We start from the raw sequence: 57671 nt of genomic DNA on the forward strand, positions 1-57671 counted from the left end.
ACTACAAACGTTAAGTTTCATTATCGAACCGCCGTATACGAGACCCGTACGTACGGTGGTGTGAGGGGTGCACTCCGTCATTAGATGGCGGAGCCACCCACTCGATTGTACTACGTTTTATTGCCTTTTAATTTCATCTAAAGTCCGACCATTTTTATCTTTCCATTTATTCCAGCCATTAGTCGATCTTCCTAATATAACTCCACCTGCTGTACTTGGCGAACCAAAAACATAATCCTGAACAAATTGATAGTTTCCATTATGTTCAATGATTATCTCGTTTTTAAACAATTTTTGACGGAGGTTAATAAGATATTCATGACAGGAAGGAGTTGTTTCTTTCTTAGCTTGAGAACCTTTAAACACGACGAATCCATCATCTATTAAATCTCCCTCCGCAGTAATTCCTCGTCCATTTAAAAACAAAAGCTCTTTGGAATCAATCTGTTCTTTACCAATCTTCTCATAAATCGGAAATCCTAAAGTGGATAGTAATATTTTTATGGTATCAAAGCTATCAAGTAGATCCGCTTCCATTGATTCAGTTACGAAAGGTTTACTTGGTGAAGTAAGATTTTCAGTAAGATATGTACTAGATTCCTTTGCTTCTTCAACTGCAATATGTTCTAGATATTTTGCATGTGATTTAGTGAATGCATTTATTTTTGAAACCATTACTACCGCATAGTTCCAAAACTCTTTTGTTCTGTTATGTTGTTTTAATCTTTCTAAACAATCTTCTGCTTCTCCGATATATGCAATTGGTTTTGCTTTTTCAGCTAATTCTCCGAATAAGAAATATATGCCTACATTCTTTAACTCATTTCTTGATGCGATATATTCCAACTTATTCCTAGGAACTAATATGGCTTTAACAACTCTATTGGTAATCTCCGCAATTTTCACGCTTCTTGGAGAGCCATCAGGTAAGAAAATCTGAATAGTTTGTGGTCGATTCATTTTTATGTTTAAAATTCTGACTAACGCTTAAATTTAATATAAATTTCTTACATAGAAATTAACTCGTTAGTTTAATAAATTAATAGAGTTTTTCTTTATGTGAAGAATGTAGTACAACTCGTTATATCAGTTTAATATATACTGTTTATCGGCTAATTACTTTGGATAACAGCAATAATACGGTACTGTTATCTATTTATAAATAGCTGTATCAATATTATAATATTGGTAGGTGAATAACAAATTAAATAGAAAGAAAATACAACAATTTGATGCTGCTTGAGGGGAGGTATGGAGAATATGCTCTTGTATGTTTTTAGAAACCCTGTTTCTGGCACAAAACGAACCGATATTTTTCTTTTCTCCTAAAATCAACTTTTTAGTTTTTTGACCTTTTTCAAGAGGGCTTAGGGACTAGTTTAGACTTTGAGACCGGCAAGGAATTAGCCTTCAGTAATGCAAGATTGTAAATGTTAAAATATTGAAGGAAATCTTTAAGTATTTCTGAGTTTTCCTTTAAACAATGACAAAATATCTCAGTAATATAATCTTCTGTAGGATCTTTATCAGTATTTAGTTATAGCTTGAAAACCTTTCTGAATATTCCTGCCATAATTATAATTAAGCCCTACGAACGTGAATAGAACCTAGTGATTATATCTCTATTGTACAATCCACCAATATAAGGTTTTATCTACTATTTCGGAAGTTGTTCAAAAGAGCAGTAGTCAACTTGTGCTGAATATGCGATGAAGAAATAGGATTAAACGTTATGCTATGGAAAAATGTAACTATGTTTATGGAAAAAGAGGAGAGTTTACAACAAAAGCTCTCATCGTTGTAGGTGTAGCAGGATAAAGGTAGGGGAGAAGGGCTCTCCCCTTTTAAATATTGTTGTCCAATGAAGTGACCGTAGGTTGGAGGATACTGTTTAAATCTTCTTCTTAAACTCGGTAAGGGCATTTACAATGGCGGCTTCCATTTCCTTATATTCCTCTTGTACATCGGCTTGGTAGACCACGTTTTCACCAATATTGGTTTTTGGGATAAACTCGTTGTTTTCAGTAAGGATCCATGCTGGATTATATCCCAGGGAATAGTAGTATAATATCAATTTGATAGTAGTTAAGGAGATAGCCCCACGTTCTACGTTAACCAATGTATTGTAGTCCATTTCAAAACGCTCGGTAATGGCCTTTATGGAAAATGCGCTCGTGCGCCTGTTACCGGTATCTTTCGTAATCAGTTCTTCACGTATCAATTTTAACCGTTCACTGATGTATGCAAAATCCTCAGTAGGGGCTTTCATCAGCTCGTATATGTCTTTCATGTTTCGAATAATTAATTTTCCAAATCCATTATTATAGGAAAGCTGGAGAATAAGCTTTCCAATTCTTTCTCTGCACCATTTCCAATCTCAAATTGATTGGCTTCGGTAAACTTTCCAAAGTTAGGTAATTCATGCTGCTTACGGAATGAATCTGCCAATGCCTTTTTGGCTCTGGTATGAAAATCAGTAATAAAACCCCTGGCGATAAGATCGTTTTTTTTCAAAGACGTACCTATTTCACCACCTATCTTAGTTTTATCAAATATCGGTAACTTGGGTTTTTTTCCTGTGCATCGAGAATACTCCCGTTCCACCAGGATATTGATATCCTGAATCACTTTCATAAAATTTTCCTCCAATACCCTGTTTTTCTCTTGCTCTTTGAACATTCGGTCCACCAGAGCGGTAATATACTCTTTTATAGAATTTATTGTATCGGTATCCTCTATTGTAAGGCTCTTTAATTTATGCAGGTGGTCAAATAGTTTTATTTCACGGGCTATTGGGATAAACTGCATCTGTTTTATAGGGTTATTGTACCGTTCCTTGGTAAATTTATTGAGGTACTTGCCATAGAACTCCCTGTGATCCCTCTGACCAAAGTCCAGATGTTTCACTACCTCAAAAAAATTAAGATTTTGTAGAACGGTCATTTTGGAGGCTACCAACTCCTGATGGAGTTTATTTCTAAATTGGAAGGGTGAAGGTAGTTCGTATTTGCCCTGAATTTTCTTAGCTTCCATATTGGGCATTAACAGTCCACAACATAGCTTTTGCGCTATCGGCTGCTCAAAGGTATCGGCGACAATACCTGCAAAATGACCAGTAGACATACTGCTTATCTTGCTCTTTGGAAGCAATGACGAAAGGATGGTACTAAAATTAAGCGTGGTATCCTGGCTGGAAACCGCTTTGCTTCTTTTTTCCTGATGGATACGTCCAAAAATTTCGCTGATTCGACGGGCTGTTTCTCCTTTTGCAGCGCCAGTAAAGACATTGGAGCAGTTGTCAAAAATGACCTCTGCCAGTTCCCGGCCGTAATCGGCTATAAGCTGTGTAATACTTTGTACTCCTAGTATCGTGGCTACGTAATGAGACCTGCCAGTATCAATAATCTTTCGAAGTCCCATAATGAAAACGGTCGGGAGTTCATCCAAGATCAGACCCATTGGCCTACACCCTGGTTTGTTCACCACCTGTAGCACCTTGTTAATGAACAGACCAATGGGAGCAGCGTATATTTCTGAACGATCGGGATTGTTTTGAATGCAGACTATTTTTGGACTTTGTGGGTTGTTGATGTCCAACTGAAAATCGTTTCCAGTCATAATATAATAGATTTCCTTACTGGCCAGCATCGAGAGGGAGATTTGAGCACTAGCGGTCTGACCTGCCAATTGCTGACCTGCTTTTCGATCCATGGCGTCTTTGAAAGGAATCATTAGACTACGAACTTCTACTTCCTGCATCATAATTTCCAATAAGTATTCTATGTTAATGGTAGATAAGGTGATCACATGGGGCAGCGTACAGATATATTCACCTGTTTCCTCGGATTTCTTTTTTAGGTACCATATCAGCCCAGCAACAAAACTAATGGCGCTTCTGGAGAAGAAATCACCGCGTTTGATCCACTCCTTGTTTAGGTTCTTCATTATAATGGTAGCTGCATCCGAAGCGTCCGTCTGGTTTTGCATTAAGTAGGGATCAATAGGATTGCAACGGTGCGATTTCTCTATGTTATCAAAGCTCAAGGTATAAAATTCAGGTATTTTGAAAGGTTGGTCCGTTTCGTTGGTAAGTTCCTTTTTTTGACGCCAATAGTTGTAGGCGATTTTACTAAGGGTATCCAACTTAAAATCGTAAATCAGCAACGTAAAGTTTTTTGCTATCATCTGTTCTATGATCTCTTCGATCAAAGCAAAGGATTTTCCACTACCTGGGGTGCCTATGACCAACAAACCCCGAAACAGGTTTACGAAATTCACCCACCCTTTGCGGAGTATCCCGCGATAACGGTATTCATAGGGGATGTTTACGGAATATTTGGTATCAATCTTTTCTTCCATTTGCCGGAAGGATTCGTTCTGTTCGTTAAATGGATCTTCCTCGGCCTCGTTGGCAAAGTCCATAACTTGGAATAAGTGAACGACCCCTGTAACCGATAATAAAAACCCAATGCAGTACAAGAAAAGGGAGTAGCCTAGTGAAGGAATTTGGAAAGCTTTAAAATAAGCCGTAATAAACAGTAGTAGGGCGCCGAATGAAAAATATACAAATCCGGTGACAAGAGAGCTTCCTTCTTTTTTTCTGGGGTTATAGAGCATAACGCTCCCCAAAATAATCAGTAGCAATAAAGACCTGCTGAGAAAAGGCTTTTGTAAAGTCTTGAACCGTCCTAAAAATTCATGAACCATTCCGAAAAGGGCCGAATCCAGTTCTAGGTATTGCAGCAGTGGGTAATATGGGATAAACCCCAATATTACAAAGAAACTTACCGAAAGTAGCATGGCCGAAAAGGCCAAGTTCTGGTTGTTCATAATAGTATCGTTTTGTTAAATATGCCTTCCTTTAAAGGTTCTATAAGCGGAATATCAAGCTGGTAAAAAGAAGCATTACATCATTCGATGTAATTCAATGAGCGTCCTAGGGGCCCATTTTAAGGTATGGCGCCTGATGGTCCTTTATTGAGTCCTTAATCCAAGTGATCGGGACAAGGGATGTTCGTTTAGTAAAATGCGTCTTGATGTGATTAAAGGGAACCGTTTCGCTATCCCCTGGGCCAAATTCGCATCTAACACAGTCATCGGAAAGGGCTTTTATAATTCCTATACTGCCAGGGCGATGGTTTCCTAACCAGAATTTTATAGTTACCTTATCTCCAATGGCCATGATATTGGGGGCAACGGTTTCCAACTTATGAAAAATTTCCCTTTTGGAATCCATGAGGTCTTCGTTCCAGTCTTTTCCAATCGATTTATGGACGGTGATGTGAAAGGGTAAATAAACAGTGCTAATGGTTTCTATAAGTGCCTTGAAAGGATGTTTTTTCTCCTCCTTTTTGGGGATGTCCATCATCTCCTTTAAGGAGAATTGCAATGCTATTTTGTCATGGGATTTTATCCATTGGACCAAACTCCTTTGTACCATGGAAGTTATTGTTTTCGCTAAAACCTGTGCATGAATTCTTAATTTACTTCTGCTATCTTTAGGGTAATTTATGCAAAAACTAACGCTTTCTCGACGGAACAATGCTTCTACTCCAAGATCCTGATTATAAAAATTTAGGAGGCTTGCCAACAACTTTAGATCGAACTCGAATCCTTTACTATCGTTGTCCATGATGGATTTAATGATCGTCTTGTTGGTGTCGAGGTACGCTGCGGTGAGAAGATTAAAAAAAGTGAGTTTTTTTGAGTAGACGTTTCCGCTGAAAGAGACATAAAAATATTGAGGGCTACCATGGAGTTGGTGGTAGGAGAGGAGGTCTACGGCGCTTTCCCCTACAACAATCGCAGAGGGAGCTTTTATAGGAGTGGAATAAAACAGGAAGTGGTCTTTGCGGTTGAGCACAAGACGAAACTTTTTTATTTTATCCTCCTTTTTGCTTCTATAGGACTTGTTGAACAATATGTAATTTTGTGGGCTGCCCGCCAAATCGTATTTGGGAAAGGCGATGTTAGCGATTTTACGACCATTTTTATTGTTTGGGTAGGCATTATAGATACGACCGCAAAAGTTTACGCTCTTTAGGGTAGCCATAGAAATACCTCTTTGATTCAGTAGGTAACCGGGATTTTCCAAGGGGGCAATAGTAAAACTTAGCTCCAAGGGTTTGTTTTTGGAAGTAGCCTGTCTTTTCTTTAAAGGGATACAGACCGATTGCTCGCTGATATTCGCAATTTTTAGTCCTTCCCGAACGGCCACGTAAAAGTTGTCGCTCCGCTTTAAAAGGAATTTGAAAAAAAGCCCCTTATCCTGGGAATCATTGCGGTTGAAAAAGGTTACTGGATCTCGGCCGATATTCAGTACAATGCGATCCCTAGAATTTTTAAACTCCATGGAGCTCGCACTTTTCTTTATTAAACTATAGTCATTTCGATGGAGGAACAAAGGAAAGTTAACCTCAGAGTTGATTTTTGAGATTAATCTTTTATAGTGTTGCGGATCATCTATGTAATTGGGCCCATTCATGGTGAAGAAATAAAAGCCGACCTAATCTGTAGACCGGCCATTGGTTATTTGCAAAAAAAACTACCCGTTTAAGGTATTGTTAAGCTGATTCTTTTTTGTTTCAGCGGGTGTCGACATATTTGTCCTTTGTTGTTCCATTGGTTCGCAATTTCTATAAAGAAAACGTTGGCTCTTTGCACTCCATCTTACCTTATAAGTCAATGGTCCTTTTTGCGTTTTTCGAATCGTAATTTTAACCTCTTCGCCTTGATTTAGTTTTTCCGCCTGGGATGCGGTTAGTATTTGGCCCAAAACATACATATTGGCCGAGACGGCAGATTTCGTACGAATGTCGTGTAGTTTAGGCTCATAATAGGCTATCTTTTTAAAGGTTTCACCATTCACAGACGATCCTGTAAACAGGATGGTTTTACCCTCTTGCACCATGGCATGGAATTCTTCCTTGGAAAACTGGTACCGATAGGCATTCGCTTCTTTCCATTTAACAGGCTCGGTACGTTTTATCTGCACGTCCAATTTGGAACCATAGATAGGGTGGTAGAGCATTTGAACCATCTTTACGGTTTCTTTTAATGTTCCGTCTTTTATATAAGTGGTCGTTATTAACGCTTCCTTGCCCTCCAAGATATTCTCTTGAATATTGGGCTCTAACTTTTCAAAACTTATATAGGCCCCTTCCAAGCGTCTTTTGGCATCGGCCGTAGCAAATTGTTGATCCTTGGTTTTTCGGACTTCTACATGAATGCTGTCCATTAGCATTTCAAATGGAGGATGGTTAATTGTCTTTATTTTAAAGATGGTATCATCTGTGGATACGGCTTCGCCTTTGTGCCATACTTGGTTGACAAAGACGAATACTTTTTGAACTGTATTTTCTACTTGATTTTCCATTTTTGAGTGATTTAAATTGTTACGGAATTTGAAATTGTTACCTTTGAATAACTTTCAGATCAGGAGTGATTTGTGAGTTTCGGAATTTGAAGAAAAGAGGACGGGAGCGTCCTCTTTTCATTTTACAGGGCTATCCTATATTCTTTCAATGGCACCTCCTTCCCTTCATTGATTTGATTTTGAGTGTTTACCCATTCAGTGTACCAATTGTCTGATTTTGGTTTTAGTATATCTATCGTTTTGTTCAGATAGTTTTTGTAATAAGACCAGACCAATAATTTGATGGCGTTGGATTCTATGGGCAACCGGACCTTAATGTCTTCATTGTCTTTTGAAACCAGAATACTGTATTTGTTAAGTCTGTTTTGGTCGATGATTTTATTAAATTTTAAAAAACTTTTGGTCAACTCTTTATTATATCGTCTTGTATGGTCGTAAAAGCGGGAGAAAGATTTTTCATTTTCCATGGGGAAGCGTAACAACATATCCCTATCGGTCAAGATTAAATTGAAATCAGAATCGCTTGTGTACGATATAAAGTGGAGATCATGTAAATAGCCTTCTATTTTTTTATTTCCCGTAAAGCTTAAAAAGAGTTTGTCCACTTTTGTTAGCCTTTGGATCTGGAAAAGGATATCGGTGGTTTGGGAATTTATTGCTCCCAACGCCATATATACTACATTTTCTAATTGAAATTTTTTGTGAAAGGCCAATGCCTCCTTGGGATTGTTGAAAAGAAAAAGGCCTTCTATTTTTTTGGGGATATTGGAATACCAAAGGGAGTGCCCTATTGCCGACTCCCTATAAGGGACTACCTCCTTGCTTATATCTTGGAAATATCCGCAGATCTCGTTCTGCAAGTTGAATAAGGGAAATAGGGGGGCGCCTTCATCGCTTAAGAACACACGCCCCGAAAAGGGAATATCGTTTTCCAAATCAAAATATAGATTTCCCGAAGTTTCTTCCAGGGGTGACTGGTAAGATAAAAAATGATTAAAATCTTTTTGAACTACTTTAAGGGTCTCTTCCGAGTAATTTGCTCTTAATAGAGATTTGGTTTCCAATACTTTATTGTAGTAGTTGTACACCTTATCCCATATAAAATCTTCTCCCGATCCTTCCATTTTTGAAACATGGACCGTTATTAGTTCTGATGCCGAAAATTTTTCCTGTGGACGTTGTACCGTATAATAGAAATATCCCTTTTCCGTTTTAATGACTATATAATGCTCATCGTATTTTTTAAATAGAAGGTAAGTGTCCTCAGAACGTAGGAGTCCGAAACCCAAATATTCGAAAAGTTTGGGAAGGTGTATTAGGTGGTCTTTTGTAAGCCAGTTGTCCATAGAATATTAACCTCTTATTAATATGTATATAATTATTAAATTTGTATATAAATACAAATATATGATTTTTTTTGTACTTTTTAGCCGTTGGAATAAAAAAGTAGATTGTAATAAGTTGAAAACCAGTATGATTTTTGGAAGAAAGAAAGTGTGCTACTTTGTCGTATTAGTTACGATGGGTCTTTTCTATATTATTCAGAATAGTCCGGGTAAATCGGCTCAACGGCTGGAGGATGCCGTGAAAACTATGGATTTGTATGAGGAGCGATTAAACATGAACTTGAATGATACTATGACTACAGGGCTGGAGGTAGCAAGGGAGCGGGAGCGATTGTTGATGGCCATCGAAGAGCGTATAATAGGTTTTCTATATCGAATACCTGATTACTCATACATAGGTTCACTGGAGACCTACCTAAAGTACCGCCCAAATTTGTTAGCCCAATTTCCCGCTGCCGTTCCGTTGGGAAAAGGCGATTATTCCATTTCAAGTAACTACGGAACACGTATTCACCCCATTTCAGAAAAAGAGAAAAAACATTATGGGATCGATTTGGCCGCCCCATCCGGGACAAAGGTACATGCAACAGCATCCGGTACCATTAAGGAGCTGGGGTATTCGCCAAAGGGATATGGTATCTATATTGTCATGCGGCATCGCTTTGGTTTTGAAACCATATATGGGCACTTGGAGAAGGTGCTGGTCCATAAAGGAGAGACGATAGCTCAGCACCAAATTATAGGCACATTGGGGAATACGGGAAATTCAACGGGATATCATCTTCACTACGAAATACTGAAAAATAAGGAAAAAATTGACCCAAGACCTTCTTTCGATCTTAAAAAGAAGATATATGCTAGATTGTTCAAGGGTAACCCGGAAATGGAAGAAGAAAATTAGGTGTTTTTTATTGATTCTTCCTGCTTTAACACTTCCTAGCCTTCAAAGGAATCAATCTAACCTTCCAATCTACTGCTTTTTAGTTTCAAATATGGTCCGTTTGTTTAATGGGCTCAATTTTAAACTACCATTTCTTTTTGGTATACATACTTCCATCTTTTTTTATTGGTTCGATATCTAAATAGGACGAATGAATTGTTGAGACCTAATAAGTCAATTTTCATGAACATGCTGCAAGTTAATCAAGCCGCCTATGCCGGATCCATCTTGTTGTTGAAAAAATAGGCTATCCCTGCTGTCGGGGGAACCCACCGCAATTTTTTTAAATCTCCACATGGACTTACCCGCACCGCTGCGCTGCTGTTGATTGTTGGGGTTGCATAATATTAAAATAAAATATCATGGAAAATAATAAAAAGAGGATCCTTTTGTTGTTTAGAAAAGGGAAAATAGACGCGACGGGACAAAGTGAAATTATTCAAATTATATAGAATTTTAAAAGAGGTGTTATTCTAAATGCGAATATTGAATTATAAAATCAGGGATCAATAGCCAATTGCAAAACCCTTAAAAGCACAAACGGAGACAGTTTAATGGCAAAATAAAAAGACGTTTAGGAAATGTATAAGTTGTTGGGTAATAGTTAATCATCCTAATAAAGGGACAAAATGTTGTACATATGTTGTACAGAAGAAAAAAACCCAGAAGAAAAATCTCCTGGGTTCCTGTATTTACTAGTAGCGAGAACGAGAGTTGAACTCGTGACCTCCGGGTTATGAATCCGACGCTCTAACCAACTGAGCTACCTCGCCGTGCTACTGCTATTGCTTAGCGGGTGCAAAGATAGTTCTATTTTTCAATTGTCAAAATTTTTTTTAAAAAAAATATTCTACCCCCATAAATTTTTTAATCATGTAGAAATATATATATTGTCCGACGTAAATAAGATCAAGGATGAACGATAAAATTAAATTTGAAGTTGAGTTTGTAATACACGCTTCTCCACAACTACTATATCAATATATTTCAACTCCATCGGGCTTGTCCGAGTGGTTTGCAGACAATGTAAATTCGAGAGGAGAAATGTTCAGTTTTATATGGGACGGTTCCGAAGAAGAAGCTAAGTTGTTAAAAAGAAAAAGTGACGAGTTTGTAAAATTCACATGGCTTGCCGAAGAAGATGATAGTTTTTTCGAAATGCGGATCATTGTCGATGAAATTACCAAGGATGTGTCTTTGTTTATCACCGATTTTGCCGAAGAAGGCGAGGAGGATGAAGCTAAGATGCTATGGCAGAACCAGGTATCGAGTTTAAAGCAGGTTTTAGGATCGGCCTAGTCTCTTTTATTGAATAAAATGTATCTTTGGCCTTGAAAAATCAAGGCTTTTCTTATGATTAATTTTAATGGCAACTTACATTCAAAAGACTCCTATTTTTTAAATCAAGAAAATAGGGGGCTTCGTTATGGAGACGCATTGTTCGAAGCGATTAGGGTAGTGAACAACAAGGTGTTCTTTTTGGAAGACCACTACCTAAGGCTAATGGCCTCTATGCGAATTCTTAGGATGGAGATTCCCATGAGTTTTACCATGGAGTTTCTAGAAGAACAAATATTGGCTACCGTTAACGCTAATGACCTGCAGAGCAAACCGGCCAGAATCCGCTTTACCGTGTTTAGGAACAACGGGGGCTTATACCTTCCAGAAAGCAATGACATCTCTTATATCGTAGAGGCTAATGCCTTAAATACGCCGTTTTTTATATTAAATGAAGGTGCTTACGAGGTGGAATTGTTTAAAGATTTTTATGTCAATGCAGACATGCTGTCTACCCTAAAGACCAATAATAAGATCATAAATGTTGTTGGGAGTGTTTTTGCCAGCGAAAACGGATACCAGAACTGCTTATTGCTCAATCAGGAAAAAAGAGTGGTAGAGGCTCTTAATGGCAATGTGTTTTTGGTAAAGGGAAATCTAATCAAAACCCCATCGGTAAAAGATGGCTGCCTAAATGGTATCATCAGGAAAAAATTGATAGGTATCCTTGGAGCTTTGGAAGGGTATGAATTTGAAGAATCGCCTATTTCCCCATTTGAGTTGCAAAAGGCCGATGAATTGTTTATTACCAATGCCATTGTAGGAATACAGCCGATAACAAAATATAGGAAAAAGAAATACGGTAGTAGGGTGGCAGCAGATTTGTTAGGAAAGCTTAACGCTGCAGCTAGGTTGAATTAATTTAAATTTGGATTTTCCGGGGCATTCGACCAGATAAGGTAATTGCCCCCAAGTTCTACCATTTTTTCTTTCCAAAAGGCATTGGGCGACTTTTGAATGATATTACTTTCATATACGTTCTCTACGACTATCCAAGATTTTGAGCTTAGTTCTTCATTCAGTTGAAGGGAAGACCAGCCAGAGTACCCTAAAAAGAAACGGATGTCATCTTCGCCAATAATATTTTGATTGATGAGGTCGACTATGGACCCGAAATCTCCGCCCCAAAAAATACCGTCCGATATTTCGATGCTATTTTCAATTAGATGAGGGACCTTGTGTATGAAATACAGATTGTCTTGTTCTACAGGTCCACCGTTATAGACTTTAAACGGAATGTCAATTTCCTTTACTAGATCGTTGATGGTGTAATCTAAGGGTTTGTTAAGGATGAACCCGATAGAGCCTTCTTCTCCGTGTTCTGCCAATAAAACAATAGACCTGTTAAAGGACACGTCTCCGTAAAGAGTCGGTTCAGCAATCAAAAGGGTTCCTTTTTTGGGCTTTACTTCAACCATCATTTAGTAGTTCTAGTCTCTAAAATAAAACATTTCTTTTTAAGTCTAAAGATTTTTTTCAAAAAAAAAGCACCTCTTGGAAGAAGTGCTTTTAAATTATCGGGTAATTATGACTAGTTTACAGCGTTGCTTAAATCAGCTCCTGCTTTAAACTTAACAACATTTTTAGCTTCAATTTGGATTGTCTTACCAGTAGATGGGTTTCTTCCTTCTCTAGCATTTCTTTGAGAAACTGACCAAGATCCGAATCCTACTAGAGAAACTCTATCGCCTTTTTTCAATGAACCTTCAACATTTCCTAAAAAAGATTCTAATGCTTTTTTTGCCGCAGCTTTTGTAATGCCAGCATCAGCTGCCATTGCATCGATTAATTCTGTTTTGTTCATAATTTTGTTAAATTAATTGTTATTGTTTAAACTTTAATACTTCAACAAATTTATACGGATTTGTCAGTAACGCAAGTAAAATAGGGGGAAATCCATTATTTTGTTAATAACTTTGGCTGTTTGTTAATAACGTAAGAGGTTTTTTACTTTCTTCGCTACCCTCAGTGTACATGGGGGTTTAGGCTACATAGGCCTCATTTTTTAGTTTTAAACCGTTTAAAACATCTTTAGTAGCCATTTTTCGTTTCCCTGGTAGTTGTATCTCCAATAGGGATATAAACCCGCCATTGACCGCTACTTTTATCTGTGATTTGTCAAAAAATAGCGAACCTATTTTTAAATTATGCTCCGCTACTTCCATGGTAGCGGTGTAGATTTTTAAAAACAATTCGTCCTCTCCATTATATAAGGTAGTCCAAGAAGTGGGGTAGGGGCTTAGGCCTCTTATTTTATCGTAAATATTTTTTAAAGGTTGCGACCAATCAATTTCACAAGTGTCCTTATGTATTTTATAGGCTTCCTTTAAGGTGTTGTCGTCCTGTTGTTTGCTAGGGGCTATGTCTTTACTTTCTATTCGTTTTACGGTTTCAACAACTAAATCGGCGCCCAAATACATCAATTTATCATGGAGGACTCCTGCTGTATCGTCCTTATCTATAGTTGTTTTTTCCTGGAGTAGAATTTCTCCGGTATCAATTTTATCATCTATAAAAAAGGTCGTCACCCCGGTTTCTGTCTCTCCATTGATAATGGCCCAGTTAATAGGGGCCGCACCCCGGTACTGCGGCAGTAAAGACGCGTGTAGGTTAAAGGTGCCAAGGGCAGGCATTTGCCATACTTCCCGTGGCAACATTCTAAAAGCAACCACAATCTGAAGATCGGCCTTAAGAGCGCTGAGCTGGTTTAAAAACTCCTCTTGTTTTAAATTGGTGGGTTGCAAAAGAGTAAGTCCCTTTTTCTTGGCGTATACCTTTACAGCCGATTCGTGAAGCTTTCGGCCTCTTCCCGCTGGTTTGTCGGGCGCGGTTATGACTCCGACAACCTCATAATTGTTCGTAATAAGGGAATCTAAAATTGCTACGGCAAAATCGGGGGTACCCATAAATACTATTCTTAGCTTGCTCATACTTTGTTTATTTCGTATTGGTTTACCGCATTTATCTTTATGGTGCCCTCTTCCAATAATTCTTGAAGTGCCAAAATAATATTGACTTCCTTATATATAAGGGTCTCTATGATGGCTCTGGAATTTTGAGGGCCTGATTTTAAAAGTGGTATAATTTCTTGTTTAATGATTCGGATAATATCTCCGTTTACATTTTTAGGACGAAGGCATACATCGCATTTTCCGCATTTTTCGCTTCCTTTTTCTCCAAAATAAGCCAATAATTGCTTGTTTCTACAAATGGAATCGTTTTTAATAAAGGATATGATGCTTTCTATGTTGTCTGTTTTTATCTTTTGTAACTGTGTTATTTTTTTAGCAAATATATTAATGGTCCTATCGTCTTCTCTGGGAACCAAAAAACTAATTTCCAAATCGCTATGTTGTGCGTGGTAATCGATTAAGTCGTCTTTTTTTAATTGTTCCAAAATTGATATCACGTACTTTTCCGAAGTATTGGTTTTTTTTGAAATTAACAAGGTGTTTATTTTGGTGTCAAAATCAAAAATTCCCCCATAGGTTCTTAGAATGGTCTGGATGACAGGAGCTTGCTTTGGGTGTAGTTCCAAATAATTAAAGATGCTATTTTTAGTACATATAAAACGGATACTTGTTCTTCTAGAAAAAGATTCGGACAAGGCGATGACCGAATTTTGGTCTAAAATCCGCAAACCGTTATAGGTGGTAATGGGATTTAACTTATAGGTACTACAAAAAGCATTAAAAGGCAATTGAAATGTTTCTTCGGTGCCTTCACCAAAGGAGATTTGAAAATAGTTGTTGAGTTTATTGTACAGTAATTTAACAAAAGCAATATCTGGTAACACACTTAAAAACTGATTTCTAACCTGAATCTCATCTGCTTTATTAGTGATTAATACTGCTTTTGCCGGGCTGCCGTCCCTACCTGCCCTTCCGGCTTCCTGAAAGTAGTTTTCCATACTGTCGGGAATTTGGTAGTGTACTACCAGGCCTACATCTGGTTTGTCTATTCCCATTCCAAAGGCATTGGTGGCTACCATAACCTGAATCTTGTTCTGCAGCCAATTGTTTAAGCGGTCTTTTTTTTCCTTTTTGGTGATGCCGCCATGAAATAAAGTAACCTTAAACCCTTGTTGGTGAAGAAAGTTGGCAACTTCCTGTGTCATGCGCCTGCTGCGAACATATATGATGATACTTGTTTTTGTTTCGCCGCACAGTTGTTTTAGACGATATCTTTTATCTTCTTCCCAACAGACAGAAAAGGAAATATTGTCTCTAGAAAAGGAATCTTTAATAAGAAGGGGGGCTTCAAATTTTAAATTGCTCATCATATCTTGGACCACCACTTCTGTCGCTGTAGCCGTAAGGGCTATCATAGGTGCGTTCGGTGCAAGTTCGCGTAAAATGATACAGTCTAAGTAGGCCGGCCTAAAATCATTGCCCCATTGCGAGATACAATGCGCTTCATCTATGGCGATAAGGTTAACATCCATTTGGCGTATCCTATTCTGTACCAATTCTTGTTGAAGCCTTTCCGGTGACAGGTATAAGAACTTATACTTGCCGTAGAGGCAATTGTCCAATAAGTTGTTTACTTCCTCAAAAGAAATTCCGCCTGTTAGGGCAAGTGCCTTGATCCCTCGTTTTTTTAAGGCATCTACTTGGTTGTTGATCAGGGCAATCAAAGGCGAAACGACGATGCAAATACCGTCTTTTGCCAGGGCCGGAACCTGATAACAAAGTGATTTTCCCCCACCGGTGGGCAGCAATGCCATCACATCCCTACCGTCAAGAACAGCATTGATAATCTCTTCCTGAGAGTTTCGGAATTCTGGATACCCCCAGAATTCTTGTAAAATTTCTTTTGGGTGCTGGGGCACTATGTGTTTTTTATATGGTTAAGGATAAAGTTAACCCTTTGGTCTACGGTATCCTTTGGCACCGTGATGATGTTATAACCGTAATGCCTATAGGTTTTTTCTAAAAAGGTGTGTATGCGCAAGGCTTCTTCAAAATTTTCGTATCGTTCGTTGTCCGAAGCATGAATCTCTTGCCAAGGCGGTAATAAAAATACTTGATCATAGACAAAAGAGGTGGTAGCGGTAATAAACTTTTTTTCATAAGGTTGTCCAAAACAATCCATATAAGCCAAGACGTCGGGAATGCCACGGTCTAGGAAAACGAATGGTTGTGCTGTTTTCTCGGCCTCTTGGTATTGCTTTATCCTTCCCTCCATAATCCGTTCGCTAAACAATAAGGGGTCTGAAACGAATAATTGGGGAATACCTTGTTTTCTCGCTTCCAAGGTGATTTCCCTAGATATTTCCTCGAAGCAAAAAAAACCCTTTTCAGCAATTGTATCTATAATAGATGTTTTCCCGGTACTGGGACCTCCTGTGATGACAATTTTTTTGGTCTTCAATTGTTGTGAATTTGTATTTCCCTATTTTAGGGATAAAATGCTACTGCAAAGTAATGAAATACCCCTAAGACTAAAAAATTGCCAAGGATACTTTATATATTTGCAAAAACATTGCTATGGATCAAGATAAATCAGACGAGTTTTATATTAGGTTAAAAGAACAATTAGCCCAAGGAACAAAGTGGCCATCAGATTACCTATATAAATTTATAGTGCCCACCGATGCTGGAAAAATTAGCCAGATCGAAGAAATTTTTAATAATACAGGAGCTGTCATAGAAACAAAGCAATCTAAGAACGCCAAGTATACCAGTCTTTCGATTACTGTAAACCTTAAGAGTCCGGACGAAGTCATCAATAAATATAAAGAGGTAGGAGCTGTAAAAGGGGTAATCTCACTTTAAAATAGTTTTTGTGGCATATTTTTGTTATTTTGCATGCGTACAAGAATACTTCCTTGTCTTAAATTTTTAAGTAAAAATATTTCAATTTGAATTTAGTAGAAAACTTAGAATACAATACTGAGCGTACAAAGCTCATTATACCCGAATATGGCCGTCATTTTCAGAAAATGGTCGATCATGCCATTACTATAGAAGACGATGAAGAGCGTAATCGGGTAGCGCAAGCTATAATAAGTGTAATGGGGAATATACAGCCTCATTTGAGGGATGTGCCCGATTTTCATCATAAACTTTGGGATCAACTATTCATAATGTCCGATTTTAAGTTGAATGTAGATTCTCCTTTTCCTGTAACTTCAAAAGAAACCCTACAGAAACGGCCCGAACCCTTAAAATACCCACAGAACTTTCCGAAATATCGCTTTTATGGTAATAACATAAAAAGAATGATCGATGTGGCAGTCAATTGGGAAAAAGGGGATATGAGAGACGGCTTGGAATATGCCATAGCCAATCATATGAAAAAGTGTTATTTAAATTGGAACAAGGATACCGTAGAGGATAAGGCCATATTTAAACACTTATACGAGTTGAGCGATGGCCAAATAGACCTAGCTAAGGAAGGTGAAAACCTAACCGATAGCGGACAGTTTCTTAAGAATAGGGTCGCTAAAACTCCAAAAACCACTTCTGGTAAAAAAACACAAAGAACTCACACTCGCAGTAAAAAGCGATACTAATTTTCTCAACGCTTAATGGGAACATTTATAATTGAAGGTGGCCATCAATTGCATGGTGAAATTACACCACAAGGGGCAAAAAATGAGGCATTACAAATTCTGTGTGCCGTTTTACTCACATCCGAAGAAGTAACCATTAGCAATATCCCAGATATTGTCGATGTAAATAAGCTTATTTCCTTGTTGGAGGACCTGGGGGTGAAAACTCAAAAGAAGGCCAAGGGCACCTATACCTTTAAAGCTGATAACCTTAACTTAGACTATCTCCAATCTGCCCAGTTCAAAGAGGACGGAAGAGGATTGCGAGGCTCTATAATGCTGGTTGGACCATTATTGGCGCGATTTGGAAAAGGATATATTCCAAAACCGGGCGGTGACAAAATTGGCCGACGAAGGTTAGATACCCATTTTGAAGGCTTTATAAAGTTAGGAGCTACTTTTAGGTACAACAAAGAAGAGCATTTTTATGGGGTAGAAGCTAAAAAGCTTACAGGTACCTATATGTTGTTAGATGAAGCTTCGGTAACCGGAACGGCCAATATTGTTATGGCTGCGGTTTTGGCAGAAGGAAAAACAACCATATACAATGCCGCTTGCGAACCTTATTTGCAGCAACTATGTAAAATGCTCAATAGAATGGGGGCCAAAATCAATGGTATAGGCTCTAATCTATTGGAAATAGAGGGCGTAGATTCGCTCGGGGGTACAGAACATAGAATGCTTCCCGATATGATAGAAATCGGGAGCTGGATTGGACTGGCTGCCATGACCAGAAGTCACCTGACCATAAAAAACGTTAGTTGGGACGACCTTGGACAGATACCTACCGTATTTAGAAAATTGGGAATACAGTTAGAGCGCAAGGGCGACGATATTGTTATTCCTGAACATAAGGACGGTTATGAAATTCAAAACTATATCGATGGATCTATATTGACCATAGCCGATGCGCCATGGCCAGGGTTAACGCCAGATTTGTTGAGTATAATTTTAGTAATGGCTACCCAGGCAAAAGGAGAAGTGCTTATTCATCAGAAAATGTTTGAAAGCCGCTTGTTTTTTGTCGATAAATTAATTGATATGGGAGCAAAGATTATTCTTTGCGATCCGCATAGAGCTACTGTCATAGGGCACAATTTTGAATCGACCCTAAAAGCGACTACGATGGTTTCTCCAGATATAAGAGCTGGAGTTTCCCTGCTTATTGCGGCGCTCTCGGCAAAAGGAACATCGACCATTCATAATATTGAACAGATAGACCGTGGATATGAAAATATCGATACACGCTTACGTGCTATAGGGGCGAAAATAACCCGACTCTAGTAGAAAACGAATTTCTGTTATAATAAAAAAAGGCTTCTTGGACACCCCGTCAAAGAAGCCTTTTTTATTTTCCCAAGTAAAAGTTAGGGATGTTTTGCGGTATTGATTTCAATCCAATAGCCTTCGGGATCCTGAAGGTAAATTTGTTGCACCCCATCGGTCCGCAGGGTAATGGCATTTTTCTTTCCGGGCCAATCCTCATAAGGGATTTTGTGGTTCTCCAAGTGGTCGATAAAAGCTTTTAGTTTTTGCGTCGACAGGCATAGGTGCATGGATTTGTGTTTTTTTATGGGGACGGTATCTTTCTGAATTAGATGTAATTGAGTATTTCCGTGAATTAGAAACCATCTAAAACCAGGCGAATTATCGGGATGCGGAATTTCTTCCAACTGTAAGACGTCCGCATAAAAATCGCCCGTAGCTTTTAAATCTGTTACAATTAGGGAAGAATGATCTATACTAAAATCAAATGTCTGTCCATAAGCAATATAACATTGAGCGATAAAAAATAAAAAGAGAAATTGTTTCATAAAAAATAAGGTTGGTAGCCTACAAGTTAGGAAAAAGAAAAGTCCAAATAAAATGGGCGGTTACAAAAAGTAGTTTGTATAAAGGTAGGGGGCATAATATGTGGTAATCTTTAACCATCTTTTTTCATTATTGAATATGTCTAATTCTTATTTGAGTTGTACTATTTCGTTCATTTAAAATTGTCAACTTATCACTTCTTCAATGAACTTCCTTGATTAATGGTAACTGTTACTAGTTGCTTTAAGGCCGCGTTAGCTATTGCAGCGGCATCCTTTTTTAGCGGGCTGGGCCCGCTAAAAAAGATACAGCGGAAAGAGCGACCCGACAGGGTAACGCCCAAAATAAAATTAGCATAAAAAAGACTTGCATTTCTTGTAAGGGCCCTATTACCAATACTTTAAATAGCGTTCAAACCTGCTTTTTCCATAAATTTAAGTACCTTTATATTAGTGACTATTACCTTGTAAAATCGTTTCAAAGACATTTTAAGGCCCGAAAAAAGGACTATTAATTGGACTAAAATCTTAAAATCATGGCTAGTAATGAGATTAAAAAAGAATATACCAATGGTGAGATTACCGTGGTATGGAAACCGAAAAAATGCATACACTCTGGGATTTGCGTAAAAACCTTGCCAGAGGTGTACAACCCAAAAGAAAATCCTTGGGTAAAACCCCATAACGCGACTACGAATGCCCTGAAAGCCCAGATAGGCAATTGTCCTTCGGGCGCCTTGTCCTTTTATATCAACGAAGAAAAAAACAGGCCACACGCCTAAATTGTGCTTCTAAACAAAGTGAGATATGGCCCCTTTAAAAAAATGATGATGGCTATTTAGATATATATCATGGAATATTGACCTTTAACAGTTTGCTTTTTGTAAATTACTTTTACAAAACAAAAAGCCTAGAATTTTATTCCATGAAAAAACTCTTATCCATTGGTTATAGCCTAATTTTAGGGGTAATAGGTTGCAATGACAACAAAGAGGCCATTCCTTTAGACCCTGTAAATTGGGACAGCAAATATATTTCTATACAGGAAAAAGATTCTTTGATCATGGGCAGTTCGTACCTGTCCGTCTATTCTTCTATTTACGACGGCACGGAAAAGGTGCTGCACCACTTAACCGCTACCACGAGCATTCGCAATATAAATCCTACCGATTCCATTTATATTTTAAAAGCGGCATACTACAATACCGAGGGTACTTTGCTACGGACTTATTTTAAGAAACCTATATTCCTAAAACCTTTAGAAACGATAGAGATTGTCATAGACCAAGACGATAAACACGGTGGAACCGGAGCCAATTTTATTTTTGATTGGGCGGTAAAGCCCAAAGATCGTGAGCCCATTTTCGAAGCTGTTATGATATCAACAACGGGGCAACAAGGTATTTCCTTTACGACACAAGGATTAAAATTATAAGTACTTCTTAATAACTTCCTTATAATAGATTTTTTATAGGTACGATTATAGGGATTTTGGTGTTCAAGGCATGCTAAAATCATGTATATTTAAAACTATGAACTGTTTTTCAAAAAAGCGCTACAAATCGTAGGCAATTTTTAAGAGGAACTAATTCAGCCAAATAAATCAACCCTTATAACATTTGTCCAACCCCTTTTTTAATGATATTACGATGAGTTTTTTACACAGTATCCCAGAAAGTATTTTCGAAACTATAGGTATTACAGCCGGTTTGGGCGCTTGTTTTGTCATTGCCATTCAGGTATACAAAGAGTTTAAATTTAAAGGTCTAAGCAGCCTTTCATACGGATTTGTTTTTGGGTGGGTATTTATATACCTCTTCTGGTGTTTTTACGGAATTCGATTCAATACAGTGGCCCTATGGCTTACCAATGGTATTGCCGTGGTGCTACAAACAACCCTATGTTTTATAGTGGTCAGAAAAAGAAAACTTTACGCAAACTAGCAAGTAGCTTCTACTATAACTACCGTCTATGAAATTAAAACCAATACCCTTTTTATGGTTTTTTCTGTTGCTTGTTTTTTTGGATCTATGGATAGGCATGTCCGATGTTAGCGGTTTTCGCCAGCTAACAAAACCATTAATTCTTATAGCCTTACTCCTTTATTTTGGTCGTTTAGGAAAAACTCTTCCAAAATCTATCTATAAACCTACCCTATTGGCCCTTTTATTTTCTTTATTGGGTGATATCTTTTTGCTTTATGACACCCAATATGAGCTGTTTTTTATTTTGGGCCTGGGATCTTTTTTCATGGCCCATCTTTGTTACGCCCTGGTGTTTTTAAAACAACGAAGCCCACAATTCCCATATGGTTTTTGGTATGTTCTTAGCCTCCTAATTGCTTACGGAAGCACCTTATATCTATTATTGGCAGAAAAATTAGGTCCCTTAAAAATCCCGGTGATACTTTATATCCTAGGAATATTGACCATGGCCATCACCGCTTTTGCAAGAAAAAAAGAGGCCTCTACAAGACCTTATACCCTTGTTTTTACTGGGGCAGTATTCTTTATAATCTCCGATAGTATTTTGGCGGTCAACAAATTTTTAACGGCCGTACCCTGGTCACACCTTTTGGTCATGGGCACCTATGCCATGGCACAATACCTTATTGTGATGGGGTTGTTGGGAAGCAAGGCAGCACCCTCAGCAACCTCTAAAGTAACCATCTAGCTGTTTATAGCATCCTGTTTTGGGCGTTACCCTATCGGGTCGCTCTTTCCGCTGTATCTTTTTTAGCGGGCTGGGCCCGCTAAAAAAGGATGCCGCTGCAATAGCTAACGCGGCATTCAAAGAACTAGTGGCAGTTAACAATAATGTACGTCCCTGATATAGGTTGACCACTTAAAAGAAAACGCACTGCACAAAGTCACTTTATGATGTTTAAAAGAAAGGAGCTTTTAAAATTATTGCTGTCACCCTATTCTTTCCTGTACGGGCAGGGGCGTGACGCTGAGGATAGAGGTCGAAAACAATATCTACCAGAAACTAAAAACAGACCTCTTAGAAGTCAGGTATAACTGTTTTTTGGGTAGTAGTTATGAATATTCTTTTTGAGTAGTGAGTCATTAAATAATAATTATTAAAAGCTGTTCTTTAATACTGATATTAATGTCTAATAACGGACTATGCTGCTTAGGGAAGTATATGTAAAAAAAAGAAAACAGCTTTCTGTACCTCCCCGAGAAACTGCTGTGCCACCTGGATATATTACTTTTTATTAGTCATACATATATGCATGTTTAGTTATATGAAGGGAAAGTTCAAAAGCAATTTTTTGAAGCTAGCAGTTGCATTTATGAAGGTCAGTAGGCTTCTCTTAAAAGAAGAAAACCGGGTGTTTCCGGTTTTCCTAGCTGGTCATCGCTATAAATGGCACGTTTATTCTTCTAAATGGCCAAACTTTCCCAAATTATAATCCTCTATGGCCTGCACCAATTCACTTTTCGTATTCATCACAAATGGGCCTTGGGCTGCAATAGGTTCGTTGATGGGTGCTCCACTGAGAACAAGGAAAATGGCATTTTCCATGGCTTCTACCACAAAATCTTCTCCCTTGTTTTCGAATAAAACGAAATGATCTGTCGGTACAACTTCTGTATCGTTTACCTTTATTTCACCCTCTAGTACTAAAAGGGCAGTGTTATAGGTACTAGGGAAGTTAAAGTCGGTTTTTACGTTTTTGTTTAATCGGGTGTTTAATAAATTTACAGGCGTAAAGGTTGTGGCGGTTCCTTTTACTCCCTTGTATTCCCCTGCAATAACTTCAACGATACCTTTATTGTTCTCCAGTTCATATTTGTGTATTTGCTCATGGGTAATACCTTGGTATTTTGGTGCCGACATTTTATCCTTTGCAGGAAGATTTACCCACAATTGAACCATTTGAAATTCGCCCCCAGCTTTGCTAAATTCGGTTTCATGATATTCTTTATGTAATATTCCGGCGGCAGCTGTCATCCATTGTACATCACCTTCCTTAATAACCCCGCTATTTCCGGCACTGTCATGGTGGGCAATCCTACCCTTATAGGCAATGGTGACCGTTTCAAAACCGCGGTGGGGGTGTACACTTACGCCACGTGGTTTATCGGTAGGGGGAAAATAGAACGGAGCATTATAATCCATTAAAATAAAAGGACTCATCCTTTCCATATCCAAACGATACCCACTAGGGATAAAATTGTGTACTCTAAATCCATCCCCAACATAATGCGGCGTTTTTGGGGCCACTACTATTTCTATATTTTTTGTGCTCATGACTTTTTTTTTAATCTATATCCAAAGTTAAGAAGTATTTAAAGCCTGGGCATTGATCTATGATAAGAAAGGTTCTAGTCCTATTTCAAAGGCTTATTTGCCAGTTCTTTGCGTACCCTGCTTAAACTTTCGGGGGTTATTCCTAGGTAGGAGGCTATCATCCATTGGGGGACCCTGCTGATTAGGTCGGGATAAAGTTGTATAAAATTCATATACCTGGTTTCTGCCGAAGCACTCAACAAAAGATTGATTCTTTTCTGTTGGTGGCGAATATGGTTTTGTAGGGCTATTTGGTTATATTTTCGGAAATACGGACTGATCTCATTGGCCTTTTCTATAAAGTCCGATCCTATGAGGATCACTTCGGTATCTTCTATAGCGTCTATAAACAGTTCCGATGGTTCGTTAAAAAAGGCACTGCTGCGATCGGCTACAATCCAATTTTCGGAGCCAAACTGAAGGATGTGTTCTTTCCCAGAGGTATTCATGGTATACGATCTTAAAAGACCTTTTTCTACAAAAAAGGAATGCTTACAGACTTCTCCTGGCCGTAAAATAACCGTGCCTTTGGCTATTTTTTTTACAGCCAATTGTTTAATAAGTAGCTCAAAGTTTTCTTCGGATACTTGCGCTTTGGTCTTTAAATATTTGGTAAAGTTCTTCAAGGTTTTGGTTTTTTAGGGATCTATTATTTGGATATGCTCAAGGAATGGCTTTAGGGACATTTTTTATCTTTGAAGGTTTCAAAGGAGGTCTTTATCAGCTCGCCGAGGACATTTAGATCAATATCGGAAAGACGTTTTATGTACAAGCATGATTTTCCGGTTTTATGGGGCCCTAATTTTTCGAGCAAATCTTGATACTTAGGAAATCCGGCCATGATGTATATGGAGAAGTTTTGCTTGCGGGGAGAGAATCCGGTCAATAGCATATCACCCTCCCTACCAGTTTTGTATTTATAGTGATACTTCCCAAAGCCCACAATACTTTCGCCCCACAAAACGGGGGGTTCGCCTGTAATTTTTTGGAACAATGCTGCCAATTCCCAGGCTTCTAAACGTTTTTGCTCGGGTTCGCAAGCATTTAAAAAAGTACTTACGGAATTGGAGGTAGGTTTTGTTTTGTTCTCGGCCATGTCGGATTGTGTTGCTTTAGTCCATTTTCTAGGGGTGTATAGGATTAAAGTTACTAAAAAAACTTATGTCAGTGCCGCTTTGTACACTTTTAAGCAGCGTTCGCGGGCTTCTTTATGATCTACCATTTTTTGGGGATAGGTATGTTCTTGCCATTCCGGAACCCATTTCTTTATATAATCCCTTTGTTTATCGAACTTTTCTATTTGGGTCATGGGATTAAATATCCGAAAGTAAGGGGCGGCATCTACACCACAACCGGCGGCCCATTGCCAATTTCCCACGTTGGCACTCAAGTCATAATCCAACAATTTTTCTGCAAAATAGGCTTCTCCCCAACGCCAATCGATCAGTAAATGTTTGCATAAAAAACTTGCTACCAACATACGTACCCTATTGTGCATATAGCCTGTGGCATTCAACTCTCGCATTCCGGCATCTACCAAGGCATAACCCGTAACTCCGTTTTTCCATTTTTCAAATTCCCCTTCCTGGTTCCGCCATACAATGCGATCGTATTTTGGCTTAAAGGATTTATGAACGGTATGGGGAAAATGCCAGAGGACCTGCATAAAAAATTCGCGCCAAATAAGTTCGTTCCAAAATACCTCGTTTTGTTCCGCAATGGCTTTTTTTACCACTGTACGTATCGATACGGTTCCAAAGCGTATATGTGGCCCTAGTCTGGAGGTGCCGTGCTCTATAGAAGGGTAATTTCGCCTAGCCTCGTAATTTTGGATTAGTGGTGGACTCAAATCGTAATCGGGAACCTGAATGGGGGAAACGGAAAAGCCCATATCCGAAAGGGAAAGAAAGGGCAGGGCTGTGTTTTTTAACATATTTCCCAGATGCTTAAGGCTGTCCTGGAGCATGAGGTCTTTTTCTAGATTGAATTTTTGTTTCCAGCGATTTTTATAGGGAGTATATACCAAATAAGGGTTGCCGTCTTTTTTTACAACTTCCGACTTTTCAAATACTACCTGATCCTTGTAAGTGTTAAAGGGAACGCGATGTGCTTGCAGCAGGGTACAGATCTCTTTGTCTCTCTTTCTCGCGTAGGGCTCATAATCCCCATTAACAAATACTTGTTGAAGCTCATAATCTTCTAAAAGTTGTTGAAACACGGCTGTAGGGGTTCCGTAATAAGTGGCTAATGAAGCATTTTGCTGCTGAAGTTGCCGCTGCATTTTTTGAAGGGAACTATATATAAAGCTTACCCGAGCATCGTCTTTAGGGAGTTGTTCTATAATTTCTTGGTCAAATATAAAAATAGGTAATACCGGCACTCCTGCTTTTAAAGCAGCAAGAAAACCAGTATTATCGTCTAGGCGTAGGTCCCGTCTGAACCAAAAAATAGAAACTTTTTTTTGCATGTCTAAGTTTAGTGAGTCCTTGCAAGGGAGCAAGGCAGGGTTATTATTGTGGGTGGTTGGTTTCTGATTAAGATAAAGAATCTTAAAGAATAGGCACGTATTTGATTAGGTAACATTTAAGGTCGATAGGCCTCCGTCGACACCAATAACTTGCCCGCTCATCCATGCGTTCTCATCGCTCAATAGGAATACTGCAATATTGGCCATATCCAAGGGAGATCCAATTTTCTTTAAGGGATGGCGATTGGCCATCAGTTCACGTTTTTTATCATTGCTCAATAATCGGGAAGCTAATGGGGTGTCTGTTAGAGAAGGCGCAATGACATTAACCCGTATTTTTGGGGCATATTCTGCGGCTAAGGATTTGGCAAAACCTTCAATAGCCCCTTTGGAAGCGGCAACACTGGTATGAAAGGGCATCCCTATTTTTACGGCAACACTGCTAAAAAATACCATACTAGCTCCTTCGGCCATTTTGTGGATGATGTTCTTAATAACCTTTACCAAGCCGAAAAAATTAAGCTCCATATCCTTATAAAAGGTATCGGTGTCTAACATTTTAAAAGGCTTTAAGCTAATGCTCCCTGGTAAATATACAAACCCATGTAATTCATCGGGAAGGAGAGTAGGGGCTAGGTCGTCCTTGGTAACATCGAAAGGGATATGATGAACCCTTAATTCATCTAAATCTCCCAGGTCCCTTGAGGCGATGTAAAGGGTATGCTCCTGTGATAATTGTTTCGCAATAGCAAGTCCGATCCCTTTAGAACCGCCAATCATTAGTATGTTTTTCTTCATGTCAGAACGATTTTAAGTGAAATTCCGTTGGTTTTCCTGTAATGCTTCCAAATAGCTCGGTAAGTTTTTGTTCTCTATAGCTAAATATTTGCTGAAGTTGTTTTTTAACAATAATCGGGTGGACAAGTTGGCCCAAGATTCCGAAGGGAACTTTATAGTCGATGATATCTTCCAATGCTACCCCTTCCGAAATAGGACGTATAAAATGCTTATGGTGCCACAGGGAGTAAGGCCCAAAACGCTGTTCGTCTACAAAGTATTCTCCTTCCTTGACATGGGTTATTTCTGTTACCCATTTAGTCGTATATCCTTTAAAAGGAGAAACTTTATACTGGATAATCTGCCCGGGATACATTTTTTTGCCGTTTCCAGAGAGAATATGGAACCCCATATGTGGTGGGGTTATTATTTTAAGATTTTCAGGTTTGGACAAAAACTCCCAAGCCTCCTCAGTGGAAATGGGAAGTGATTGTTTGGCGTGAAGTTGATATAATTTCATAGCTGCATTTACACAAATATAATTATTTTGTTTAACAATAAATAAAAAAGAATAAACAAAACTTAATTAAGTACTCAGGCTTGGATACTAAACCCGTGCTAGTATCTTATTATTATGACATCGGATCATAGCTAGCTGTATCGCTTTAATTTATGAAAATAAATTAAAGGATGGATGTTTAATTATTGCGATAAGAGGTATCTTTTTAATTCGTAAATTAGTGAAAATCTTAAAAATCTTAGGAAAAATGAAAAAATTAGCACTTTTGGTCGTATCTGTATTAGCTTCTGCCGGGATGCAGGCCCAGATAATGACACCACAACCAAGTCCGGCTGCCAAGTTGAGTCAGACTGTTGGATTAACCGAAGTTACGGTAGAATACTCTAGGCCTTCTATGCGTGGGAGAACTATATTTGGAGACTTGGTCCCTTTTGACAAAATTTGGCGTACGGGTGCCAATGCAAGGACTACCATTAGTTTTAGCGAGAATGTAATGATAGATGGGCAGGAACTTACTGCGGGTTCTTACGCTATTTTTACCAAACCTACAGCAACTTCTTGGGATGTCTATTTTTATACCGATACCGACGGGGGAGGAACCCCAGCACAATGGGATGAAAGTAAAGTAGCGGCTAAGACTACTGCTGCCGTACACACCATGGAAATGCCCATAGAGACTTTTACCATTTCTATTGACGATCTTTCGGATACTTCGGCGACTTTGGGGATGCTTTGGGAAAATACCTATGTTGGTGTAAAGTTTGAGGTGCCAACTGACAAGGCGGTTATGAAAGGCATAGAAAAAGCCATGGCAGGACCAGGTGCTGGAGATTATTATGCGGCAGCTATATATTATATGAATGCCGGTAAGGACATTAACAAGGCCAAAGAATGGATGGATAAGGCTATGAGTATGACTCCTAAGCCTGCTTTTTGGCAATTAAGGCAAAAATCTTTGATCTATGCCAAAGCTGGTGATAAAAAAGGCGCTATCGCTGCTGCAAAAGAATCTTTGGCTGCTGCGCAAGCCGCCGGGAATGACGATTATATTAAGATGAATAAAGATTCCCTGAAAGAGTGGGGGGCCAAGTAAAAGGATACTTTCAAAATTATAAAGCTCGCCAAAACGGCGAGCTTTTTTTATGGTAATCATTGTATTTACTCAAAGATTTATCAATTAGATGGAGCTTCTTCGAAGGCGTCTTATTACTTAGGACCTAGTACAATGCTAGATTGTTTTATCTTAATGGTATATTAGATTCATGTTACATTGTTTAATCTCCTTATTTCCAAATTCTCTATTTGCCTTGGTAACCGATAGGGATATTCCTGGGTTGTTATATTATGGCCGTTCTCTGCGTTAGGGACCGCGGCGGCATCCCCGCAGCGGAGCAAGGGATATAGCCAAGGGCCCGCCCACCGAAGGGGGGAACGCCCAAAACAATACGCTAAAAAGCCATCAGAATTAAAATTAACACTGAACTAATTACATAATTCTACAATCCCTTATGCTATTTAAGAACCATAATCCCGATACTATTATGGGGTAGAAGTGGTTGATCTTAATCGATTAAATCCTTCAAGAATAGTTGCTATAGAAATAACAAGGCCACAGCCAAAGGCATTTAACCATAAATAAGACATCCAGTCATCGCTAAATCCCCAAATAATAATTACTTGGGTGATCAGGGCAGCTACAAATACCGCATTGCCTTTTATAAATTTAAAGAAGAAGGCGATTAGGAAAATGCCAAGGACATTGCCATAAAAGATAGAACCGATGATATTGACCAATTGTATTAGGTTGTCAAAAAGGTTGGCAATATTGGCGATCATAATGGCTATTATTCCCCACAATAAGGTAAAGATTTTCGACACTTTTACGTAATGCGTTTGGGTTAAGGCGCCCTTGGTATTGCGCTGATAAAGGTCTAAGGCGGTAATAGTACCCAATGCATTTAATTCCGATGCCGTAGAGGACATGGCTGCCGATAGAATTACCGCCAACAATAAACCAATGAGCCCTTTAGGGAGATAGTTTAATATAAAATGGATAAAAACATAGTCCTTGTCATTGGTTTCTACCGTCTCATCGGCTTTTTTGATCAGTGCTTTTGCCGATTCCCTATTCGTACGTTCTATTTTATTGATATGGACGATTTTCTTTTTGGCTTCTTCCGTGGCCCCGTATTCTTTAAGGTCTAGGGCAGTAGAAAATTTGTTCTGAGCCATTCTTTTTTCGGCTTCCAAACGTAAGTGCTCATCTTCTAGGAGTTGGTATTCCTTGGCGTAAGGAGAATTGGTAATAGCATTGGTAGCGGCCGGATTGAAATTTAATGGCGAATGGTTGTACTGGAAAAATACAAAGACCATAACCCCTACCAATAGAATGAAAAACTGCATGGGGATTTTTAATAGGCCGTTAAAAATAAGTCCAAGCTGACTTTCGCGTACTGTTTTCCCGGACAGATAACGTTGTACCTGGCTCTGATCGGTGCCAAAATAGGCCAAGGCTAGGAATAGTCCACCGGTAATTCCACTCCAAAAAGTATAGCGGCTAGTGGTATTAAAACTAAAATCCAAGATGTTTAATTTATCACTGGCACCAGCAATTTTAAGGGCTTTGTTAAAGGTGATATCATCTGGTAGGTACTTCATGATAAAAAAGAAGGCCATGAACATTCCGCACATGATCACAAACATCTGTTGCTTTTGGGTAACGCTCACCGCTTTCGTTCCTCCAGATACCGTATAGATAATAACTAAAATACCTATAATGATATTAAGGGTCTTTAAATCCCATCCCAATACTGCCGATAAAATAATAGAGGGGGCAAAAATGGTTATCCCGGCCGAGAGTCCGCGTTGGATTAAAAAGAGCAGGGCTGCGAGGGTTCTTGTCTTTACATCGAATCGATTTTCCAAAAATTCGTAGGCCGTATATACTTTGAGCCTATGGTAGATGGGAACAAATACGATGGAAATGATAATCATGGCTATGGGCAGTCCAAAATAGAATTGAACAAAGCCCATTCCGTCATGAAACGCTTGCCCTGGGGTAGATAAAAAGGTAATTGCACTGGCCTGGGTAGCCATAACAGACAAGCCTATAGTGCCCCATTTAGCATCGCTTCCTCCTAAAACATAATCTTTAACATCTTTACTTCCTTTAGTCTTCCAAACGCCAAAAGCAACAATAAAAAGCAGGGTTCCGCAAAGTATAATCCAATCTAAACTTGCCATATTATGAATTTCCGGTCATTATAAAATAAAAAACAACGATGTAAATTATATTCATGGCAATAACCAAGGTATATTCTTTTTTCCATTCAAACTTATTGAGCATAGGGAAGTATTTATGGTTTTTTATTATTGTTTTTCTCTTTTATCAAGGGAAAGCATATTCGCAAATAGCTTAAAGGCACCTGGGACCCCGGCAGGTAATTCTCTAAAGAAACTTAAGCCGGTATACATATAATACCCTTTACCATATGGCGCTACTAAAAGGCTGCCTTTTAAGGCTTCTTCTCCTTGGTCGTGCATGGATAGAATAGGGGTAAATTCCTTGGACCATTGGTCGGGAAAATACAGGCCTCTTTCTTGGACCCATCCGTCAAAGTCCTTCGCAGTAATTATATTGGGAGTGGTCACCACCGGATGGTTTTTAGCAAGTATTTCTACGGCAGAGTTTTCTTCCGTCACTCTATCACGTGACAAGGAAAGAGGGTAGGGGGCCAAGTTCTCCATGCCTTTACCACTTCTGTCGACCGTATTGTATTGAATTATGAGATTACCGCCTTCTTTTACATAATCCATTAAAAAAGGTTGTTTAAATTTTAGATCGGCATTCACATTATACGCCCTGATCCCAACAACGACAGCATCGAATTGGGATAAGGTTCCGCTTTTGATGGTCATGGGGTCAATTTTATGAACCTTATATCCTATTTGTTCCAAGCTTTCTGGAATATCATCTCCAGCCCCTACAATATACCCGATATGTTCACCAGCCTTATCAATGTTTATTCTGACCACTTTGGTTTCAGTCGGAAGAAGCACCGTTTGCTTGGGAATATGGTCATAAGAAATTTCTATCAACTCCTTGGAGATCTCTTCCCCGTTGACTTTAATTATTGGAGAAACATAGCTCTCGTCTTCTTCGGTAGGAGGGGACAATTGAAAGCTAATAGTTGTTTGATCGCCCTTCTTTTCAATATTAAAAAATTGCACTTCTTTATCTACTTCCCAGCCTTTGCCATAATGGAGTTGAATTTCGCCCTTTAGGTTGTCTTTATGTGCCCTTATAGTAATGGGAATAAGTTTTGGCTGATCATTTGGGAAAATTAGGACTTTATCCTTAATACTGGCCGAAGCTTTAGGCAACACAACGAAGTCTTGGTATAATTCTCCTTTATCGGGTTTGGAATACCGGTACACTACGGGTTTTTTAATACGCATTGGGTAACCGTTCAGTGTCAATTCAAAAGTAACTTCAAAAGCCGCAGGTGATTCTGGTCTGCCAATCAATTCTTGATCCTTCACGGTATACATGCCAATACTTCCTTTTTCGATCAACCAATAAGGCGTGGTATAAGGCGTGTTTTTTGGAATGTCCAAATTCATCTGAAAAGATTCCTTATCGTTTTCTTTTAAGACGATGTTTTTATGTTCTTCCTGCCCATTTGCAATGGAGACCGATTTTAGCGTTATGGCATTGCTGCTTCTATTGAGCACTTCGATATTAATAGGGAGGTTACCGCCAGGATACATATGAGGGGCTGTGGCTGAGGCCTCTAGGTACAAGCCGTTTATGTCTAGGATGATATTTTCTAAGGCTTTTGTTTTTAAGGATCTCCAATAGGCGTCTTTCAGTTGTTGTATGGCCTTATGGGCTTTCAATAAGGCCGGTAAGTGTTTGGCGGGATTGGTAAAATCGAATTCCTTTTCCAAGGCGTACAAAATTTTACCTACGGCCTCACCGCCTTCTACACGAGACCAACTAGTGTCTATTCCCTCGAATACATTGGTAGGGTCCTTGGGAGTATTGCCTTTTAATAATTCTAGATATTCCTTTTCACTACCCCTGTTACTTAGTCTACCGAAGCCTTGGCATAGGTGTTGGCTACTGGCCAATGCGGCAATTTCGTTATTCGATAGGCCTTTTAAGGGATAATAGACCCCTACGTCTAACGAAAGCATATTGGATTTATTGGCTTTTAAAAATTTATCTTCGCTGCCGTAAAACCACCAAGAGGTATTAAAAAACAGTCGTTTGGGCTGCCATACTTCTGTAGACTCTAATTGGTTGGGGAATACGGATGGATCGTTGGCCAAATCAAAAGCTTCGACACTTAACATGGCCGATGAGGTATGATGGCCATGGGTAGATCCCGGGCTTCTATGATCGAATCTATTGATAATGACATCTGGTTTAAAATTCCGTATAATCCATACGACGTCATTTAAAACAGCTTCCTTATCCCATATTTTTAAAGTTTCATTAGGATGTTTTGAATAGCCAAAATCATTGGCTCTGGTAAAGAACTGTTCTCCCCCGTCGATCCTTCTTGCCGCCAATAATTCCTGTGTCCTTAGGGTCCCCAATAACTCTCGTAATTCTGGACCTATCAAATTCTGCCCGCCATCGCCACGGGTTAAGGATAAGTAGCCCGTTTGAGCCTTGACTTCGTTTGAAAGATAGGAAATTAACCGAGTGTTTTCATCGTCGGGGTGGGCGGCAATGTATAAGGCGGTACCTAAAAAATTTAATTTCTGTAGGGAATGGTATATATCGGTAGCGCTACTTTTTATAGGGGCTTGAGAGATAAGAGCGTTATGAAAAAAAAGTAGTCCTATAATTGAAGCCAAAAAAGTGCGCATATCGTTTATTTAAAAGATGTGAAAAAAATAGAAAGATATAAATGATAGTTATTTAAAACAACGCTAAATGCTTATAAATCATCAGTACTGTCTTTTGAATCCTCATAAGTCTGAATTAATACTACTGCTTTTTGTAACATTAGGTTATTGGGATAGGTCATCAGTTCTCCATTGGTTCTTCGAAGATGAACATGAAAACCACGAATATCGTCTATAAAGAAAATTTCATCGTTGAGATCTATTTCCTTGTCCATTATTTTAATCCGGTCGCCAATTTTAAAAGGAAAGGAAAAGAATAAGATAATACCCGAGGTGATATTACTTAGAATTGACCATTGGGCAAATAGGGCCACACCAATAACGGCAAAGACCGAGGAAAAAATCAACCCTAATTTTTGGAAATCCACACCCCAAATGAAGGTGAGGGCTACAATACCGACAAAAGTAATGGTAATATTAGAAAATTTAATAATAAGCCTGGTTCTCACCTCGTGGATATCACTTAGTTTTCCGACTTTTTTAATTGCTTTTGCTCCTAAAAACTTTAGAACAAGTAATATTACAACTAAAATGAGGGTCCCTAAGATTTGCTCGTCGTAGTTAATCAAAAATGTTTCCATAAATTATAATCCTAAACTATCACGCAAAAATACATGCCTATTTTGATTTTCTTTCCAATATGCACGGTTTAAAGTTTTAATTTTTGAAGCCTTGGAGGTAAGTATTTGAGCATTAGGGCCGAAGCCGCTTTTGTAGCTTTCTGTCCAGCCTTCAATATAATACGGGAAGGCGGTATTGAAGGTAATGCGCAATGTTCTTTCGAGTTTGGGATAGTGTAAGGTATAGGTTTTTTGGCCAATATCGTCATTTATGGAGGCGGTAGCTTCGTAGGCTTTTAATTCCTGATGTGAAAAACGCAGGTATTCCATAGATGGAATCATGGTGATTGTTCCCAGGGGCAAGTTGTTGGGGTCGATCCGTATTTTATTCCAGATTTCATTTTCCAAATGAGTTTTCGCCAACTGTATTTTTTGATCCCCTTCGGAAGCAAAATAAGAGAAAGACGCCACATCAAAATGCTCCCTATTATTTAATTGTACATACACATGGCCACACCATTCCTGTACTGTGGTCGATAATTTTATGGCGTGTTGTTGGTCGGAAACCGGATAAAAACTGCTATTCATGACAGAGTAGGGGTAAATGCCGGTTAGGAAGTTTTTGGTGCTATTGAGTTTTAATACTGGAATATTATCGGGGTGGTGCTCATCGGCCTTCACTTGTTGATCGGCAAAAAAGGGTTCGGTTACATAAACAAGGACGGCGCTTCCTTCCCTTATTTCTCCGTAGCGGGCTTGTTCTAGCGTATAGGAGGTGATTTCTGCCGTACCGCCATACCAGTACTTTTTAAACTCTTCAGAGCGTTGGGCGATGGGCTTGGTAGGGGCCTTTTCTCTTTTGGCCGTTGCTTCTATATTTTTATCCTCTTTTTTAGAGGTTTGATTACAGGAAGTCAGCAAAACAGAAAAGACCAACAATGGTATCACTTGAGCTATTTTAAATATTTTCATGAAGTATGGTTTCCATAAAAATATTTAAAATAATTTACCCCACCATGCGCATTAACGTTTTGTACACCAAATGGGTCGGTAAACCTACTACATTGGCGTAGGAACCTTGGATTTCCTCAATACCGATCAGTCCTATCCACTCTTGTATTCCATAGCCTCCGGCTTTGTCAAATGGCTTGTAGTTTTTTATGTAATACCAGATTTCATCCTCACTGAGTTCCTTAAATTTTACCTTGGTGGTATGGTTGACGGTTTCTTGTTTTTTAAGGGTCGTAAAACATACCGATGTAATCACCTCGTGCCAGTCATTGGACAAGGTTTTTAGCATTTGAAAAGCCTCTTGCTCATTGGCAGGTTTTGCCAAGGATTTGTTTTGGTGCCATACCACGGTGTCGGAGGTCACTAGGATATCCATTTCCTCTAAGCTGTCGTCAAAGGCGGCTGCTTTTAGTTCCGACAAATAATCCGATATTTGTGCTCCCTGTAATTCTAAGGGGTATACTTCGTCTACCGGTTTGGCCTGAACCCAAAAATCAATGCCCAATTCCCTAAAAAACTGTTGCCTTCTTGGGGAACCAGAAGCTAAGATGACCTGATAGCCGGCAAGTTTTTCCTGTAGCATCATTTTAATCGTTTTTAGCACTAAAATTTTCCATCCAATCTCCTCTTACCTTTAAGACTTGTTCGATAACATCGCGAACACAGCCATCGCCACCGTTCTTGTGCGAAATATATTTGGCAACCCCTTTCACTTCCGGTACCGCATTTTGTGGACACGTAGGTAGTCCTGCCAATTCCATAGGGGGAATGTCGGGGATATCATCGCCCATATAAAGGACGTTTTTAGGATCTATATTGTATATGTCCAGGTATTCGTCAAAAGGATCTATTTTATGATGGGCCCCCATATGGATATCGGTAACGCCCAAGCCACGTAACCGTACTCTGACCCCTTCATTGGTACCACCAGAGATGATACAAACATTGTAGCCTTTTTGAATTGCGACCTTTACGGCATAACCGTCTTTAACACTCATCGTTCTTAATAACTCACCTTCCGAGGTAACCATTACTGAGCCATCGGTAAAAACTCCGTCCACATCAAATACGAAGGTGGTAATATTTTCTAATAGTTCTTTATAACTTTTGTCCATAGGTTTCTTTAATCGATTTACTTAACAAGCTGTAAATATCTTTATAAATTTTCTTATCGAGTTGATTTTGGTGTCTTTCTAGTGTCATGCTATCGTTTCGCTTTGCGGGCCCCGTTTGGGCATCATAGGGAGACAACTGATCTAGTTTTTGAACCGTTTCTTTAATTAAGGGCAGCAACACCTCAAACGGCACTTTATTTTCCTGGCATACTTCCCGACCAATGTGAAAGAGGTGATTGGTGAAATTATTGACGAAAACTGCTGCCAAATGAATGCTTTTTCGCTGTTCACTAGAAATTTCAAATACCTTATCCGAGATAACGGCGGCCAATTGTTGTAATAACTTTAGGTCTTTTTGGTTTTCTGCTTCTATACAGAGCGGCACGCTTTTGAAATCTATTTTCTTTCCCGGGCTAAAAGTCTGTAAGGGGTAAAAAACGCCTCTTCTATTTTTAGTGAGCAATGCCTGCATGGGCACACTACCGGAAGTGTGTACTACGAGGCCTTGTTTATGGGCAAGTTTTTTGGCCACTTCGGCTATAGCATCGTCACTAACAGCTATAATATATACGTCTGCTTCTTCAATGGCATGATATCCTATACTGGTTAATGTTTTATTGGTAAAGGAAGATATCGAGGCTTCACTGCGACCAATGAGTTGTTTGACCACTATCGCATCATACTGCAAAAAAGTATCCAACAAATGTTCGGCAACAGTACCGCTGCCTAAAATTACAATCGAAATCATGCCCAAAAGTAAATATTAAATCAAAAACGCAATGGTTCTTTTCAAGAAGTTTTTTATTCGGGTATTCATAATAAGATGTAGCAACAACCGACTGAAGGTGTCCCATACTTTTCTGCTGAATTTAGCGGTGAGTTTTTAAGGAATACAAAAAGCTTAATTCTTGTGGTGTGCCTGTCAATTATTGGGGATGACGTTTTTGTGTAACATATTTAATTAAAAGTGAAAAATACTCGTCAATTAACAAAAGATTTGATATTTAAACCTATAGAAAGACGTATTTTCGCAATTTTAAATTTAACCTTTTTCTTGTAAGATGACCGAACTCTTTAAAAAGTTTTTCTTTTCTACCCGTTTAATGGCAGTATTGTACGTAGTATTTGCAACTGCAATGGCCTTTGGAACCTTTATTGAAAGCTGGTATAGCACAGATACCGCCAGAATTTGGATTTATAACACCACATGGTTCGAAGCTATCATGGTGTTCTTTGTAATTAATTTTATAGGCAATATTGCGCGTTATAAATTATTGCGTTTAGAGAAATGGGCCGTTTTACTGCTACACCTTTCTTGGATCCTGATTATTATAGGAGCCTTTGTTACTAGATATATAAGTTTTGAAGGAGTAATGCCGATACGAGAAGGGGAAACGGAGAATGTGTTTTACTCTGACAAAACGTTTTTGACGGTTTATGTTGATGGAGAAATTGACGGAGAACCTAGACGAAAGATTTTGGAAGATGCTATTTTGGTAACGCCCGAAGCACTAAGATCTAATTTACCTTGGAATTCTGATTATAACGGTCAAGACTTTAAGGTTTCTTATGTAGACTTTATTGGAGGTGCCAAAGAAGGGCTTATAGAAGATGCCAATGGAAAAGAATATTTAAAAATTGTCGAAGCCGGGGATGGCGACAGACATGATCACTATTTAGAAAACGGACAAGTTTCTAGTATTCATAATGTGCTTTTCGCGCTGAATAAAATGACGGAAGGTGCTATTAATATTATCGGTAAGGACGGGGAGTTCCAAATAACGTCGCCCTTCGAAGGGGATTTTATGAGGATGGCCGACCAATTTCAGGGAACGGTAACTAAGGATAGCTTGCAAACCTTACAATTACGCTCTTTATATAATATGGCAGGAATGCAATTCGTAATTCCAGATCCTATGGTAAAAGGTTCCTATGGTGTGGTAGCCATTCCTGAAGATGAAAAAACAGAAAATGACCTTAATGCACTGGTGTTGGATGTTACTAGTAATGGTGAAACGGTGCGAAAAAAATTATTAGGTGCCAGAGGGACGTCCAATTTTTCGGGGAATTTTGAGGTAGGCGGATTAAAGTTTAATATGAGTTATGGTTCCAAGGTATATCAGTTGCCCTTTGGCGTTAAATTGAACGATTTCATTGCGGAAAGACATCCAGGAACAGAAAACAGTTACTCTTCCTTTATGAGTAAGGTAACCATTGAGGACGAGCGTCCATTTGACTACGATATTTATATGAACCATATTTTAGACCATAAGGGGTACCGCTTCTTTCAGGCAAGTTTTCACCCTGATGAAAAAGGGACTGTACTTTCTGTGAACCACGATTTTTGGGGAACATGGATCACTTATATTGGTTATTTTTTACTGTATGCAGGCTTAATGGGAATAATGTTTTTTGGTAAGACAAGATTTAAGGATTTAGGAGAATCTTTAGAAAAATTAAAAAAGAAAAGAACGAAGATAGTAGCCGTTCTGGCCTTAGGACTAGGGTTAAATGTTATGGCGCAGGAAAAACCTGCAGGTGAGCATGAGCATGGCAACATGCCTACGGCACAAGAGATCGATTCTTTGTTGCACGCTATCACCCCGTCCAAGGCACATGCTGCCGAGTTTGCCAAATTGGTCATCCAGGATGAAGGGGGTAGAATGAAGCCTATAAATACTTTTTCTTCAGAGCTCTTAAGGAAATTGAGCCTAAAGGATAAGTTTATGGATTTCAATTCTGATCAGGTATTTCTTTCTATGATGCTGAATCCGGCCGTATGGTACAATACCGAATTTATTGCCTTGGACAAAAAAGGTCAGAACGATAGTCTTAGAAAAATTATTGGCGTTGAGGAAGGAAAACGATATGTGAAGGCTACCGATTTCTTTGATAGTAAGGGACAATACAAACTAGCACCTTATTTAAAGGATGCGTATAGTACAAATCATCCTAATAAATTTGAGCAGGATTTTAAAGATATAGACGGACGTTTGGTATTGTTGAACAGGGCGTTAAGTGGTGAGATTATAAAAATATTTCCACTGTTGAACCACGAAAACAATAAATGGATTTCTGCGATTGAATATCGTGGCGGACAATTTGAAGTTCAAGACTCGCTTTACGGTAACTTTATCAAGAACTCCGTGCCATTCTACTTAATGAGCTTGCAAAAAGCCAAGAAGAGCGGAGATTATTCGGAAGCCGATAAATTATTGGCTGCTTTTAAAAAGAATCAGGAAAATCACGGTAGTGAGGTGTTGCCTTCGGAAAACAAGATAAAGGCCGAAATTTTTTATAATAAAGCCGATGTTTTTAACAAGCTTTATAAATATTATGCCTTGGTAGGGTTTCTGATGTTTACAATATTGGTATTCCAAATTATTAAAGAAAGAAAGATATATAGTGTTAGTGTAAGCGCTTTAAAAGTAATTATATACGTGTTTTTTGCAGCTCACACGGCAGGTCTTATTATGAGATGGTATATTTCTGGACACGCTCCTTGGAGTGATGCTTATGAAAGTATACTATATGTGTCATGGGCAACCTTGGGAATGGGATTATTATTCACAACCAAGAGTAATATGACCGTAGCGGCATCTACTTTTGTGACCGCTATGTTGTTATGGATAGCGCATCAGAGTTGGGTAGATCCTGCTATAGCCAATCTACAACCTGTTTTGGATAGTTATTGGTTAATGATCCATGTTGCTGTGATCGTAGGTAGCTATGGTCCGCTTACGGTAGGGATGATATTAGGGGTTGTTTGTTTAATTTTGATGGTGATTACCAATGAAGAGAACAAAAAGAGAATGGCTATAAACATTCAGGAACTTACTATCATTAATGAATTGTCTTTGACGACAGGTTTGGTGATGTTGACCATAGGAAACTTCTTGGGAGGACAATGGGCCAATGAGAGTTGGGGCCGCTATTGGGGATGGGATCCTAAGGAAACTTGGGCCCTGATTTCTATTATGGTGTATGCCTTTGTGATACATACCAGATTGGTTCCTGGTTTAAGAGGCCGTTGGACGTTTAATTTCATGAGTATTGTAGCTTTTGCTAGTATTATGATGACCTATTTTGGTGTGAATTTCTATTTAGTCGGGTTGCATAGTTATGCTAGTGGGTCACAAGTGATTACCCCTACCTTTATTTACTATACAGTATTTGGCGTAGTAGTCCTTGGGGCGGTGAGCTATTGGAGGTATAAAATATTTTATTCTAAATAAGTTCTATTTTCCAATTTCTTTAAGAAAAAATCTAAAATGTCCTAGCGGTACCCGCTAGGACATTTTTTTTTATTTTTTTGCGATCAACCTTAGGGTTGGGCTGAAAACTTACTGGCCGTAGTCGTGGCCAAATAACTGGGGTGTGTAAAAAACATTTCCGATGATTTTTTTTGTAATTTTAAATTGTAAAATCAATCTCATTCATAGTTATGGCAGAACGAAAAGAAGGAATCAACACTATATGTACACATTTTGGTGAATTAGAAGATACCGTTTATAAAGGGGCGGTATCGCCATTATATATGAGCACGTCCTATGCCTTTGAAGAGGTAGCAGTAAAGCGTTATCCGCGGTATTTTAATACCCCTAACCAGGTAGCTTTGGCTCAAAAAATTGCAGCATTGGAACATGCCGAAGCAGCTTTGATTTTTGGTAGCGGAATGGCGGCAATTAGTACTTCCTTATTGGCTTTTTTACAAGCAGGCGACCACGTGGTATTGCAGAAAACCCTATACGGGGGCACCTACAATTTAGTGACGGAGGAATTTGGGAAATTTGGTATTTCCTATTCTTTTACCGATGGTCTGAAGGCGGAAGATTTTGAAGCTAAAATTCAGGAGAATACAAAGGTGGTTTATATCGAAACACCATCGAATCCCTTACTGACCATTACCGATTTAAAAGCAGTAGCTGCTCTGTGTAAAAAACACAATATCATATCCATGATCGATAATACCTTTGCCAGTCCTGTGAACCAAAACCCTATAGACTTTGGGATCGATGTGGTTCTCCACAGTGCAACGAAGTATATGGGAGGGCATTCGGATATATTGGCAGGGGCAGTGGCCACAACGGACGACTATATTCACCGTATCTTTCATTTGGCCAAGAATCTGGGCGGTAGTTTAAGTGATTATACGGTATGGCTCCTAGAAAGAAGTATAAAAACGATGGGCATAAGGGTCCGGGCCCAAAATGAAAATGCCCAACAAATGGCAGCGTATTTGGCACAGCATAAGGATATAAAAACTGTGTATTATCCAGGGCTGCCGTCTCATCCCGATCATGAAATAGCCAAGGCTCAAATGAAAGGGTTTGGCGGAATGCTGTCTTTTGAACTACAAGAGGGAATCGATGCTTCGGAATTTCAAAAATCCCTACAGCTTATAAAATCATCGATGAGTTTGGCAGGAGTAGAGAGTACTATGCTTTCTCCGACAAAAACCTCTCACGCCCTATTGAGTGCCGAAGAGAGAAAACGTCAGGGAATAGCCGATGGGTTAATACGGTTTTCCGTGGGCATCGAAGAAGTACAGGATTTGATGGCAGATATCGACCAAGCCTTGGAAAATGTAAAATCAAATTCAACGATAAAATTGCCTTAGACCTTAGAAGGTGCCGGGAATGCGAAAGCTGCCATAAAATATCTCCCAAGTGCTCCTACAGAATACTTAAAAAAAGGATCAGCTTGTAAAGCATTACTCTTTTTAAGCAATATCTTTGCCTGGATCCAAAAAGACGGAAAAAGTTTTATCAAATAATTAGGATGGTCTTGGTTACAGCTGCTCTTAATTATAGTATTGATGTAACCCTTTATTAAATGTAAACTTGTGAAATTAGATATATTGGTATTTGGCGCCCACCCCGACGATGCAGAATTGGGAGCAGGGGCTACCATAGCAAAAGAAGTGGCCAGCGGGAAAAAAGTAGGGATCATCGATTTGACCAGAGGCGAGTTGGGAACTCGTGGATCTGCCGAAATTAGAGATCGTGAAGCGGCAAAAGCAGCTGAAATTTTAGGGGTAGTGGTCCGAGAAAATTTGGAATTTGCCGATGGCTTTTTTGTGAATGATGCCCAGCATCAGCTAAAAGTTATTGAAATGATCAGGAAATATCGGCCGGAAATCGTTTTGTGCAATGCCGTGGACGACCGCCATATAGACCATGCCAAAGGCAGTAAACTGGTCAGTGATGCTTGTTTTTTAAGCGGTTTAAAGAAAATAGATACCAAATTATATGGCGAAGAGCAGTGGCAAGAGCCATGGCGTCCCAAACAGGTATACCACTATATTCAATGGAAGAATTTGGAACCTGATTTTGTTGTGGAGGTATCCGATTTTATAAGTGTAAAAGAAAAGGCTATTATGGCGTATTCATCACAGTTTTTTGACCCAAATAGCAAAGAACCAGAAACACCTATCAGTAGTAGGAATTTTACGGATAGCGTCAACTATAGGGCTCGTGATTTAGGAAGGCTTATCGGTGTCGAATATGGCGAAGGGTTTACTGCCGAAAGATATGTGGCCGTAAAAAGTTTGGACAGCCTTATTTAGGCTGTCTTTTTCAATGCTTTCTTGCCTTTGGGGATGGTGAAATAAAAAGTAGAACCTTCCCCTGGCTTGCTTTGTATTTGGAGGGAGCCCCCGTTTCTAGCAAGCATCTCCTTGCACAGGGACAATCCTAGGCCGGTGCCCTTTTCATGGTTAGTACCATAGGTAGTAAAATGCGAATCTTTTAATAGTATTTTTTTCTGAATGTCCTTGGTCATGCCTACGCCAGAATCCCTGATAAATACCTCTAAAAACCCATTTATGTCTTTGGCGCCTACCGTGATTTTTCCGTTGTTAGGGGTGAATTTAATAGCGTTGCTCAACAGATTCCTAATCACAATATCTAATTGATCTTTATCTGACCAAAGCATGGTCTTTTTGGGAAGTGTATTTTCGATTGTAATGGATTTTGAATCCGAAAGTTTGTGTAGTAAGACAATATTGTCATTCACTAATCGATGTAAATTGGTGTTGGTTCTGGTAGTAGTGGTACCGTTTAATTGCGTCTTCCCCCAACTGAGTAAGTTGTTAAGGGTAAAAGAAAGGTTATTAACGTCGGCTTTTAGTTTTGGCAGCAATGCCTTAAATTCAGAATTCTTCAAATCTCCGCTCATAAAAAGCGCTAAGAGTCCATCGAGTGCCCCCATAGGACCGCGTAGGTCATGGGCAATTATAGAAAACAGTTTGTTCTTGGTGTCGTTGGCAGATTGAAGCTCTTCTTTTCGTAGTTCTAAATTCTTTTTTTGCTTGTTTAATTCCTCTATTAAATTTTTCTGTATTTTTTTACCTCTAGCAATTAAAAAGGAAACCACTACCATAATGAACAAAAAGGCCAAGGCTATATAAATGTATAAGCGCTGTTGGGCAAGGGCTTTTTCGTTTTCTTTAATTAAAGCCTCTCTTTGCTGCTGAAATGATTTTTGCGTTTTAAATATGCTTAATGCCTTTTGGTTCTCTTCCCTAGAAATAGAATCTGAAAGTTGCATATATTGTTCGTGGAAATATAAGGAAGCTTCGAAGTTTTGTTCCAATTTGTTTAGTTGATACAGCAGTTTTGAACTTTGCCGTATCCCTTCCATAAAATTAATTTGTTTAGATATTGTCAAAGCTTGGGTGGCATATTGCTCTGCTGATTTTGTGTCATAGAGACCTAAATAAGATTTGGCCATTCCGTTAAAAATAGAAATCTGATCTTTTTTATCTTCAAAACGATCATGTAATTGCGCTCCTTTTTTAAACCAATACAAGGCGGAGTTAAATAATTTTTTTGCGAGGTAAATTTCTCCCTTTGTTTCATAGCAAAAGGATAACCATCCTATTTTATAAGTATTTTTAAAGGTTTCAATACTGCGGTCTACATAGGTAAGGGCTTCCTCTAATCTTCCTGCTTTGACGAGGGCAGCTGCTAAATTGCTTTGGGTTTCTGCGGAGATCAACTCGTTTCCTAACGATTCTTGTACCTGTAGTGAATTTTTATAGTATTCTATCCCTTGGTCGTAATCTTTGAGGGATGAATACAGAGAACCGATATTGTCCATGGCAATCGACATCCAGTATTTTTGATCTTCTTCTATAGCAAAATCCAAGGCAATCATTAGGGTTTCCAGAGCTTTCGCAAGGTTTCCTTGGTGATTTTGTGTTGAGGCAAGTTCGTTTAGGATCCGGAATTTTAACAAGGGAAAGTGGAAACCCTCAATAGTCGAAAGAGCTTCTTCAAAGTTCGATATGGCAGTTAACAATTGACCTTTACTAGCGTAATATTGTCCTATCCCCAACAAGGATTTACTGTTACCATACTCGTAGTTGGCTTTTTTACTCAGCGTTAAGGCCTTTTTGCTTAATAAGTAAAGGCTGTCATTATTTTTAAAATAATTCTCCTGTGCAAGCGTATTAAGCAAATTAATATAAGTGGTATCTATTGCAGAAAAATTTTTCGAAGCCTCAAGGGCCAAAACCTTATTTTTGGTGTTGTTCTGAATTGGGGTTTGTGCCATGCTCTCTTGGGAAAGACAGCATATGCATAATAGGAAGAAATAGTATTTTATGAATCTCGGTCTTAGGGGAAGACAGATTCTAGTTAGCGTATACATTTCATAAATAGATTAATCGCTTAAAGATATAGAATTGTAAGAATACAGCTCGAGATTTTGTTGTGTAAACCCTTTTTTTTGGGGTTTAAACAGTAAAAGTATGCATTTTGTCGATAAAATTGAGTTATTATGGAAAATATTCCCGGAAAAATTTATGGGAAGTGGTGGGTATTTTTTTTTAAAAAAAAATCGATTATTTCTTGGAAGATTAAGTAAAAGAACTATCTTTGCCACCGCTTACAAATGGTGGTTGTAGCTCAGCTGGTTAGAGCGCTGGATTGTGGTTCCAGAGGTCGCCGGTTCGAACCCGGTCTTCCACCCAGAAATGCAAAGCCTTGTCTTTTAGACAGGGCTTTTTTTGTGCCTCATTTTTAACGAATTATGAGGAATCCGGGATCTGGTCAATATGTTTTGGGAATTTGTAATACTAACCATTTTTTATTAAAATCCTTAAGGCTATATCAAAAATAATTAGGGCGTTCCCTCCTGTGTCGGGCGGGCTCTTGGCTATATCCCTCGCTCCGCTACGGGGATGCCGCCGCGCTCCCTAACGCGGAATATTGAAAAAATCACCCCTAATTATTGATATTTTGCCGTACTTGACAATTTTTTTTCCAATGTATAACAATTATTGGGTTTGTTCCCGGGTAGGCTAGTAAGGTGTATATTGAATCGTAAGAATATGGTTTTAAAAACATTAGAAATTTATTTCTAAAACTCCTTATAGGAAATATAAACTCCTCCTAGGAAGTCGCCAAAAAAACATTGATTTTTTACTCTAATAATCCCCATAGGTATTGGTATATATAATAAAAAGTGTTAACTTTGCAACCGCTTACAAATGGTGGTTGTAGCTCAGCTGGTTAGAGCGCTGGATTGTGGTTCCAGAGGTCGCCGGTTCGAACCCGGTCTTCCACCCAAAAATGCAAAGCCTTGTCTTTTAGACAAGGCTTTTTTTGTGGCTTATTTTTAGCTTGCTGCTCTTAATGATCTAAATGGGTACGGCGTAGGTGTTCTTAATGTCTCCCATTACAAAAGTGCTGTGGGCACTGCCGATATTTTTTACCGATCCCAAGCTGTTTAGAACAAAATCTTGGTAATGTTTCATATCCTTGACCATCACCTTTAATAAAAAATCGTAATCGCCAGAAATATTGTAGCATTCCGTAACCTCTTTTATGGCGGCTATGTCCCTAACAAACTTATTTCCTATTTCTTTGGTGTGTTGTTTTAAGGTAATGTTGCAAAAAACCGTGAGGCCTTTGTCTAGTTTTTCAGCATCCAAAATGGCTACATATTTTTTTATGTAACCGTTTTTTTCCAAACGCTTTACCCGTTCAAAAACTGGGGTAGTAGATAGGTTTACCTTATTGGACAGCTCTTTGGTAGTGAGGTTTGAATTATGTTGTAATAATTTTAAAATCTGGAGGTCTATCTTGTCTAATTCTGACATGGAATATTATTCTGTTTCGTGTTCTGTTACTTCCTTAAAAAGAACAAACAACTATAATATAGTTCATATATAGTTGAATACTCTAAAAAAATACAATTATAAGGATATTGCCTATTAAAATACAAGATTTGCAGGAGAAAATATAATACTGTAATGATGAAAACAAACCTTTTAGGTTTTCCAAGAATTGGTGGCAATAGAGAACTAAAAAAAGCTTCCGAAAAATATTGGAAAGACCAAATCACCGCAAATGAATTAATACAAGTAGGGGATGATCTTCGTAAAGAGAATTGGCTATTGCAACAAAGTGCCGGGATAGATCTGATTCCCTCCAATGATTTTTCCTTTTATGATCAAGTACTCGATGCTAGCTTGACTTTTGGCTGTGTTCCCTCTCGATTTCATGGGGTAAAAAGCAGTAAAACAGATTTAGAGCTATATTTTGCGATGGCAAGAGGGATCCAAAAAGATGGCTTTGATATCACCGCCATGGAAATGACAAAATGGTTCGATACTAATTATCATTATATCGTACCGGAGTTTACCAAAGATCAGTCCTTTGAGTTATTGTCCGTAAAGGCAGTAGATGAGTTTAAACAGGCCTTGGCTTTGGGAATCACAACTAAACCGGTCCTTATTTCTCCTGTTACCTATCTTTACCTAGGAAAGGAAAAAGAAGAAGGGTTTCACAGGATCGAGTTGTTAGATAAATTGCTGCCAGTGTTTTTTGAATTGTTAGAGCAATTAGCCTTGGCTGGGGCAGAATACATTCAGGTAGATGAGCCTTGCTTGGCACTAGATTTGGGGGATAGGGAAAGAAAGGCTATTGTACGTTTATATGCCCAATTAGAAGAAAGATTTCCCAAGCTAAAAATAATCTTAACAAATTATTTTGATTGTTATGGCGAAAACTTGGAGACAGCATTACAACTTCCGGTGCATGCCTTGCATTTAGATTTAATTAGGTGTCCCTTGCAATTAGACGATATCTTGGATTCACCTGGTTTTACAAGGAAGCAAATATTGTCCTTGGGAGTGGTTGATGGAAGGAATATCTGGAAGAACAATTATGAGGCCTCTTTGAAACTTATAAAGAAGGCGGCACAAAACCTTGGTACGGATAAACTGTGGGTAGGATCTTCCTGTTCTTTATTACATTCTCCTTACGATCTAGAGCTTGAAAATAAGGAAGATAATTTACCCTCGGAAGTAAAGCAATGGATGGCATTTGCCAAACAGAAACTGGCAGAGTTGGTAGATTTAAAAGTTTTGGCATCAGGATCCTATACGGAAGAAATTGGAAAAAAGTTAGACTTAAACCAACGGGTGTTTTTAAGCAGAAAATCTTCAACTACCATGCATCACCTCCCTACCCAAGAAAGGGTAAACAAGCTTGCCCTTGAGGATAGTTCCAGGAATGCTGCTTTTTCCGACCGTAGGGTAGCACAGCAAATGGAATTGCAGTTGCCGCTGTTTCCTACGACGACTATAGGTTCTTTTCCGCAGACCAATGAGGTAAGAAAATGGCGGGCGCAATATAAAAAGGGAGCCATAAGCCAGGGTACTTACGACGAGCTGCTTAAAAAAGAAACTGAAGAAACCATTCGTTTTCAGGAAGAAATAGGGTTAGATGTCCTGGTTCACGGGGAATTTGAACGAAATGATATGGTAGAATATTTCGGCGAAAAACTTCATGGTTTTGCGTTTTCAAGTAATGGATGGGTGCAGAGCTATGGAAGTCGCTGTGTAAAGCCTCCGATTATTTATGGGGATGTCTTTAGGGATAATCCTATGACCGTAAAATGGACTTCGTATGCGCAATCCTTGACCCCAATTCCTGTAAAGGGAATGCTGACTGGTCCAGTGACTATTTTGCAATGGTCCTTTGTCCGCAACGATCAGCCTCGTTCACTTACATGTAAGCAAATAGCCTTGGCTATAAGGGACGAAGTAGTAGACTTGGAAAGCGCCGGGATAAAGGTTATACAAATAGACGAGCCTGCTATAAGAGAAGGCTTGCCTTTGAGAAAGGAGTATTGGAAAGCGTACTTGGATTGGGCTGTGGAGAGCTTCCGTATTTCAGCCAGTGGCGTAGCCGACAAAACCCAGATTCATACCCATATGTGCTATTCTGAGTTTAACGATATTATTGATAGTATCGCCGCCTTGGATGCCGATGTTATTACTATAGAAACCTCGCGCTCAGAAATGGAACTGCTCGATGCTTTTGTGAATTTTAAATACCCTAATGAAATAGGACCGGGAGTTTATGACATACACTCGGCCAGAGTTCCTAATGAAGAGGAGATGGAAATTCTGATAAACAAGGCTGCTAGCTTATTGCCTAAGGAAAATATTTGGGTGAACCCAGATTGCGGTTTAAAGACCAGGGATTGGCCCGAAACAAAATCGGCTTTGATTAATTTGGTAAAAGTGGCCAAAAAATTAAGAAAAGAAGCTCTTGTTGCTACAGCTTAAGAACCTAGCTGTAAATCCCCCGATTTCATAGTCGGGGGATTTTTACAGTACTTATGCTTCTGTGTAAAACGACTTATTCTATGGTAATGCCGCTTTCTATTTCTTTGGTTTTTATTTTGGGTTTCCAAAATAGGTTTTTGTTCAACGCCATCGCAAAAAGTCTAAGCTATCAATTTAAATTTTCAAAAAAGTCTTCAAAACTCTGATTTTCAGATATGTTTAGTTTTTTTCGAAGTCTATGGCGTGCCACTTTTACGGAGCTTAGAGAAATACCGAAAAGGGTAGCGATATGCTGGGAATTGAAATTTAATTTGATCAGTGCGCATAGCCTAACCTCGCGATCGCTGAGTTTGGGGCAGTAGCTTTTTAGATTCTTAATAAAGGTGGTGTGGATCTGATTGAACAAGTTATAGAAGTTTTCCCAATCTGTGTCCAGCATCAAACTATCGTCAATTAAATTGACGATCTTTTTTAGGTTTTTCTTTTTTGGAACATCTTCCTTAGTTTCTACTATAAGATTGTCCTTTATTTCGGTGAGCAAATGGTTTTTATGGATGGTGCGCAACGTGTAATTAGTGAGCTCCTCGGTTTTAAAATTCAGTTCGTTTCGTAACTTTTTTTGACTTAATTTTTGGTTTTCCTTTTCGGCGTTTAACAAGGCAATACGGCTCTGGTACACTTGGTCTTGTTGTTTTTTTACTTCCTCGGTTTTTGTAGTGACCAATTCCTGTAATTTTTGTCGTTGTTTTGAAATAGAAGAAATTCTCCATTTTAAAAATAACAACACCAAGCCAAGGATGCTTAATATGCATAGAATTTTTACCCATGTTTTTTGCCAAAAAGAAGGAAGAACGGTGATATTGATCGCGGAAATGGATCCGTGGTCACTAGTCATATTTTTAGCAGCACTGACTTTTAAGGTGTATTCTCCGGGTTTTAAATTAGAAAATGTTAATACTTGTTGATTCCCAATTGTTTGCCAGTCTTTGTTGAGTCCTTCTAGTTTATACCTATATATGTTCTTTTTTGGGCTCCAATAGTTAGAGCTGGAAAAGTTTACCGAAAAAAGCTGGTCCTCGGGCCTTATAATCAACTGTTCTTGTGGCTTGGTACCAAAGGAAATTTCTTGAGGTCCGTTTTTGCTCAATACCGATATGGAAGTAAAAAATACCTTTGGTACAACGCTGTTGTCCGGTTTTAAATCTGAAGCTTTAAAATAGGACAGCCCGTGGGGGCCTCCCATAAAAATAGTGCCTTCCTTATTAATGGTAGCACTCCCCCCTTGGAAGGCTTGTATGCCATCCATAAACCCATAATTTTCTATGGAATTATCTGGTTTTATTTTACTTAGCCCTAAGTTGGTACTGCACCAAATATTTTTATCATCATCTAAAAAAAGGCCGCTAATAATGGTAGCATTCAACCCCTGATTTTTTCCAATTCTTTCAAAACTGTCGGTATTTCTACGATATCGATTTAAACCAAAACCATAGGTGCCTATAAGTAAGGAAAGGTCCTCGTCTTCGGCAATGGAAAGGATTCTGTTTCCACTAAGGGTAGTAGCATCATTCTTAATAGAGTTATATTTTTTCAGGCCGTTTTTAGTAAATACATTTAGCCCTAAGGAGGTGCCCACCCACATATCACCTTTGACATCTTTATAAAGACAAGTAATGACATCGGAGTTTAAATTTGGCTCCGTGGTTACGGAACGAGTTTTTAAGACTTGTAAATTGGTATTGTATATTTTAATCCCTGCGTTGCTACCTACCCAAATATTGTCATGGTCATCTTTTTCGATTCCGAAAATCGCTTTACTATTGTAACGTTGCTCGGCCTGTAAAAACTTTTCTTGCCTTGTGTCATAAACATTTAGTCCACCAACTAGGGTGCCAATCCAAATCCGGTTTTGGCCGTCTTCAAAAAGAGACAAAACATTGTTGCCGCTTAAATCACTATCGTCCTTTGGATTATCAATGAAAACAAAAACTTCTCCTGTTTTTGGACGGTATCTTCGCAAGCCATTCCTTCCAGCTGTAAACCAAATGTCGCCATTAGAGGCCTCTAAAACCTGAGAACCTTGCGTGTCCTTTTGGTTAAAATGCACCTCGGAAGGAGGTATATTGAGAATGGTACTGTTGTTTTTGAAAAAATTGACACCACCATGTACCGTCCCAATCCATATTATATTGTCATTCCCTTGGTGAATAGAAAGTACGGAGTTGTCGGAAATAGGCAAGCGGCTATAGTTATTTTGTTGAAAAGATGTAAAACCATCGGTTTCCGAAAGGTATAAATTTAAGCCGCCACCATCGGTCCCTGCCCAAAGATTGTTGTCTTTGTCTACACACAAGGATAGTATAATATTGTTGGTAATGCTTTTTGAATTTATGTTTTCTGAAGCGGTGTAATGTCTGGTCGCATCATTATGGACATTATACTTAAATAAGCCATTACCATTGGTGGCGATCCATAGGTTGTTGTCTTGGTCCATGGCAATAGTTGTAATTGGTGAATTGTTTTTGGTTTGGTTAAATTTTGTTGGGGAGAATTTCGAATCTTTATATTTTATAATCCTTCCCCAGCTGGTGCTTATCCAAATAGTACCACCCTTATCTTGAATAATATCAGTGGCAAAACCGTTATTGTTGGTTTCGTTCCCCGAAGTTAATAGGTGCTCAATCTGGGCTTTGTTGTTTTCATAGGACAAGGAGATAATGGTTCCAGAGACTGAACTGCACCAGAGCTTGTTGTTTACTTCTGTGACACTTAAAACATTTGAGGCCAAAGCTTTGTTGATGTTGGTGTTGTTGGATTGCCAGATTTCAAAGTCGTCTTTTTCTGAATTAAAAATATAGAGACCCCCTGTTGTAGCAGCCCATATCCTACCATGGGAATCTTGGAAAATATCGTTTGTCTCAAAATGTTCTTTTAACAAATGGTAGGTCTTTGTTGTTTGTCCATTGTATCGGTAGATACCTAGTCTTGTGCCAAACCATAAATAGCCATCCTTGTCCTGGAGGATGTTGTTAATGCGGTAATCTGTGACGCCATTTTCGTAGGCTATATTTTGAAACTGTAAAATCCTATTTTGGGAGAAGGATAAAAAGCTCAAAAAAAACAATATAAGGGTGGTGGTTGGTAACTTAGAATTGGTCATTTGTTAACTTAAAATTAATGCTAGCTAATATAGTATAAAATGGCTACTAATGCTATTATTGTTGTGTTTTGTAAGTATTTAAATAATATCTTTTAATAACTAATGTAACCATCTTATGAAGTTTAATAAAACAAGATGTAACCTAAATGTAGTCTTGTGTAACCTAGATTTATACCCTGAGCATTATTAATATTTAAGGCATTATGTTAATTTTCGTTAAAATTTGAAGGCTGTGGAATAAATTTTATTACAGCCAACAAATAGTAAATTAACCTAAACCATTTTTTATGAAAAGAATTGTGATTTTTTGCTGTTTATTTATGATGCAACTGCATCTGAGTGCTCAGCAGCCGACTATTACCGTAAGCGGTAAAGTCATGGATGCGGAAACTGGGGATCCCATACCTGGTGCCAGTGTTGTTGAAAAAGGAACTGCCAAAGGGGTAGTCACCGATTTTGATGGTGATTTTGAATTTAAGGTTCCTAGTAATGCTACTTTAGAAGTAAGTTATTTGGGATACGCTAATACTTCTGTGAATGTAAATGGCCGCACCCAAATAAATATTAGTCTAGAGCCGCAAGCTCAGGAGCTAGGAGAAGTTGTTCTTATTGGTTATGGAAGCCAGAAAAAAGAAAACCTTACTGGGTCTGTTAGTACTATTGCTGCTGAGCAAATAGAAAGTCGCCCTGTAAACAACGTAATGCAAGCTTTGCAAGGTGCAGCTCCTGGATTATTGTTAACAGTAGGGAATTCTGGTGGTGAGCCTGGTGCCAATATGAATATGAGTATTCGTGGTGTTGGGAACCTTCAGGGTACCGGTTCTCCATTGGTAATTGTTGATGATATTCCATTAGACAACCCATCGGACTTAAATAATATTAATCCAAATGATATTGAAACCGTTTCTGTTCTTAAAGATGCTGCTTCTTCTGCTATTTACGGATCGCGCGCTGCTTTTGGGGTGATTATCGTGAAAACAAAAAGCGGTGAAGCCTTGGACGGTAATAAGTTAACGTATTCTAATAATTTTATCTATTCTTCCCCGTTGAATACGCCAGATATGATGAACTCTTTAGAATTTGCCAACTATTTTAATCTTGCGGCTACCAATGGTGGTAGTGGAGCTGTATTCTCGGATGAGGTTATGGAGCGTATAAAAGCTTACTTGGCAGATCCTGTGAACACTCCGGTAACCGTTCCAAATTCGGATGGTACTCGTTGGCAACAATATACTGGCTCTAATGCTAATACGAATTGGTTCAAAGAAATGTACAAAAGTGTTGTAATGCGCCAGCAGCATAACCTTAGTTTTTCTGGAAAACAAAAAGGAGTGAATTATAATGTATCCGGATCTATTTTAGATGCTCCAGGTATTATGAATTATGGTGATGATTCTTATAAGCGTTATACTTTTAATTCTAAAGTTTCTAGCAAAATGAACGATTGGCTTACTTTTGAGGCCAATTTGAGGTTGTCTCGTGCCGAGACTGACCGTCCTAGCTACGACAGAGGTCTTTATCTACACAACATAGCCAGAAGATGGCCAGTGAACGGTGTGGTTATGCCGAATGGTACTTATAGTGATGGTTCCGAAATTCCATTCCTTTTGCAGGGAGGACGTTACAAAGAAACAGACCAAAGTTTAGATGGGTCGGTGAATTTTGTCATAGAGCCTATTAAGGACTTAAAAATTAAGCCTAGTCTACTGTATCGGACCAATAACTTCAACTATGGGAATCACAATGCCAAGGTATCGGTTATAGAGCCTGATGGGGTGGAGAGATTTGTAAGAAGCAACAACAGTTTCTCTAGATATGCTAGTGAGCGAACGTATTTGTCGCCTAACTTGGTAGTTTCTTATGAAAAGTCGGTTAACGAAGCACATAACTTTGCAGGTTTAGTTGGATACCAGCAAGAAGAGACTAATTATACCAGTTTGTGGGGTGCGAAAAATGATCTTATCACCGACGGTGTTCCTTCTATTTCTACTGGAGTAGGTGAGGACAACGTTAATGATTCTGCTGGGTCATTCGCTACACAAGGGTATTTCGGTAGGTTTACTTATAACTACAAGGAAAAGTATCTTTTTGAAGTAAACGGCCGTTATGACGCTTCTTCGCGTTTTGCAGCAGATAGTCGTTGGGACTTCTTCCCTTCGGTTTCGGCAGGTTATAATATTGCCAAGGAAAATTTTTGGACAATAGATCAGATCGAAATGTTTAAGCTGCGTTATTCAACAGGTGGTATTGGAAACCAAAACGTACCTAATTATCTATATGTAGGCCGTATGCCTATTAGAACCAACTTATGGTGGTTGGGTAACAACGGGAGACCTAATTATACTTTGACTCCTGGTATTATTAGTCCAGATATTACATGGGAAACAGTGTCTACAGACAACTATGGTTTGGATATAGCTGCTCTTAACAATCGTTTGCAGTTCTCGTTCGAATATTTTATCAGAACAACAAAAAATATGTTTGGTCCGGCAGAACGCCTACCAGCAGTGTTAGGTACCAATGCTCCACAGTCGAACAATGCTAATTTAGAGACCAAAGGTTTTGATTTCAACGTGTCATGGAAAGATATGGTTGGAGATCTAGGGTATAATGTAGGACTAGTACTTTCCGATGCGGTTACAACCGTAACTGAGTATTCTAACCCTAACAATTTATTGAACACTTACAGAGCTGGTCAGAAATTAGGAGAAATCTGGGGCTTCGAAACCGTAGGTTTATACCAGAACCAGGCAGAAATAGATAATGGTGCCGATCAAACTCCAATATATGGAGGTGTATGGTATCCTGGAGATGTACAATACAAGGATCAAAACGGAGATGGAAAAGTAGATTATGGAGATTCTACTTCAGACAACCCTGGAGATAGAAAGGTTATAGGAAACTCAACTCCTAGATATTCTTTTGGATTTAATGCTGGATTGGATTATAAAGGGTTCGATTTTGCCATGCTTTGGCAAGGAGTTGCTAAAAGAGAAGTATGGGCCGGTGGCGCATATACTTTTGGAGCAGTGGGTAACCTTTGGCAATCTGCAGGAATGAAAGAACATTTAAATTATTGGTCAGAAGAGAATCCAAATGGATTTTTCCCAAGACCTACATTTAGATCAACTTGGAGAAACCAGCAGACTCAAACTAGATATTTACAGGACGCTGCTTATATACGTTTAAAAAATATAAGCTTAGGATATAATTTCCAATCTAATGTGCTTGAGTCTTTGGGGTTAAAAAAGCTTAGATTGTTTGTGACTGGAGAGAACTTGGTTACTATCTCTGATATATCTGGAATTTTTGATCCTGAAGCAACCGGAGGGTATTGGGGTAACGGAAAAATCTATCCGCTACAAAAATCATACTCAATGGGATTGAACGTACAATTTTAAATTATAAACAACATGAAAAAAATAAAATACATTGCATTTTTGTTACTAGGGGTCTTTGCTATCTCTTGTAGTGATGATATGCTGAACAAACTTCCTGAAGATGAAATTTCTCCGGAACAATATTGGAAAACTCCCAATGACCTTGCCTTGTTCTTGAATCAATTCTATACCACATTCCCTGTCCATAGCGGCTGGAATGGCGGAATATTCGAATTTGATAACAACAGTGATAACTTGGCCGATGTTAGTATCAATACAAGGTTTGTTGGTAGTAATACCACTGCGCCAACTTCCGATGGTAACTGGAATGGAAATTACAGTAATATTAGGAATGTAAACTATTACTTGGAAAATAGTGCCACTGCAGAAGGTCCTACTGATCTAATAGAGGCTTATAATGGGGAGGCTTACTTTTTTAGAGCAATGTTTTACTTTGAATTATTGCAAAGATTTGGTGGTGTACCGTATATCGATAAAGTCCTAAATACCGATTCTCCAGAATTGATGTCGGCTAGAATGCCAAGAAATGAATTGGCGACAAAAATTATAGAAGACTTGGATAGAGCAATAGCTATGCTACAACCAAAAGCATCTACCGAAGCCTTTAGAGTACATAGAGGAATGGCATTGGCTTTAAAATCGAATGTAGCGCTTTACGAAGGTACTTGGGAAAAATACCACGAAGGGTCTGCATTTGCAGCTCCTGTGAACGAAAGTGCCAAGTTTTTACAATTGGCTGCAGATGCCGCCGAAACTTTGATAAATGAAGGGAATTATGCCCTTTACAACAACGGTGAGGATAATACTTATTGGGATTTGTTCACGAAGGTGGATTATTCTAATATTTCAGAAGTTATGTTTTGGAAAAAGTATGACGTTAATGAAGGGGTAGAACATAAAGTTGGTCATTATATTCCTCAAAATGGTGCAGGTACTGGGGTAACAAAATCCTTAGTAGATTCTTATTTGAGTATTGACGGACAGCCTATTGGTGTAAGTCCATTATATAATCCAAGTCAGGAAAGCAGCCTTTCGGATATTGTAGTGAATAGAGATCCACGATTGGCCCAGACGATTTGTACTCCTGGAGATCTTATTACCGAAAGAGCTGGTAATGATGATATATTCTTCGAATACCCAACATTTAGAGAAAATAACGAAGTAGTTTCTACTACTGGATATCAGATTTATAAAGGTGGTAGTACTGATGAGGAACAAAGATACAACAGTTTTATTGGCGCTATCATTTACCGTTACGCAGAGGTTCTTTTGAATTATGCCGAGGCTAAAGCTGAGTTAGGGACTTTGACACAGGGAGATTTAGATAAATCTATTAATTTATTGAGAGCCCGTGTTGGAATGCCTTCACTTACAATTGCCCCAGTGGCAGATCCAAACAAAGCTTTTCCTGGTGTAAGCGATCTTATTAATGAGATAAGAAGAGAGCGCAGAGTGGAATTAGCATTGGAAGGCAAGCGTTTTGATGACCTTATGCGTTGGAAAGCCGATCATCTTATCATTGGTAAAAGACATCAAGGATTCAAAATTATCGGTAGTGATATGGAAGCTGAATTTCAAGATTTAATAGGAAATTCTATCCTTGTTAATGACGAAGGTTACATGGATCCATACATCAATGCTGTACCTGCCGGATTTGGGTTTAATCCTAGCAGAGACTATTTGTCGGCTATTCCATCCGAGCAAATCGTATTGACAAATGGTGCTGTTACGCAAAACCCAGGTTGGGAATAATAATAAAGTGAAACTCATTTTTATGAAATATAAAAACATGAGATTTCAAATTATTAGTTAGTTTATTTTTTTAGTTTTAAAAATCCTGTTCAGTCTATCATGGCTGGGCAGGATTTTTTTTATCTAATAGTGTTAATAATGTAGTTTTCTTGATAAAATGAAGATTGTAATGCGTGTGTTAACGGCGGGTTTATGCCTCTCTATGCCTAAGCGTTATAATGTTATTGTAAGTTACAAGAACCGCGTTGAAAAGCTTGTACCCGTAACCGTGGTAGTGTCTCTCTGAAGCTGCTTTTCTTTCCGTACAACCTCAGCCTCTCTTCTTTGTAAATGGTTGTATAATTGTCTGAATTTTAAGTTTTTGCTCCTTATGCAACTCTAAAGGTGTTGGGGTTGTACGGGATAATAGGGTTTTGATTGCAGGTAGAACTTTAAATATTTATATGGTTTGGAGTAGCTAAATGAACTAGATGTGGTTTAGGTGCTCAAAGTTGGGTGGGTTCTATTGGGGGTTGTGGATTGATAACGACATTTTTGGAACAGTATAGTGTAATAATTCTTAGGTGATTGGACAAGTTATAGACTAAGCGGTTTTTGTAACTAAATGAAACGACTAAGATGTATGCTCTATAAGTAACCCTTATGGTGGAGTAATTGAACTGTGAGTATGTTTTTTATGATGTATGTAAAATACTGAAAACCAGTATGGAGGGTTCTTTTTCGAGGGGTTTGTGTAAC

At 38.7% G+C, this 57671-nt stretch carries 45 protein-coding genes and 3 tRNA genes; 19 read left to right on the forward strand and 29 right to left on the reverse strand.

Annotated features, from left to right (window positions below):
• Positions 1–117: 117 nt before the first annotated feature.
• From HCG49_RS09860 to HCG49_RS09885, 6 genes are all read right to left on the reverse strand, one after another.
• Positions 118–960, reverse strand: a complete 843-nt coding sequence (locus HCG49_RS09860; protein WP_168469370.1) for a GIY-YIG nuclease family protein — start codon at positions 958–960, stop codon at positions 118–120.
• Between the two features lie 931 nt (positions 961–1891).
• Positions 1892–2290: a hypothetical protein gene (locus HCG49_RS09865; RefSeq protein ID WP_168469371.1), complete on the reverse strand. Its 399-nt coding sequence runs from the start codon at positions 2288–2290 to the stop codon at positions 1892–1894.
• Between the two features lie 11 nt (positions 2291–2301).
• Positions 2302–4830 carry a type IV secretory system conjugative DNA transfer family protein gene (locus HCG49_RS09870; protein ID WP_168469372.1) on the reverse strand — a complete coding sequence of 843 codons (2529 nt, stop codon included), beginning with the start codon at positions 4828–4830 and terminating at the stop codon, positions 2302–2304.
• A gap of 106 nt (positions 4831–4936) precedes the next feature.
• Entirely contained in the window at positions 4937–6352 is a 1416-nt protein-coding gene (locus tag HCG49_RS09875; protein WP_168469373.1) for a toprim domain-containing protein, read from the reverse strand.
• Positions 6353–6544: 192 nt separating this feature from the next.
• Positions 6545–7375 carry a hypothetical protein gene (locus HCG49_RS09880; RefSeq protein WP_168469374.1) on the reverse strand — a complete coding sequence of 277 codons (831 nt, stop codon included), beginning with the start codon at positions 7373–7375 and terminating at the stop codon, positions 6545–6547.
• A 122-nt stretch (positions 7376–7497) separates the two neighbouring features.
• A complete protein-coding gene (locus HCG49_RS09885; RefSeq protein ID WP_168469375.1) occupies positions 7498–8721 on the reverse strand; it encodes a hypothetical protein in 1224 nt (407 codons plus the stop codon).
• A gap of 61 nt (positions 8722–8782) precedes the next feature.
• On the opposite strand from HCG49_RS09885, the gene HCG49_RS09890 reads away from it, so the two are divergent.
• Complete coding sequence (locus tag HCG49_RS09890) at positions 8783–9622, forward strand: M23 family metallopeptidase (protein ID WP_168469376.1); 840 nt, start codon at positions 8783–8785, stop codon at positions 9620–9622.
• 738 nt (positions 9623–10360) lie between these two features.
• On the opposite strand, the gene HCG49_RS09895 is transcribed toward HCG49_RS09890, so the two are convergent.
• Positions 10361–10434: transfer RNA gene (locus HCG49_RS09895), tRNA-Met, on the reverse strand.
• Positions 10435–10576: 142 nt separating this feature from the next.
• On the opposite strand from HCG49_RS09895, the gene HCG49_RS09900 reads away from it, so the two are divergent.
• Together HCG49_RS09900 and HCG49_RS09905 are read left to right on the forward strand one after the other, a co-directional pair.
• On the forward strand, positions 10577–10960 hold the full coding sequence (locus tag HCG49_RS09900) for an START-like domain-containing protein (RefSeq protein WP_168469377.1): 384 nt from the start codon (positions 10577–10579) through the stop codon (positions 10958–10960).
• 54 nt (positions 10961–11014) lie between these two features.
• Complete coding sequence (locus tag HCG49_RS09905; protein WP_168469378.1) at positions 11015–11860, forward strand: aminotransferase class IV; 846 nt, start codon at positions 11015–11017, stop codon at positions 11858–11860.
• On the opposite strand, the gene HCG49_RS09910 is transcribed toward HCG49_RS09905, so the two are convergent.
• From HCG49_RS09910 to HCG49_RS09930, 5 genes are all read right to left on the reverse strand, one after another.
• Positions 11857–12417 (reverse strand): YqgE/AlgH family protein, encoded by a 561-nt coding sequence (locus HCG49_RS09910; RefSeq protein WP_168469498.1) that lies wholly within the window; start codon positions 12415–12417, stop codon positions 11857–11859. The genes HCG49_RS09905 and HCG49_RS09910 overlap by 4 nt on opposite strands.
• A gap of 113 nt (positions 12418–12530) precedes the next feature.
• Complete coding sequence (locus HCG49_RS09915; RefSeq protein WP_072765510.1) at positions 12531–12803, reverse strand: HU family DNA-binding protein; 273 nt, start codon at positions 12801–12803, stop codon at positions 12531–12533.
• Between the two features lie 178 nt (positions 12804–12981).
• Positions 12982–13929, reverse strand: a complete 948-nt coding sequence (fmt, locus tag HCG49_RS09920; protein WP_168469379.1) for a methionyl-tRNA formyltransferase — start codon at positions 13927–13929, stop codon at positions 12982–12984.
• Positions 13926–15830, reverse strand: coding sequence for an ATP-dependent DNA helicase RecQ (locus HCG49_RS09925; protein ID WP_168469380.1), 1905 nt, complete (start codon positions 15828–15830; stop codon positions 13926–13928). The genes fmt and HCG49_RS09925 overlap by 4 nt, the downstream gene beginning before the upstream one ends.
• Positions 15830–16372 carry an AAA family ATPase gene (locus HCG49_RS09930; RefSeq protein ID WP_168469381.1) on the reverse strand — a complete coding sequence of 181 codons (543 nt, stop codon included), beginning with the start codon at positions 16370–16372 and terminating at the stop codon, positions 15830–15832. Before HCG49_RS09930 ends, HCG49_RS09925 begins: the two co-directional genes overlap by 1 nt.
• 116 nt (positions 16373–16488) lie before the next feature.
• Between HCG49_RS09930 and HCG49_RS09935 the strand changes: the two genes are divergently transcribed.
• From HCG49_RS09935 to murA, 3 genes are all read left to right on the forward strand, one after another.
• Positions 16489–16776 carry a DUF493 family protein gene (locus HCG49_RS09935; RefSeq protein WP_168469382.1) on the forward strand — a complete coding sequence of 96 codons (288 nt, stop codon included), beginning with the start codon at positions 16489–16491 and terminating at the stop codon, positions 16774–16776.
• Between the two features lie 86 nt (positions 16777–16862).
• Positions 16863–17516 (forward strand): DUF4290 domain-containing protein, encoded by a 654-nt coding sequence (locus tag HCG49_RS09940; RefSeq protein ID WP_168469383.1) that lies wholly within the window; start codon positions 16863–16865, stop codon positions 17514–17516.
• 15 nt (positions 17517–17531) lie between these two features.
• Positions 17532–18839, forward strand: coding sequence for a UDP-N-acetylglucosamine 1-carboxyvinyltransferase (gene murA / locus HCG49_RS09945; protein ID WP_168469384.1), 1308 nt, complete (start codon positions 17532–17534; stop codon positions 18837–18839).
• A gap of 83 nt (positions 18840–18922) precedes the next feature.
• Here murA and HCG49_RS09950 read toward each other — a convergent pair whose 3' ends face one another.
• A complete protein-coding gene (locus HCG49_RS09950; protein WP_168469385.1) occupies positions 18923–19369 on the reverse strand; it encodes a VOC family protein in 447 nt (148 codons plus the stop codon).
• Positions 19370–19902: 533 nt separating this feature from the next.
• Between HCG49_RS09950 and HCG49_RS09955 the strand changes: the two genes are divergently transcribed.
• The 4 genes from HCG49_RS09955 to HCG49_RS09970 all read left to right on the forward strand — a co-directional run bounded on the left by HCG49_RS09955 (position 19903) and on the right by HCG49_RS09970 (position 22039).
• Positions 19903–20148 carry a (4Fe-4S)-binding protein gene (locus HCG49_RS09955; RefSeq protein WP_168469386.1) on the forward strand — a complete coding sequence of 82 codons (246 nt, stop codon included), beginning with the start codon at positions 19903–19905 and terminating at the stop codon, positions 20146–20148.
• Between the two features lie 143 nt (positions 20149–20291).
• Positions 20292–20801, forward strand: coding sequence for a DUF3124 domain-containing protein (locus tag HCG49_RS09960; protein ID WP_168469387.1), 510 nt, complete (start codon positions 20292–20294; stop codon positions 20799–20801).
• Between the two features lie 214 nt (positions 20802–21015).
• The gene (locus tag HCG49_RS09965) at positions 21016–21309 is read left to right on the forward strand and encodes a hypothetical protein (protein ID WP_072765518.1); all 294 of its coding nucleotides are present in this window, start codon (positions 21016–21018) and stop codon (positions 21307–21309) included.
• Positions 21310–21337: 28 nt separating this feature from the next.
• Positions 21338–22039: a lysoplasmalogenase gene (locus HCG49_RS09970; RefSeq protein WP_168469388.1), complete on the forward strand. Its 702-nt coding sequence runs from the start codon at positions 21338–21340 to the stop codon at positions 22037–22039.
• A gap of 708 nt (positions 22040–22747) precedes the next feature.
• Here HCG49_RS09970 and HCG49_RS09975 read toward each other — a convergent pair.
• The 6 genes from HCG49_RS09975 to HCG49_RS10000 form a co-directional block, all read right to left on the reverse strand.
• Positions 22748–23626, reverse strand: coding sequence for a pirin family protein (locus tag HCG49_RS09975; protein ID WP_168469389.1), 879 nt, complete (start codon positions 23624–23626; stop codon positions 22748–22750).
• Between the two features lie 80 nt (positions 23627–23706).
• A complete protein-coding gene (locus tag HCG49_RS09980) occupies positions 23707–24291 on the reverse strand; it encodes a Crp/Fnr family transcriptional regulator (RefSeq protein WP_168469390.1) in 585 nt (194 codons plus the stop codon).
• A gap of 50 nt (positions 24292–24341) precedes the next feature.
• Entirely contained in the window at positions 24342–24761 is a 420-nt protein-coding gene (locus HCG49_RS09985) for a DUF1801 domain-containing protein (protein ID WP_168469391.1), read from the reverse strand.
• Positions 24762–24824: 63 nt separating this feature from the next.
• Positions 24825–26132, reverse strand: a complete 1308-nt coding sequence (locus HCG49_RS09990) for a cryptochrome/photolyase family protein (RefSeq protein WP_168469392.1) — start codon at positions 26130–26132, stop codon at positions 24825–24827.
• Between the two features lie 105 nt (positions 26133–26237).
• Positions 26238–26930: an SDR family NAD(P)-dependent oxidoreductase gene (locus HCG49_RS09995; protein ID WP_168469393.1), complete on the reverse strand. Its 693-nt coding sequence runs from the start codon at positions 26928–26930 to the stop codon at positions 26238–26240.
• Position 26931: 1 nt separating this feature from the next.
• Complete coding sequence (locus tag HCG49_RS10000; protein WP_168469394.1) at positions 26932–27429, reverse strand: SRPBCC family protein; 498 nt, start codon at positions 27427–27429, stop codon at positions 26932–26934.
• Positions 27430–27676: 247 nt separating this feature from the next.
• On the opposite strand from HCG49_RS10000, the gene HCG49_RS10005 reads away from it, so the two are divergent.
• Entirely contained in the window at positions 27677–28522 is an 846-nt protein-coding gene (locus HCG49_RS10005) for a DUF2911 domain-containing protein (protein ID WP_168469395.1), read from the forward strand.
• A 446-nt stretch (positions 28523–28968) separates the two neighbouring features.
• On the opposite strand, the gene HCG49_RS10010 is transcribed toward HCG49_RS10005, so the two are convergent.
• The 7 genes from HCG49_RS10010 to HCG49_RS10040 form a co-directional block, all read right to left on the reverse strand.
• On the reverse strand, positions 28969–30672 hold the full coding sequence (locus HCG49_RS10010) for a sodium:solute symporter (protein ID WP_168469396.1): 1704 nt from the start codon (positions 30670–30672) through the stop codon (positions 28969–28971).
• A 126-nt stretch (positions 30673–30798) separates the two neighbouring features.
• Positions 30799–33309, reverse strand: a complete 2511-nt coding sequence (locus HCG49_RS10015) for a PIG-L family deacetylase (protein ID WP_168469397.1) — start codon at positions 33307–33309, stop codon at positions 30799–30801.
• Positions 33310–33380: 71 nt separating this feature from the next.
• On the reverse strand, positions 33381–33929 hold the full coding sequence (locus tag HCG49_RS10020; RefSeq protein ID WP_168469398.1) for a mechanosensitive ion channel domain-containing protein: 549 nt from the start codon (positions 33927–33929) through the stop codon (positions 33381–33383).
• A gap of 3 nt (positions 33930–33932) precedes the next feature.
• Positions 33933–34880 (reverse strand): septum formation inhibitor Maf, encoded by a 948-nt coding sequence (locus tag HCG49_RS10025; protein WP_168469399.1) that lies wholly within the window; start codon positions 34878–34880, stop codon positions 33933–33935.
• Between the two features lie 34 nt (positions 34881–34914).
• Positions 34915–35502: a Maf-like protein gene (locus tag HCG49_RS10030; RefSeq protein WP_168469499.1), complete on the reverse strand. Its 588-nt coding sequence runs from the start codon at positions 35500–35502 to the stop codon at positions 34915–34917.
• Positions 35503–35506: 4 nt separating this feature from the next.
• Entirely contained in the window at positions 35507–36034 is a 528-nt protein-coding gene (locus HCG49_RS10035) for a KdsC family phosphatase (protein WP_168469400.1), read from the reverse strand.
• Entirely contained in the window at positions 36018–36782 is a 765-nt protein-coding gene (locus tag HCG49_RS10040) for a Rossmann-like and DUF2520 domain-containing protein (protein ID WP_168469401.1), read from the reverse strand. The genes HCG49_RS10035 and HCG49_RS10040 overlap by 17 nt, the downstream gene beginning before the upstream one ends.
• A gap of 313 nt (positions 36783–37095) precedes the next feature.
• Between HCG49_RS10040 and ccsA the strand changes: the two genes are divergently transcribed.
• From ccsA to bshB1, 3 genes are all read left to right on the forward strand, one after another.
• A complete protein-coding gene (gene ccsA / locus HCG49_RS10045) occupies positions 37096–40269 on the forward strand; it encodes a cytochrome c biogenesis protein CcsA (RefSeq protein ID WP_168469402.1) in 3174 nt (1057 codons plus the stop codon).
• A 209-nt stretch (positions 40270–40478) separates the two neighbouring features.
• A complete protein-coding gene (locus HCG49_RS10050) occupies positions 40479–41654 on the forward strand; it encodes a trans-sulfuration enzyme family protein (protein ID WP_168469403.1) in 1176 nt (391 codons plus the stop codon).
• Between the two features lie 225 nt (positions 41655–41879).
• Positions 41880–42602, forward strand: coding sequence for a bacillithiol biosynthesis deacetylase BshB1 (bshB1, locus tag HCG49_RS10055; RefSeq protein WP_168469404.1), 723 nt, complete (start codon positions 41880–41882; stop codon positions 42600–42602).
• On the opposite strand, the gene HCG49_RS10060 is transcribed toward bshB1, so the two are convergent.
• Positions 42599–44593 (reverse strand): tetratricopeptide repeat-containing sensor histidine kinase, encoded by a 1995-nt coding sequence (locus tag HCG49_RS10060; RefSeq protein WP_168469405.1) that lies wholly within the window; start codon positions 44591–44593, stop codon positions 42599–42601. The two genes, bshB1 and HCG49_RS10060, sit on opposite strands and share 4 nt — an antisense overlap.
• Before the next feature lie 341 nt (positions 44594–44934).
• Here HCG49_RS10060 and HCG49_RS10065 point away from each other — a divergent pair.
• Positions 44935–45010: transfer RNA gene (locus tag HCG49_RS10065), tRNA-His, on the forward strand.
• A gap of 522 nt (positions 45011–45532) precedes the next feature.
• A tRNA-His gene (locus HCG49_RS10070) sits at positions 45533–45608 on the forward strand.
• A gap of 72 nt (positions 45609–45680) precedes the next feature.
• Here the strand turns inward: HCG49_RS10070 and HCG49_RS10075 are convergent.
• Positions 45681–46142 carry an Lrp/AsnC family transcriptional regulator gene (locus HCG49_RS10075; protein WP_168469406.1) on the reverse strand — a complete coding sequence of 154 codons (462 nt, stop codon included), beginning with the start codon at positions 46140–46142 and terminating at the stop codon, positions 45681–45683.
• A gap of 156 nt (positions 46143–46298) precedes the next feature.
• On the opposite strand from HCG49_RS10075, the gene metE reads away from it, so the two are divergent.
• Positions 46299–48620, forward strand: a complete 2322-nt coding sequence (metE, locus tag HCG49_RS10080; protein ID WP_205764382.1) for a 5-methyltetrahydropteroyltriglutamate--homocysteine S-methyltransferase — start codon at positions 46299–46301, stop codon at positions 48618–48620.
• Positions 48621–48789: 169 nt separating this feature from the next.
• On the opposite strand, the gene HCG49_RS10085 is transcribed toward metE, so the two are convergent.
• Entirely contained in the window at positions 48790–51780 is a 2991-nt protein-coding gene (locus HCG49_RS10085; protein WP_168469408.1) for a two-component regulator propeller domain-containing protein, read from the reverse strand.
• 287 nt (positions 51781–52067) lie between these two features.
• On the opposite strand from HCG49_RS10085, the gene HCG49_RS10090 reads away from it, so the two are divergent.
• Both HCG49_RS10090 and HCG49_RS10095 read left to right on the forward strand, forming a co-directional pair.
• Entirely contained in the window at positions 52068–55181 is a 3114-nt protein-coding gene (locus tag HCG49_RS10090; protein ID WP_168469409.1) for a SusC/RagA family TonB-linked outer membrane protein, read from the forward strand.
• Positions 55182–55193: 12 nt separating this feature from the next.
• The gene (locus HCG49_RS10095; protein WP_168469410.1) at positions 55194–56933 is read left to right on the forward strand and encodes a RagB/SusD family nutrient uptake outer membrane protein; all 1740 of its coding nucleotides are present in this window, start codon (positions 55194–55196) and stop codon (positions 56931–56933) included.
• The last annotated feature ends 738 nt before the right edge of the window (positions 56934–57671 follow it).

Origin of the sequence: Arenibacter sp. 6A1 (genome assembly GCF_012272855.1) — a bacterium.
In the GTDB taxonomy this organism is placed as follows: domain Bacteria; phylum Bacteroidota; class Bacteroidia; order Flavobacteriales; family Flavobacteriaceae; genus Arenibacter.

Coding starts and splice junctions, on each gene's coding strand:
- HCG49_RS10060 (WP_168469405.1), bottom strand. CDS start 44,593: ATGGCACAAACCCCAATTCAGAACAACACCAAAAATAAGGTTTTGGCC.
- HCG49_RS10010 (WP_168469396.1), bottom strand. CDS start 30,672: ATGGCAAGTTTAGATTGGATTATACTTTGCGGAACCCTGCTTTTTATT.
- HCG49_RS09915 (WP_072765510.1), bottom strand. CDS start 12,803: ATGAACAAAACAGAATTAATCGATGCAATGGCAGCTGATGCTGGCATT.
- HCG49_RS09885 (WP_168469375.1), bottom strand. CDS start 8,721: ATGGACAACTGGCTTACAAAAGACCACCTAATACACCTTCCCAAACTT.
- HCG49_RS10050 (WP_168469403.1), top strand. CDS start 40,479: ATGGCAGAACGAAAAGAAGGAATCAACACTATATGTACACATTTTGGT.
- HCG49_RS09860 (WP_168469370.1), bottom strand. CDS start 960: ATGAATCGACCACAAACTATTCAGATTTTCTTACCTGATGGCTCTCCA.
- HCG49_RS09865 (WP_168469371.1), bottom strand. CDS start 2,290: ATGAAAGACATATACGAGCTGATGAAAGCCCCTACTGAGGATTTTGCA.
- HCG49_RS09905 (WP_168469378.1), top strand. CDS start 11,015: ATGATTAATTTTAATGGCAACTTACATTCAAAAGACTCCTATTTTTTA.
- HCG49_RS09880 (WP_168469374.1), bottom strand. CDS start 7,375: ATGGAAAATCAAGTAGAAAATACAGTTCAAAAAGTATTCGTCTTTGTC.
- murA (WP_168469384.1), top strand. CDS start 17,532: ATGGGAACATTTATAATTGAAGGTGGCCATCAATTGCATGGTGAAATT.
- metE (WP_205764382.1), top strand. CDS start 46,299: ATGAAAACAAACCTTTTAGGTTTTCCAAGAATTGGTGGCAATAGAGAA.
- HCG49_RS09975 (WP_168469389.1), bottom strand. CDS start 23,626: ATGAGCACAAAAAATATAGAAATAGTAGTGGCCCCAAAAACGCCGCAT.
- HCG49_RS10075 (WP_168469406.1), bottom strand. CDS start 46,142: ATGTCAGAATTAGACAAGATAGACCTCCAGATTTTAAAATTATTACAA.
- HCG49_RS09960 (WP_168469387.1), top strand. CDS start 20,292: ATGAAAAAACTCTTATCCATTGGTTATAGCCTAATTTTAGGGGTAATA.
- HCG49_RS10000 (WP_168469394.1), bottom strand. CDS start 27,429: ATGAAATTATATCAACTTCACGCCAAACAATCACTTCCCATTTCCACT.
- HCG49_RS09965 (WP_072765518.1), top strand. CDS start 21,016: ATGAGTTTTTTACACAGTATCCCAGAAAGTATTTTCGAAACTATAGGT.
- HCG49_RS10015 (WP_168469397.1), bottom strand. CDS start 33,309: ATGCGCACTTTTTTGGCTTCAATTATAGGACTACTTTTTTTTCATAAC.
- HCG49_RS10085 (WP_168469408.1), bottom strand. CDS start 51,780: ATGACCAATTCTAAGTTACCAACCACCACCCTTATATTGTTTTTTTTG.
- HCG49_RS09995 (WP_168469393.1), bottom strand. CDS start 26,930: ATGAAGAAAAACATACTAATGATTGGCGGTTCTAAAGGGATCGGACTT.
- HCG49_RS09910 (WP_168469498.1), bottom strand. CDS start 12,417: ATGGTTGAAGTAAAGCCCAAAAAAGGAACCCTTTTGATTGCTGAACCG.
- HCG49_RS09970 (WP_168469388.1), top strand. CDS start 21,338: ATGAAATTAAAACCAATACCCTTTTTATGGTTTTTTCTGTTGCTTGTT.
- HCG49_RS10030 (WP_168469499.1), bottom strand. CDS start 35,502: ATGCTACAGGAAAAACTTGCCGGCTATCAGGTCATCTTAGCTTCTGGT.
- HCG49_RS09950 (WP_168469385.1), bottom strand. CDS start 19,369: ATGAAACAATTTCTCTTTTTATTTTTTATCGCTCAATGTTATATTGCT.
- HCG49_RS09985 (WP_168469391.1), bottom strand. CDS start 24,761: ATGGCCGAGAACAAAACAAAACCTACCTCCAATTCCGTAAGTACTTTT.
- HCG49_RS09875 (WP_168469373.1), bottom strand. CDS start 6,352: ATGGAGTTTAAAAATTCTAGGGATCGCATTGTACTGAATATCGGCCGA.
- HCG49_RS10005 (WP_168469395.1), top strand. CDS start 27,677: ATGAAAAAATTAGCACTTTTGGTCGTATCTGTATTAGCTTCTGCCGGG.
- HCG49_RS09990 (WP_168469392.1), bottom strand. CDS start 26,132: ATGCAAAAAAAAGTTTCTATTTTTTGGTTCAGACGGGACCTACGCCTA.
- HCG49_RS09955 (WP_168469386.1), top strand. CDS start 19,903: ATGGCTAGTAATGAGATTAAAAAAGAATATACCAATGGTGAGATTACC.
- ccsA (WP_168469402.1), top strand. CDS start 37,096: ATGACCGAACTCTTTAAAAAGTTTTTCTTTTCTACCCGTTTAATGGCA.
- HCG49_RS10040 (WP_168469401.1), bottom strand. CDS start 36,782: ATGATTTCGATTGTAATTTTAGGCAGCGGTACTGTTGCCGAACATTTG.
- fmt (WP_168469379.1), bottom strand. CDS start 13,929: ATGAGCAAGCTAAGAATAGTATTTATGGGTACCCCCGATTTTGCCGTA.
- HCG49_RS10095 (WP_168469410.1), top strand. CDS start 55,194: ATGAAAAAAATAAAATACATTGCATTTTTGTTACTAGGGGTCTTTGCT.
- HCG49_RS10090 (WP_168469409.1), top strand. CDS start 52,068: ATGAAAAGAATTGTGATTTTTTGCTGTTTATTTATGATGCAACTGCAT.
- HCG49_RS10025 (WP_168469399.1), bottom strand. CDS start 34,880: ATGAAAATATTTAAAATAGCTCAAGTGATACCATTGTTGGTCTTTTCT.
- HCG49_RS10020 (WP_168469398.1), bottom strand. CDS start 33,929: ATGGAAACATTTTTGATTAACTACGACGAGCAAATCTTAGGGACCCTC.
- HCG49_RS09900 (WP_168469377.1), top strand. CDS start 10,577: ATGAACGATAAAATTAAATTTGAAGTTGAGTTTGTAATACACGCTTCT.
- HCG49_RS09870 (WP_168469372.1), bottom strand. CDS start 4,830: ATGAACAACCAGAACTTGGCCTTTTCGGCCATGCTACTTTCGGTAAGT.
- HCG49_RS10035 (WP_168469400.1), bottom strand. CDS start 36,034: ATGGACAAAAGTTATAAAGAACTATTAGAAAATATTACCACCTTCGTA.
- HCG49_RS09935 (WP_168469382.1), top strand. CDS start 16,489: ATGGATCAAGATAAATCAGACGAGTTTTATATTAGGTTAAAAGAACAA.
- HCG49_RS09890 (WP_168469376.1), top strand. CDS start 8,783: ATGATTTTTTTTGTACTTTTTAGCCGTTGGAATAAAAAAGTAGATTGT.